We start from the raw sequence: 57,671 nt of genomic DNA on the forward strand, positions 1-57,671 counted from the left end.
GTTGAGGATTAGGCTCGTTCGTGTAAAGCATAGACACACCGCGCTTTCCATGGAATACTCACAAGAATATTATACCATATTAACGCGGTGAATTGGTGAATTCATGAGACTTTCTCAACAGCCTGACTTTTGCAGGTTTTCGGGTGTGTGCGGGCTGGAAAACGACAACCGTCGTCTATTCGCTCCCCGAGGGCGAGCAAATTGCGAGTACTACAGGGGAACTTTGCATGGGATGAGTACGGAGACGTGTCGCGAAATCGCGGTGGTACCGGTACAGGTTGGTCAAGGTGGCGGAGCATGTGAGACAGATGCAGCCTGCCGTCACTGTGAACGCCACGACCTTAGCGCATCTCAATAATCTAGCAGGCGTCCATTATCATGCCATTGACCGAACATTATATTTTCTCTAGTGTTTGTTATAAATTTGTCTAATCTACTTTTAAATAATTCCGGCTGATTTTTATTGCTTTGTATCGTGTCGATCCGAACTCTTTTATAAAGTGCCGGAAATGCCAAAAAATTCCCATATACTTACCTTTCCTCTTTTAGCCTTTGCTTTATAACCCAATCTATTTTAAAAGAATCATGCCTCATATCAGGAAGTACCTTTCTTCCTTCGTCTCTCATTAACCCCAACTTTTCGAGGCGGCGGGCACGTGCTTTATTCAATTCAGTCCATGAACTTTTTTTGCTTCTGGGAGACAGTCTCTGTGCCAGCCCCGCTTCAGATATTTTCTTTTTGACTCCATCGATCCATCCAAAACACAATGCCTCTTCGACCGCGTCCAGATATAGCAGCATATCCGGGTTTTGCGTCATACTAACTACTACCCAACAAAATAAAAAGGGCGATTTCTCTGATCTCAGAAATATCGCCCTTTTAGACTACTCAGTGCCCTTAACCAATCTTACGGCGTAAGGGATTAAATGGATTCCGCAGGCTGCTGATACCAAAAAAGTGCATAGTCGTTCATGGCGGATGCGCGGCCCAACTGACGCAACATTGTAGAAACATTGCCCCTGTGATAGGTCCCGTGATTGACCAGATGCAGCACAATTTCCGATAAGCGTGTTTGGCGGATTCCGGCGTATGGATTGTCAAGCAAAATGGTTTGTTCCAAATCGGCTTGACTTCGGAACCATTCCCCGTATTGTTCCGATAACTGGGCAAAAATATTGGCGTATTCATCCACAGAATGCAGGATGCTCTCATTTAGCGGTATGCATGCTTGCAGAGCCTCTTTCATGCCAGTGCCCGTTAAAACCAGATACCACATCTTATCAACCGCATAGATATGATTAAGGGCATGGGCGATGGTGGGTAATGTCTCCTTTTTGATTTGCTATGGATTTGAAGTTGTTTCCTGATGTCAGTATAAAAAAAGAAGTTTGACAACAGCGTGTCATACTTCTTCATAATGTTTGAGTGTATTTTGAAGCTGTTCTTTTACGATGCCTCGTAGTAGAGGCGGTTCGAGAACTTCGGCGCCTCTGCCGAAACTCAACAGAATTGTCCAGAGCCACCGTGCTTCCAACGGCTGATAAACAGGAATTCGCATCGTCATACTTCCATCGGCATGAAATTGCTTATCAACCTGGTGAAACTGATCCAGCGCTTCCGCCAAAGCTTCCGGCCCCACCCGGATCACTACATCCTCCAACTGATCTTGCCATTCCTTGTATGAAAAAGCAGCCTCTTCCGGCACCTCGTGATGCGGCTCGAAAGTTTCCTGTGTCAGAAACAAATTCATCAACCGGGACAGTCGAAACTCCCGATACTCTCGCCGAGTTCGGCAAAACCCGTAAATGTACCAATTACGATATTTAAAATGAAGCCGCAGCGGTTCCATTTCACGGGTCGTGCGTTCATTCTTTGCATTGATATAATCAAAGCGGACGATATTTCGCCGGGAAATGGCCGTGCGTAAATGTGGAAGCGCGTCAGGATCCGTCTGGCTGGTTTCAAAGTCCACTATCAGACTCGTGGTCCGATGCTCCGGGCCGATCGTCTGCAGTTTTTCTGGCAAAATGTGGCCGACCGACCGCCGTCATGCAGCGCAACACCACACGCTGGGAGCTGCACGCGGTGCGAAAATCTTGGGACTGGCCTGCTTGTTGTGTCGTTTGACCAATCGGAGGAACTCGCTTTACCTGACGCGCTCCCAGAAGACCTCCGGTGCGTGTGACGTCAAGCTGGATTGGAGTTCCCTTGGAGAGCATCGCTACCGCGGGGAACGGTACATGACGAATGTGGAGGCGCAAAATGTTTGCTGTGCGGAGTTATTCTATCGCGCCGTGTCGGCGTGCAAGCTCGCAAAAAGGAGCTGCCGCGGCAGCTCCAGATTTTTTTCAATCATGTATGAATTATACCCGGTGTACCTTTTCCCATCCTCCCGAATTTACGCTTCTGACGATCGCATCATTGACGAGCATGGTTTGGTAGCCTTCTTTGAATGTAGCCACGGAGTCGGAGAGCGGCTTTTTATTTCTAACGGCGTCGTAAAAATGCCTCATCATGTTTTTCAAGCTATCCGGCCAGCCTTCCTCATGCCCACCCGGATAATGCACAAATGGAAGCGCTTCACTTTTCAAAATGCCGGCCTCTCTCTTTATCGCTTCCGCCGGTTTATCCCGATAGCCCATATGAAGCACAAAAGGTTCCTCCTGTTTCCAAGAACCGGACGAGAAAGAGCCGTCCAAATGAATTTCCAGAGCATTTTTATTTCCCGCCGACACTTGCGATACCGTAAAAACGCCCCTGCTTCCGTTATCGAATTTCACCAGAACCGAGCAGTAGTCTTCGGTGTGGACGTCAACGAGTTCCGAGGTTTCTCGCGATTTGTACCGCTTTGGAATAACGATGGACGAATCCGCCAAAACTTCAGAAATCCCGAGTCCAGTAACGTACTGGACCAAATCGAACAAATGGGACCCGATATCGCTGATCGCTCTCGTGCGTCCGCCGAACTCCGGCTCCATACGCCAGTTGTAGTCCGTGTCGTAAAGCAGCCAATCCTGCAAATAGCTTCCTCTGACGATGCGGATCTCGCCCAGATCTTTGTCTTTAACCATACTTTTGAGCTGCTGCACCATCGGAAACTGCCTGTAATTGAAATTGATGCCGGTATACAGCTGCTTTTCCGCGGCCAGTTCATATAGTTCCCTGGCTTCCTCACTTAGTAGAGTGAGCGGCTTTTCCGAAAGCAGATGTTTACCGTGCAGCAGCGCCTGTTTATTGATTTCATGGTGCAAATGGTTCGGCGTGCAATTGTGTACGACTTCAATTTCCTCGTCCTGCAGCAGTTCCATATAATGTCCATAAGCCTTGGGGATGTTCAATTCTGCGGCATATTGCTCGGCCTTAGCCTGATTGCTCTGGCTGACCGCTGCAATATCTGCAAAACCGAGCCTTCGTACAGCTTCGATATGCGCCCTTCCAATAAAGCCCGCTCCTATAACAGCTGCCTTGACTTTTTTCATAGCGCCTCTCCTTTTCATTTGTTCGTTGTATACTTTTGATTATATCAGTTATACTTTTAACATTCAATGTTAAAAGTATATGGAATGGCGTTCAACCGTGTGAATGCATCATCCTGTTTAGCGCAAGGGGTTATAAGCCTCCGCTTTGTCCCAGCTATGGCCGCACCTTTCGCCAACAGCGTGTGCTGACTTGACTGGATGGCGCGTGCCCATGCACTGTTTGCGCCAACTCACTGCAAGCGCGTCTTGGAGCAAAAAACCTGCAAAAGTGCAGGCTTTTCCGCTGAAAGCACCACGTTTTGGCGAAAAGCCTGCGATTGTGCAGGAATTTCCACTCCAGATTGAGCTGAGCCCCGAATTCGGCGAAAATTGCTGCACTTTTGCAGGAATTTATCTCGGCTGACATGTCGACGAGCAAAAAACCTGCACTTTTGCAGGCTTTCCTCGCTCTATCAAGCAGATGTGCTGCCGGCTCTGACGTGCGAGTTTTTCAACATTCTGAAAAACGAATCTTTCCCCCTGGATGCCTTTCCTCAAAGCAATCCTGCAGGCACCCCTCAGGCCCGTCCCGACCGGAAATTCCTGCATTATCGCCATGGCCGGCTTTCCCGCCAAAAACCGGCCGCTTCCAGCGAACGAGCCTGCACCTTCACAGCTTTGCCGGCCGGATTATGCCGTTTGTGAAGCCGCTAGCCCGCCATTCCATGCAAAAAAACCTTGCCCAAGGCAAAGTTTACATTGTCCATACTATATGCAATTCAACCGAGAGACGCCTCGGTTTTATCGTTCGTCGCTTGTATGATCAACTGGTCGATAGTCATATAAGCGCCGCCGATCAAGCCGGCCGTACTTCCCAGCACTGATTTATCGATGATCAATTTGCGGGTAGCGAGCGGCAAAGAGCGCTGATACACACTTTGGCGGATTGCCGCGAGAAACAAGTCTCCGAACCCGGAAACAGCGCCGCCGATCGATACCAGAGACGGATTGGAAAAGTTTACGACCGCAGCGATAACGCGGCCGATCGCCGCCCCGCTTTCGCGGACAAGTTGGGTGGAAACGGGATCCAGACTCAGCAAGCCCGCTTCAATATGCGCGAGCGAAATGTTCCCTTCCTCTTGGACGATTTTCAGCAAATACTCGCTTTTCCCCGACAGCGCAAGCTCCTTAGCCTTCGTGACGATGGCTTTGCCTCCGGCCGTCGCTTCCAGACATCCGCGGTTGCCGCACCAGCAGACCACTTCACTGCCGATGTCAAAATGCCCGATGTCCCCGGCGCTTCCGGTCGCTCCCCGGTACAGCTTGCCGTCATAAATAACGCCGGAACCGATTCCCGTATCGACATTGACAAAAATCAAATGCTCGACCTCGAAGTTCAAGCCTTTGGCGTACTCCCCGAGCGCCATAATGTTGACGTCGTTATCGATGTAGCAAGGGCAATCGAAATAAGCGGACCAAAACTGTTTGATCGGATACTGGTCCCAACCCGGCATAATCGGCGGCGAAACCGGCCGGCCGGACGAAAATTCGACAGGGCCCGGGATGCCGATCCCGATTCCTTTGACCGAACGGCTCTCGATGCCGTTTGTTTTCAGTAATCGTTCCACGCACTCGTGCAACCGGGTCAAAACGGTTTCAGGTCCATCCTGGATCTGAATCGCTGACGCAGCCGAGTCTATGATTTGGCAATTAAAATCGGTTATCGCCACCTGAGCGACCGCGGTGCCCAGCTCAATTGAAACAATAAATCCGCAGCCCGCGTTCAGCGCGTATTGTTTCGGCTTTCTTCCGCCACTCGATGCGCCGATGCTGGAACCTTCGATCAGGTTCCCTTCCAGCAGCCGTTCGATATGATCCGAAACCGCCGACAAGGATACGCCGGCTTTGCTTGCTATGTCCGCTTTTGAGAGCGGCAGTTTGGATTTTCTTATCATTTGAAGAATGTCAGCCGTCATGGACAGCATGTTGGGACCACCACCTAGCCACTTTGCCGCCGCTTGCAACATATGTCTAATAAACCGGCCTGCATCTATGAATACTTTTAGTTACGACTGTTCATATATTACCACAAAGTCGCACGCAGACCAATTTGCCGCCCACCAATCCCCGCTATTTCCCAAATAAGACAATTCATACAAATGCATCGCCGCAAACTTCCCGGTAATTGCAAGAGGCACACTTATATTTCCTAGGAAATGAAGAAAAATAATCGATAGGCTTCGGCTTGTTGGCCGCTATGTCTTCCAGAAACTTTGCCATCTCCAACTGGCTGTCCGTAATTTGCTTCCTGACTTCCTCCAGGTCGGAGTCGTTCACTTCTATTTCGCTGCACTCGCCGGAGAGCAAGTTTTCAATTTTAATTTTCATCTTTTCAGGCTGAGCCCCGTATTTCACGTTCAAGTATAAGGCATATACCTGTACTTGTTCTTTGTAGCTTTCGTCGTCTTTGCCCGTTTTCCAGTCTACGATCGTCCAGAAACCGTCTTTATTTTTGTATAATAAGTCCAGCTTTACGTATACTTTAGTCCCGTTGATGAGTATGTAATCCAATTGCTCCATTTCCATAATTTCCAAATTCGTGTCCCTACACAATTCAGCCAAACTTTCGGAACCGAGCAAATGATCCAAGCACACCTGCTGCCTCGCTTTTATCGTTTGCACACGGTCAGGCGGCAGATTGCCTTCGTAATACATTTCATGAAGCATCGTTTTGTTTTTGGGCTGGTGCCACCACGCCTGTTTGTTCCGGGAGTCCACGTAAGCCCGGTTCAGCTCAGCCCGCATCTCGGCAGCCATCGTCTCCCGTTCCGGCAGCGTCCGGTTTTTTTGCCACTGCAGCACCGCTTTCAATGCTTTATCGTGCAAAACGGAGCCGAACAGCAGATACAAATTTTGCAGCTGCTTGAGTCTGTAAACCGTTTGCCGGCTTGCTTCCGCCTCTCTCAACCATCCGTTGTGCGCGCCGTAATACTGAAAATAATACTTTCGCGGGCAGTCCAGCAAAACTTGGTGCCGGGATACGGACCAGGACCATTCCGGATACGGAGTGACCTCAAATGGCATGGAATCCCCCCTTTCGCCGCGAGTTAACCTTCGGTTGACGCACCCGCGTAGTGCTTCGCCAGCTCGATAATCATCGCGCCCATCCGCTCGCTCTCCGGCACGATGACAAGATCGATCTGTTCGTTATTCAAAGCCTCGGCCGTCACTTTGCCGACCGCAACCGCTTGGACACGCCCGGCAAAAGCTTCCCGAACCGCGCCGTCAATCCCTTGCCGCCTCGCATAGTCAAACAAATAGCGCACTTGTACCGCGGTAGTGAAGCAAACTGCATCGATCACGCCGCCCAACAGCTCGCCGCAAATCGTTTCCAGTACCGTCGAGTCCGGCGCAACGTGCCGATAAGGAAGCAGCTGAATGACACGAGCGCCCCTCTCTTCCAAAAATTGGATCAACGCCGGCTGCGGCTCCCCATGCAGCTGAACGGCTACCGTCCGGCCCGCGAAATCGCAATCGGCCAAACCGTTGATCAATCCTTGTGTCGTCCCGTCCTCGTCGACAACTTCAGGCTGGATATCCAGCTTCTTCAGCAGGGCGAACGTCTTGTACCCCCGCGCCGCCACCTTCGCTTCCTTCATCTTTTGCAGCAAAGCCGTGTGAATGCCGAGCTTCGCGGCAGCATCCAGCAGCGTTTCCGTTCCGATGCCTGTCGTAAGGACGAACCAGTCCACCTTTTCGTTCGCGCAAACATGCAGCTCTTGTTCAACCGCGGTTTCATCGAACCGAAGCAGCCCTTGCAGCGGGCGAACGAGCGGAATCCCGCCCTGCTTCTCAATCAGTACGCTCATCTCATCCGTTTTTCTCGACCCGGCAATCGCGATTTTTTTACCGAACAGTTTGTCCATTTATGTATGAATCCCCTTTCGAACAAGCAAACAATACCCTAACCCGTTTATAGTAATAGGCAAACGGCTGTTTGGCAAGACGATTTTCTTTTTGGCCCTATCAAGTTCAAAAATTTGGAACAATAGCGGCAAACCCGGCTATATGCTTTTCCGCCCCGGATGATATACTAATGATGCTTTACTCTGCTTGCTACTTGGCCATAATGAAATAAGGTGATGAGAACATATGTGGAAACCGGACCGATCGAGCAAAAAGCCCATCTACCGGCAAATAGCGGATTACGTGGAACGGAGAATTTCTTTTGGAGAATTTCCTCCCGGAAGCGTCCTTCCTTCGGAAAGAAAATTAGCGGACAGCCTTGGTGTCAACCGCAGCACCGTCGTGCAAGCTTACGAAGAACTGCGGGCATCCGGCATCGTCGAGAGCGCCAAAGGAAGCGGCACCAGAGTAACCCGGCATAAATGGGGAATTGCCCCCAAACAGACGCCCAACTGGAAAACCTATGTGGAAGGCGGCACGTTCCTTCCGAATCTTCCCTTTATCCGCCGCATCCGCGAGGAACTGCGGAAAAAACCGTCTATCATCGATTTTGCGAGCGGCGAACTGTCCCCCGACCTGTTTCCGAACGAAATCGTGCGCGATTTGCTGCAAAAACAGCCCTTCGAGGGGCAGCTCGGCTACGACGATCCGCAAGGATACGCTCCGCTTCGGGAAACTCTCGTTTCATTTCTTGAGCGGCACCTTCAAATCCAAAGCACGGATTCGTCGATTTTGATTACTTCGGGTTCCCAACAATCGTTGTACTTGATTACCCAGTGCCTCCTCAGTCCGGGAGACGCCGTTGCCATAGAAGACCCGTCCTACTGCTATTCGCTGCCGATGTTCCAATCGGCGGGGCTCCGCCTGTTCCGCTTGCCTGTCGACGATCAAGGAATCGATCCCCAGGATGTCGCCAACCTGTACAAGCAGCACCGGATACGCATGATTTTTTTGAACCCGAACTTTCAAAATCCCACAGGCAGCGTCCTGGCTGCGGAGCGCAAAATCCGCTTGCTGGAAATTGCCGCGGAGCTCGGAATCCCTATCGTCGAGGACGATCCTTTTACGCTGACCGCTTTTGACGGAAATCCGCCGCCTACACTAAAATCGCTGGATAAGACCGGCAATGTGCTGTACATCGGCTCCTTATCCAAAATCGCCGCATCGGGCCTGCGGATCGGCTGGATGATCGCCCCGCAAACCGTCGTGAACCGCTTGACGGATGCCAGACAGCAGATGGATTTTGGCTTAAGCAGCATTCCGCAATGGGTAGCCAATCAATTTATCCGGGACGGGCATTTTCAGACTCAAATCGCCGGGTTGTGTGAACGCCTGCGCATCAGGAGAGACGAGCTCATGCAAGGATTGCGGTCGATCATGGGCGATTCCGTTGCATTTACTCCGCCTCAGGGAGGACTCAACCTCTGGTGCAAAATCAATCGCGAAGTCGACGATTTCAAATTGCTGGACGAAGCGATAAAAAGAGGCGTCCTGTTCGTGCCGGGAAGCGTTTACGGCACGGATCAGGGCTGCATTCGCATCAGCTTTGCGAGACCGCGCTTCGAGCAAATTGCACCTGGACTTGAGTGCCTTCGCGACGCCCTGCAGCTGCAGGGCAAAACGGCCGCGTCCCGCAGCAAATAGCGTTGGCGCGGCGATAATTTATCCGGCCTATTGCCGGATGTACACGATCAGCGCCAACACTCCCGCGGCAATGGCTATCACATAAAGGGCCGAAAGCCGGATCCATTTCGTCCCCGTTTTTTGAAAGTAAGTTTGATCCCCTTCCCTGTTTTTGCGCGAAAAACCGACCATAAACGTGCCGACCAGGCCAAACAGCAAAATCACGGAAAAAATCGCATAATAAGCATACATAGACATAGCAAACCGCCCTTTCTTTACACAATCAACGTGTTATAAAAAGAAGTATATATGAAACAGGCGCTCACTTCATCAACCACTTTTGCGTTATTATGCCCATCCAATTGTCAAAAGATCGCTGTACCGCGAACGGGCGACAGTTAGCACCGGCAGCAGTTGGCCGGAATTCGCCTTGCTGCGCGCCGCTTTTGGAGAAGCGCAGGGACTTAATTTCTCCCGGTGCGGGTGGACTGATTCGGTTGGCTGGCTCGGTTGGAGTGATTGGACTAGTTAGGGCGGTTGGTCGAGTGGAGTAGATGGGCTGGTTGGACGAGTTGATTCTGCCGGTGCGATTGGGATTGGGATTGGTTAGACTAGTTAATTTCTGCGGGTGTTGGTCGACTGATTTGACCGGTTGGGTGCGGCTGGTGTGATTGGACTAGTTAGAGTGGTTGGTCGAGTGGAGTAGATGGGCTGGCTTGCCGCCTGCTGAGCCGGTACAACCGTTCTGTGGAGCGCTTGCCGGCCCGAAAGCCTGCAAAAGTGCAGGCTTTTTCTCAGGCGGCGGGGCATTTTGGGGAAAAGCCTGCAATAGTGCAGGAATTTTCGGCTATAATCAGCCTGGGCAGGCGATTTGGCGAAAAAAACTGCAGATTTGCAGGAATATTTCGAGGGAAGGGCATCAAGGAGAAAAAAGATGTACTTTTGCAGGCTTTTGGCGCACATGAGCCGGTGATGTGCCGGACGGCCCGCTCCAGCCCCTCGCTTCAACGCTCCGAGGGGCGGATGGATCGTTTCAGGCCGCTGTCAACGCCTCAAACGATACCTTTTCACTCGCCGGAGAGTCAAGCGGGAGCCGCAAAACAAAAAGGCAGCCGGCACTACACCCGCGCGCGGCCCGCCTTCTCGCGCCCAGCCCAGCCCCGCCACGCGTGCGTACACACGAGCACGCGCGCTTACTGCCGCGAGGCCTCTTTCACGAACTGTACGTGGACTTTGGCCCCGTACAGCAAAACGCGTTCATCGAGATCGAATCGGGGATGATGAACGGAATGCGTAAATCCTTTATCGCGGTTCCCGACGCCGATAAAAGCAAACGCGCCGGGAACGCGCTTGAGATACAAGGCAAAATCTTCGCCTGCCAGACTCGGCGTTTCCAGCGAAACCGCCTGGGCCCGGCCCAGCACCTCGGCACCCGCCTGCAGCGCAAGCCGGGCGGCTTCGCTGTCATTCCGCAGCGCCGTGCCCATGCGGAAGCTCAGCGAGCAGGCGCCGCCGTAATTGCCGGCGATCGCCTGCGCACGGCGCTCGATCGACTGCCTGATCCGCTCCACTGCCCCGTCGCTGAACGTGCGGTAAGAGCCCGTGATTTCGCTGTCCGCGGCAATCGCATTCAGGACAGTGCCTGCCTTTAGCGTGCCGAAGGACAGCACCGCAGGCTCCAACGGGTCGATTTCGCTCGCCACCGCGACCTTCATGTCCATGGCGAACTGGGCTGCCATCAGCAGCGCGTCCGCCGCCAAATGCGGCGTGCTGTGATGCCCGGACACACCGTGAAACTGCACCTTAAAATGCGTGGACGCAGCCATCGCATATTTGGGGTGGACGCCGATCGTGCCGATCGGCAGCTCCGGCCATACGTGCAGCGCGAAACACAGATCCGCGCCGTCCAGCACGCCGGATTCCACCAAATCCGCGCCGCCGCTAATCAGCCGTCCGTCCAGCGGGCTGACCTGCGCCCCCTCCTCGGCCGGTTGAAACACAAACCTGACCGTACCTGGCAGCTCATCCCGGAACCGGCTGAGCGCCTTGGCGGCGCCGAGCAGCATCGCGGTATGAGCGTCATGGCCGCAAGCGTGCATCGCGCCGTCTTGCAGCGATTTGTACGGCGTTTCGTTCTCTTCCCGAATCGGCAGGGCGTCCATATCGGCGCGCAGCACGACCGTCTTTCCCGGCTTGCCGCCGCGCAGCGTGCCGACAACGCCCATGCCGAAATGCTTGCCGCAGCGGCGCTCCACTTCCAAGCCCCATCGTTCCAGCAAATCAGCCACTATGGCCGAGGTGCGGACTACGTCAAACAAAATTTCCGGATGTCTGTGCAAATCCCTGCGGATCTCCACCAGCTCTTCCTCCAAAGTATCGATATAGCCCCAAATCGATGCCGTATCCATACCTCACCTCAGCTGTGCGCTTCCACCTTCGTGTAGCGGTTCGCCGGAATCGGAACCCCCAGATTGCCGCGCAGCGTGTCGGATTCGTAGTCTTTCCGGAATAGGCCGCGTTCCTGCAAAATCGGGACGACCAGATCGACGAAATCGTCCAGCGCTTTCGGAATGGAGGCAGCGATGATGAAGCCGTCCGCCGCGCCTTCCTCGAACCATTTTTGTACGCGGTCCGCAACCTGCTCCGCCGTTCCTGTAAATTCGCCGCGCGGCGTCGCCACGCTGAGCGCCACCTGACGGAGCGTCCAATTGTTCTCCTTGGCGTCGCGCTTGATTTTATCCGTGCCGCTACGGAAGCTGTTGCTGCCGAAATCGCCCAGATCCGGGAACGGCTCGTCAAGCGGATACTGGGAAAAATCGTGATGCTCGAAAAAGCGGCCGAGGAAATCGAGCGCCTTATCGATCGTAACCAAATTCGCAAGTTCCTGATATTTGCGCTCAGCCTCTTCTTCAGTGCGCCCGATAATCGGGCCGATTCCCGGCAAAATCACGACGTCGTCCGGCGAACGCCCGTGAGCGGCCGCTCTGCTTTTAATATCCTGATAATAAGCCTGGGCTTCTTCGAGCGTCTCATGACCGGCGAAAATGGCATCCGCCACCCTGGACGCAAACGCACGGCCGTCCTCGGACGCTCCCGCCTGAAAAATAACCGGCTGCCCCTGCTTCGAACGGGCAATGTTGAGCGGGCCCTGCACGGAGAAAAATTCCCCTTTGTGATTGAGCGTATGCATTTTCGCCGGATCGAAAAATACGCCGCTCTCTTTATCCCGGACAAACGCATCGTCTTCCCACGAATCCCACAGCCCGCGCGCTACTTGCAAAAACTCGCCGGCAATCCGGTAGCGCTCCGGATGGGCCGGATGGTTCTCTTTGCCGAAGTTTTTGGCCGAGCCTTCGAGCGGAGAAGTGACAATGTTCCAGCCTGCGCGCCCGTCGCTGATTTTATCGAGGGAAGCGAACTGCCTGGACACCGTGAACGGCTCGCTGTACGTGGTCGATAACGTGCCTACAAGACCGATGTTCTTCGTTACGGCCGCAAGCGCGGACAATATCGTAATCGGCTCGAAACGGTTCAAAAAGTGCGGGATCGATTTTTCCGTAATATAAAGGCCGTCCGCAATGAACAGCAGATCGAACTTGCCGGATTCGGCTTTTTGCGCCTGCTGCTTGTAAAATCCGAAGTTTACGCTGGCGTCCGTAATCGCGTCGGGATGACGCCATCCGGACACATTGCCGCCTACGCCGTGAATGATGGCGCCCAATTTCAGTTGTTTACGTTTTGGCATGTTCGTTCCGTCCTCTCATAATAAAGCTGCTTGTTTTAAATGAAGCCGGTAGCTTTTGACCAGAGTGTCGCCTTTTTGAATGTCCTTGTCGAAGGCCCGTTCGAAGCCGAGCCGCTCGTACAGCTTCACCGCCGACGCCATCATGTCCGACGTGTGCAAATGAAGCGTCTGTGCGCCGGACTCCAGCGAGCGCCGGGCGCTTTCTTTAATGAGCGCCGTGGCGATACCGCGCCCCCGGGCCTGCGGGGAAACGGCCAGCAGCCGGATGATCGGGGAGTTGATGTCCAGCTCCGGTGCGCCGTATGCCGCCGCAGACGACGCGAACAGCAGCACGCTGCCTACAACCTCCCCGTCGATTTCGGCGACGAGCCGCGCCTCAGCGCCATCGCTTTCGATCGAGGCGACGATCGAATCCTTGTACTGCTGCCAGCCCTCAGGTGGCAGCGTATTTGCATACTGCACATACGCGTCCAGCGTAACTTGCAGGATAGCCTGCCGGTCCGCGCTATTCGCTTCGCGAATCCGCACCTCGTGCACGCTCATAGTTCCCCGCCTCCGTTCTTCCCCGGCCCCGGTCAGCCGACTTTACTTGCTTCGCTCTCCGCCAGCTTGATCCGGCTAATTTGCGCCAGATGCACCTGTACGTGGGCGACAAACGATGAAACGACGTCTTTCAGCGACACCGTCTGCCCTTTAAAATTGACGGCCGTTTTGTCCCAATCCTCCGCCGACAGCCGTTTGAACAATAAACTGTTATAAACCAATAACGCATGGAAAATGTCCAAAATATCCGCAGCAGAGCCTTCGTTTGCCTTTGCGTCGCTGACCCAAGGGTCCTGGCTGAATGCCGGCAGCTGGGCGGTCGAGCCTGAAATAATTTCCCGGATGCGGAAAGAAACGACGATGTTATGATCGGCCAGATGCGACAGCACCTCGGTCACACTCCACGATTCCGGCGCCGCTTTCCACTTCAACTGCTCGTCGGAGAGCCCTTCTATCGCGGTTTTCAGCTGTTGATGCTTATCCAGATAAGATTGAATATCGATTTCGCTCACACTCATTTTTTAACCTCCAATGTGCTCCCGAATAATTCCGGCTGACTCAAAGCAAGCTCGGCCAACTCGGCAAAATATTGCGCGCTGACGGGCAGAGCGCGTTCGTCCAGATCGAATGCCGGATGGTGCCATTCCTTCGAACCGGAAGTGCCCATAAACACGAATACGCCAGGCACCTGTTTTTGATAAAAAGCAAAATCTTCCCCTGCTGGCGAAGGCGTCGGCACAACGACGTTCAAGCCTGTGCCGTTCGCGGCCCGGGCGGCGAGCTCCGCCAGCTTCGCGTCATTTTGCACGGATGGCGGCCCCTTCACCCAGCGCACGGACGCCGTCGTCCCGTAAGCCGCAGCCACGCCCTCGACCACCTGCTCCAAGCGGCGGATGACAAGCGAGCGGACCTTTTCGTCGAACGTGCGCACCGTGCCGTCCAGAACGGCTTTCTCCGGGATGACGTTCCAGGCCGTTCCGCTATGGATGCGGGTGACGCTGATGACAGCGCTTTGCAGCGAGTTGATGTTGCGGCTCACGATAGATTGGAGCGCCGTAATGATATGGGCGCCCGCAACGATCGGATCGATGCCCGCATCCGGGACCGCGGCATGCGTGCCGTGCCCTTTGACTTCGATCACGAACCCGTCCGCGGCAGCCATGAGCGGGCCGGACTTGATGCCGATCGTCCCGACCGGAAGATCGGGCTTATTGTGCATGCCGAAGATGGCCTGCACATCCTGCAGCGCTCCGCTGGCGATGACCTGCTCGGCTCCCTGCGCCTTCTCTTCGGCCGGCTGGAAAATAAACCGCACCGTGCCCTGCAGCTCATGCTCGCGCTGCTTGAGCAAAAACGCCGTCCCCAGTATGGCGGCCGTATGAAAATCGTGCCCGCAGGCGTGCATTTTTCCCGCCGTCTGCGAAGCGTAAGGCAGTCCCGTTTCCTCCTGGACCGGCAGCGCGTCGATATCGGCCCGGAGCGCGATAACGGGGCCTCCGCTTCGCCCGCCGACCTCGGCGATGACGCCGGTCCGGAGAGGGAAATCGGCAATCCGGATACCCGCTTCCCGCAGCCATTCGCGGATCGACGCGGTCGTCTGGAATTCCTCGTTGGACAATTCCGGGTTTTGGTGCAGTTGACGCCGGATAGCAACCAGCTTTTGCCCGAAATCCGTCAAAGACGGCGCCAAAGTTTCACCGCTCATAAGCGTTCTCCTTCCCTCCGTGCACGTCTCATACGTGCAGCCCGGAGAAAGCTTCTTTCAGCAATTCGAAGGAACGAATGCGCTTTGCGAAATCTTTCACCGGCGTCGTGATCATAAATTCGTCCAACCCATACTTGTTTTGAATGTCGAGCAATTGGGAGCGCACGCTTTCTTTCGAGCCCTTCGTCACTTCCGCCTGCTTTTCTTCGACCGTAAATTTGGCGTTAGTCTGGCGTCCGTACTCTTCGGCCTGCTCCAGCGTGCCGACAGTCAGCGTTTTGCCGTTTTCCAAATGAATTTTGACGTTTTTGTACTCGCCGGCCAGTTCCTTCGCTTCCTCTTCCGAGTCGGCGACAATGAGTGAAAGCGCGAGAATCGCTTTCGGCTCAGCCCCGCCGCTGCGGTTGAACCCGCTGCGGTAAGCTTCGAAAGCCGCTGCGGCCACGGCGTGATCGCCGTTGATGAACAGGGCGAACACGTACGGAAGCCCGAGTTCGGCAGCCAGTTCGGCGCTGGCCCTGCTCGCTCCGAGCAGGTAAATGTCCGCAGGCTGCGCCGGAATCGGCGAAACGCGCAAGCCTGCCAGCGGGTGATCGTCCTTCAGACGGTTGCTCACAAATTGCTGGAGCTCCTTCAGCTTATCCGATAAGGAAGCAGGCTCGGCAATTCCTTGCTGCAGCGCCTGCGTCGAGCGCGGCAGACCGCCGGGCGCTCTGCCGATGCCGAGATCGATTCTGCCCGGCGCGAGCGAAGCGAGCACATTGAAGTTCTCAGCCACTTTGTAAGGGCTGTAATGCTGCAGCATAATGCCGCCGGAGCCGATGCGGATGCGCTCCGTTTTGGCCAGCAGATGAGAAATCAATACTTCCGGCGAGGAACCCGCCAATTGATCGGAATCGTGATGCTCGGAAACCCAAAAACGGTCATAGCCCCACTCCTCCGCTTTTTTCGCCAGTTCAACCGTATGCCGCAAGGCGTCCTCCGCATTTTCTCCGGGTAAAATAACGCTTTGATCCAAAATGCCAAATTTGATTCCCATGGCTCAGCACTCCTATCTGAATATCGTTATATCGTATAGCTCCACTCGGGAGTAATCCGCTTCAAAAACTGCCGGGTGCGCTCCTCTTTAGCCGAACCGAAAATTTCCTGCGGCTTGCCCTCTTCCACGATGACCCCGCCGTCCATGAAAACGACATGATTGGACACGTCGCGGGCAAAGCCCATTTCATGGGTGACGACGATCATCGTAATCCCTTCCCTGGCGATTTTCTGGATCACGTCCAGCACCTCGCCCACAAGCTCGGGGTCCAGCGCCGAAGTCGGCTCGTCGAACAAAATGACTTCCGGGTTCAGCGCCAGCGCCCGGGCGATGCCGACACGCTGCTGTTGTCCGCCGGACAACTGGCTCGGAAATGCGTCCAGCTTGCTGCCCAGCCCGACTTTTTCCAGCATTTGCACGCTTTTGGCGCGGGCGGCTTCCTTCGATTGCTTTTGTACGATCACGAGCCCTTCCATCACATTTTCCAGCACCGTTTTATGCTTGAACAAATTGTAATGCTGGAACACCATCGCCGTTTTGCGGCGCAGGGTATGAATGTCCGCTTTGCTCGGACGCTTGCAGTTGACGCTGAAATCGCCGATCGCCACCTCGCCGTCATTCGGCTTCTCCAGGAAGTTCAGGCAGCGGAGCAGCGTCGTTTTGCCGGAACCGCTGGGGCCGAGAATACAAACGACTTCACCCTTTTTCACGGTCAGGTCAATGCCTTTGAGCACCTCGTGCTTGCCGAAAGCTTTCGTAATATTCGTCAGTTTGATCATGATACGCCACCTCGGTTGTACAGATTGATTCGTTTTTCCAGCTGCCCTGTCAGCTTTTCGATCAGCATGGTCACTCCCCAAAAAAGCAGGGCCGCGGCAATGTATGCCTCAAAAAATTTCCAGTTTGTCGTAGCGACAATCTGCGCTTTGGCATTGATTTCAACGACCGATACGGTAAAAGCGAGCGTCGACCCGTGCAGCATGCCGATCAGCGAGTTGGATAAATTCGGCAAACTGACGGCAAGTGCCTGCGGGAGCACGATCCGCCTGAGCGCCTGGGGCGTCGTCATGCCGATCGAATAGGCCGCTTCCATCTGCCCGCGATTGACGGCGAGTATTCCCGAGCGGACCACTTCGGATAAATAAGCCCCTGCCGTAATCGAGAAGGATATAAAAGCAAAACCGATCATCGGAATCGATGTCGATCTGAAGCTCCAGCCGATTGCGGCGGCAAAAGCGTCCAGCAGCATCGGCAGCCCGAAATAAATGAGCAGCAGGTGCATCAGCATCGGCGTGCCGCGAACGAACGTAACATAGGCGGTGGCCAAGTAATGAAGCACAGGAATGCGGTAAATCCGGATCAAAGCGACCGCCGAACCGATCATAAAGCCGAAAAATACCGAGACAACCGTAATGACGAGCGTAGTCGGCAACGCAGACAGCAGTTGAACGAAAGCCGTCCAAATAAACACGGGATCGAGCTTCATGGCTGATACCCTCCTTTACCGGGCTGCGCAGCCCAGACTCCTTTGAACAAGCGCCGCGATTTCGGCTGCGGTTGTTCGGAAACGATTCGCTGCTCGTAGCGGAGCAAACGCTTTTCGATCAACTGGAAAATCTTTTCCAGACCGTAGCAGATAACAAAATAGATCAGCGAAAGCGAAATATACGTTTCTATAAAATGCTGCGTAGCGGCGCCGAGCGTCTGCGCCTTGCCCATCAGTTCCATCGCCCCCAGCGAAAAAGCGAGCGACGTATCTTTTAAATGGGCGATAAGCAGGTTGGCAAAATTGGGCAGCGATATCGCCAGCGCCTGCGGCGCAATAATTCGCGTGAACGCCTGATACCCGGTCATCCCGACGGAATAAGCGGCTTCGACCTGGCCCCGGTCCACCGCTTTGACCGCCGCCCGGATCACCTCCGATATGAAGGCTCCGGCGTTTAGCCCGAAAGTCAAAATGACGAAAGTCAGCACGGGAGCTCTGGAGACGTCCACGTCGATCAGCTTCAGCGTCTCCGGCAAACCGTAATAAATGAGGAACAGCTGGATCAAAATCGGCGTTCCCCGGAAGAAGGATACGTACACTTGCGAAAAACGCTTTAACACCGGGATATCGTACAGCCTGGGGAGGGCGACGAGCAGTCCGACGAGAACCCCGAGCAGCATGGAACAAGCGACGATAAACAGCGTAATGTTCAAATACGACAACAGTTTCGGGATAAAATCAAACACATAGGTGATATCGAATTGTTTGCCCATGATGACGACTTCACCTTCCTTAAAATCCGGAATTAAATGCTCACTACTTGGTATCTTCTTTTTTGGTGAAATCGCCGCCGAGCCATTGCGTGCTGAGCTTGGAAAGCGTACCGTCGGCTTTGATCGCCTTCAGCGCCTCATCGATTTTGTCGGCGAGAACCTGCTCGTCTTTATCGTTTTTGCGGAACAAAAACCGCACTTCGGCCTCTTCGAGAATGGGGCCTACCGCTTTCAGCTTGCTTTGCGGATCGATCAGCGGAAGCAGGAAGTCCGCCCCCAGCATTCCGTCTGCGCGTCCCGACGTCAGCTGGCTGACGGAATCGTTAGCCGCTCCGCTTTGGTACACGATATTGATGGCGTTGTTATTCGTCTTGTTGTATTTTTCCAGCAGCGTCGCTTCCGCGCTCGTAGCGGTCGTCAGCGCCTTCTTGCCTTTCAGATCGTCGATCGATTGAATCGCCGTGTTGTCTTTGGACACGATCACCTTCGTTTTCCAGAAAGCGTACGGTTCGTTATTAAACAAATATTTCTGCTCCCGTTCCGGATTTTTCTCCATTTCGTGAGCGACGAAATCGATTTTGTTCGTTTCCAGGCTGAGAAGCAGGTTGGTGAAATCCATCGTTTTGAACTCGAACTCATAATCGGGAAGACGCTTGTCGATCTCTCTGACGAGCTCGATGTCGTAACCGGTCAGCTTGCCGCTGCTGTCCAGAAAAGCTACGTTAGGGAACTGGGTGCCCGTTCCTACGATAATTTTTTTCACCTTTGCCGATTCGGTTCCGGCTGCCGCTGCCTGCGCCTTCGTACCTTCCGCCGCTTTGTCCGCTGTAGAGTCCGCGCTTTTCGCACCGCAGCCCGCCGCCGTCAATGCCAAAGTAAGTGTTGCTGCCCAAACCGTCCATTTTTTCATATTCGTTTCCCCCATGCGCTTCAAAGTTGTTTTATTTAACACATAATTCCTACAGGTTTTATATGAATTAAGCTTGAAACTAATTTATCATTTTCGCCGCAAAATGGATAATAGAGTTTTTCTATATGCATATTAAACATTCGAATATGAATAGCTTTCTTAGATCGGCAACATTTTACATATTTCTATAATGCTGTTGAAAAACAACGTGCTGCCGCCGTTAAGAGCGATCAAATTGGTTTGCAGGGAAACGCTCGAAGTTTCCGGAAAATCAATAGGAAACAGCTTGCCGTCCTCCGCTTCCCGGCTGACGCACAGCCCCGGCAAAAACGAAATGCCGGCTTTTTGCAGCACAAGCTTTTTGGCCGTTTCCGAGTTGTCCGTCTTGATTTCGATATTCGGGGGCAAATTCAAGCTTTCGAAAATGCGATGGATCCGCATCCAATCCAGCGACCCGCATTCAAAAAACACGAGCGGATGCTTGGCAATCTCCTCTATCGATACTTGCCTGTTTCCTATAAACGGATGCCCTTCATAGACATATAGACGAATCGGATCTTCATAGAGCTTTGCCGATAAAATGTTGGGATGCGTCACACCGCGCACAAAACCTAAATCCAGCTCCTTGTTCAAAACTTTATGGACGATCTCATCCGTCACGCCGGTCGTCAAATGAAAATGCATATCCGGATATTTGAGCTTCAGCTTCGGGATAATTTTTGGTATCACGTAATTGGATACGGACACCGTACAGCCGATGCGCAGCTCGTTCGGCAGCGCTTTTTTTTGCTTAAGCTGGATTTTGCCTTTCTGGTACGTTTGCAGCAGTTGCTGCGCATAGGGCAAAAACTTTTTCCCTTCCTCGGTCAAGTGAATCTGCTTCCCGATCCGGTCAAACAGCTTGCAATCCAGCTCGCGCTCCAGCGATTGAATGCGGGCTGTCACCGACGGCTGCGACAAAAACAGCAGCTCCGCCGCCTTCATAAAACTACCATAGTGAATGACGTAAACGAATGCTTCGATATTCTCAATATTCATTGCGGCAGCCCCCAACAATAATGAAACATTTTAATTCGATTATTCCAATGTATTAACTCGGAATTAAGATTGTTTTCAATATAATCCACATCCTCACCGGTGTCAATACATTTCTTAATCCGCTTTGTCCACCATACAAACCTGGCCGGATGAGCGGCTCATCCGGCTAACGTCCACTATCAGCTAATCAGCCAAATAGTCGTTTTGAGTAGCAATGCCTGATTTTCCCCCCATACATCGGACGGGTAAATTGCAGGATGAAGCCTGCGGCTTCCAAGTTGTTAATGCTAGGAGGATTGTCGGGATGAACAGTTGAATACAGGTATCGACAGCCTCTCTCCCTGGCGCGAAGTTCGCGCAGCTTATGAAAATGTCTCTGCAAACCGATACCGCGAACGGATTCGTGGACTACCGTTGAATCCAAAACTCCAACGAGAGGTAATTCCCGTTCCGGCACCCCGAATTCTCTTCCGAGATTGCTTTCACTCATACCGGGAAACGCCAGAACCGAATATGCCGCAAGCTTCCCACCCAGGTAGGCGCCGTATATTTCACCTTTTTCCTCAACGTGCTCTTGCAAGTACTCTTCTTCATCCATGGCAAAAAGCTCTTGGGAAGGAAGCCGTGAAATCACGTCAAGCATTAGCAGCCGTACCTTTTCTACTTCCGTATGCCCCAACCGGCGTATCTTGATTTCCGTACCTTCGCTATTCCGCATCAATAGGCCCCCTCCACAGCAGCAGTTCATAGGTATGAAAATAGTACCACATGATGGGACTGGGCCGCCAATTCGTTCAGCGACTATAACCGATTAGGCAAAAAAACAGCTCCCCTGTGCGCGGGACCTGTTTATTGGTTGTGGGCCGGAACTTTATTTCGTTCGTTCGGGTACGGGCGCAATATCTTTTTGGTAGGCCAGCACGCGGTCCCAGTCCCCGCTAAAGATCGGGACCCGGTAGTAGCCGACCCGTTCGTAAAGCGCAGCCGCTTCCGGCTGCAAAGGGCCGGTCTGCAGCTTGATGCTGCTGTAGCCGAATGCGGCCGCAAGGCGCTCGATCTCGGCGAGAATCGCCTGCGCTACGCCCTTGCGGCGGTAATCGGCGCGCGTGTACATTCTTTTGACTTCGACGGTCGTCTCGTCCAGCGGGCGAAGCGCTCCGCAGCCGACCGGATGGCCGTCAAGGCGGGCGACGACGAACGCTGCGCGGGGCGCTTCGACGTCCTCCGGCTTGAAGCCCGCGCCTCCGTCGGAATGCTGATACAGCGCCGCAAGTTCAGCGCTAAGCTCCCGGATCAATTGCGCGGAGTCTTCGCTGCGCACGTCTTCGGCAGATGCTTTTATCGTTGTCATGATCATTTTCCCCTTTCGTTTTCGAATAGAAATCGAGCTGCAATACCAAAGTCGATAATTCCTATGTTTTATATCGGTTTTAGATTTGTTATAAACTTATCACTGCTTTTTGCCATCGTCAATGCGCTTTTCAATAGAAAATTTCAATTTAAAAATAGAAAAATTCAATTGAAATGGCGGGCGGTGGCGGTGACCCAAGCACTTTGCCGTACCGCTTCGCGCATGATAGCGCCGGCTTCGTAACCTTTTTCAAAACTGCGCGTCTAAGGTTATGGAAAAGAATTGCTTGTGAGGAAAGGGAGGGGAATTGGAATGAAGCGTAAAGTTTTGTTAGGGGCGGTGTTCATTACCGCTTGTTGGGGCTTGATGGCGGCTCCCGCGAAAAGCTCGGCTGCCGGGCAAAGCGTCAGGGTTACGCTTCCGGACTTTACGGTGAAGCTAAACGGAAATGAAGTTGACAATCGATACAGACAGTATCCGCTGCTCGTTTATAAAGATATCACCTACGTCCCGATGACATGGTTCGATTGCAGGCTTTTGGGGCTGCAGACGGAGTGGTCGCCGGAAGGAGGATTGAACATTTTTAAAAGCGGCGTCACTTCGTCGTATATGCCGTACACAACAAGTAATAAAAATTCGAATTCGTACAAAGCAACCATTTCTGCATCCGAAATTTCCATTGGCGGAAAGAAAATCGAAAATGCCGAAGAGCCTTACCCGCTCTTGAGCTTTAACGATGTCACCTATTTCCCGCTGACATGGAAATTCGCCCATGATGAGTTCGGTTGGGACTATGCATGGAGCGACTCGGAAGGACTTTCCGTCAATTCCGGCAACCCGCGGGTTACAACGGCGAATCTACCGGCCGGCGTCGGTGAAAACGGTGTCGCCGTGTTTAAAGGGTACTATTATTTTTCCGAGGCGACGGACAACATGAACCGGATTTACAGAGCGCCCGTAAATAACGTGTCGGCCAAAGAACCGGTGTATGAATATGATAGCAGTTCCGTTTACGGCCTTCACCCGCATATAAGTTATTGGGTGTCCGACGGTGAGCTGTGGTTTGCTTACCATATCGGAGGAGCTACTATGGGCTACGATGTGTACTGCAAAGTGAACACCGATGGAAAAGCCGACGGAAAAGCCGACATCGTGCAGCGAGGATACCTTGATTTTAAAAATACGCCGAACGGCACTTTAATCATTGACCAGTCTGTGCCGCCGTCAGGCAACAATCTGAGTCTGGTGCCGACAGGGCAAGATGGCAGCAACCGTAAAAATGTGGGCAATCCGAATCTCATTTACGGACAGCATATCGTGTATGGCGATGGCGGCGGCCTAGGCTTTGGGGGCAACCGTTCCACGACAATCATCGGCAGCGACGCGTATGTGATGGGTTCGCCGTTTCCCGTCGACAACCAGAGCTTGAATCGAATTTACAAAATCAATTTGAATACCAACGATACGGTGGCGGTTACCCCATTTGGGGTTTACAACTTCAAAATCATCAACGGCAAACTTTACTATATAAAAGACGCGGATCGTTACTTATATTCATCTAACATGGACGGATCGAACGAGCAAAAGCTGTCCGACAAGAAGTATCAGAATTGGTTTGACGAAATCGAGGGCCAACTGTACTACACCTCCGCAGATGAAAACGGCCAAAGCCATCTTTACAAGGCGGACCCGGCCAAAGACGATACGCTTATGTTGAAGGAAGCTTTGGATAGCGTCCAAATCGTGAACGGCAAATTGATATGCAAGGTGGCGGCAGGCGGAGATTACGGGCTAAAAGTGTTTGACAAATCAGGCGAACTCAGTTTGGCCGTGACCGACCAGGTTTCCGAACTTTTTGCGGGCAACGATGCGATCGTGTTCGTTTCCCCGGAAAATAAATCCGTTAAATGGGTGCAGCTGCAATAACGGAAAAAAGGTCGCCCTCGCAGGGAGGGAGACCCGGGCGTCGGAAAAAGCGTAGTGCTGACAGCTACAAGGGCTAGCCCATTAAAGCTGGGGAAAACCTGCAATAGTGCATCTTTTTACCGCCTAGATGCACCAACTTCGAGAAATTCCTGCAAATCTGCAGCAATTTCTGCTCATACAAGCGCTCAGCCCGTCAAAACCTGTAAAAGCCTGCACTTTTGCAGGCTTTTTCCCAGAACGGGCCACTTTCACCGAAAAAGCCTGCACTTTCGCAGGCTTTTCCTCCGGGCTGACCGCCTGCCGGGAATATGCCTGCTCATAGGCGAAAACTCGCCACGTGAGAGCAGGCAATTCTAATTGGCATTGCGCGCGGAAAAAACCTGCAATTGTGCATCTTTTTACCGCCTAGATGCACCAACTTCGAGAAATTCCTGCAAATCTGCAGCAATTTCTGCTCATACAAGCCCTCTGCCCGTCAAAACCGGTAAAAGCCTGCACTTTTGCAGGCTTTTTCCCAGAACGGGCCGCTTTCACCGAAAAAGCCTGCACTTTCGCAGGCTTTTCCTCTGAACTGACCGCCTGCCGGGAATATGCCTGCTCTTGGCGAAAAACTCGCCACACTGGAGCAGGCAATTCTACTTGGCCGCAGGCTTTCGAGGGCTTTCGCAGCCTTTTCGGCGTGCCCCAACCGCCGCATCACGAACGGCTGCTGCGCGTCTTTGGCGGCGCTGCCGGAGACGATTGCGACGGCGCGACATTTCTCGCTGCGCCGACGCCGCACACGGGCTCGCCGCTCAGAAGCCGGGAGCGGTGAGCAGCCCCAACCGCCCGGCCGTGTCCCCACGCCACTTAACTGCGGATTAATAAAGGAACGACGCTCCCTTTATTGACGTCAATTAAGCCGAAGTCCGTTATTTTCAGCGCCGGGCTTACAGGTAAGGATAGTGTGCTGATGGACATAATCGGATTATAATGCCGGTAGCCCAGCGATTCCATCGCTTTGCGCAGCCGCTCCACTTCCTCGGCGACCTGCTCCAGCGGGTCTTCCGTTAAAATGCCGCCGACAGGCAGGCGAAGTCCGGCGATCACTTTTCCGTCCTCGACAACGCTAAAGCCTCCTTGATTGCGGATCACCTCGTTGGCCGCTATCATCATGTCGAGCGGATTATGCCCGACAACGAGCAGGTTATGATTGTCGTGAGAGTACGTCGTCGCCACGGCTCCGCGCCGGATCGTATCGCCGCCGATGAGGCCATACGCGCGGTTGCCGTTTTTGCCGTAGCGCTCGAACGTCGCGATAAGCGCGCAGCCGCTCTCCTCCCAGCGAAGCTTTCCTTCGCGGACTTCGACCTCAATCTGACGCTCCTCGGTGAACGTCGATCCGTCCTTGACCGTCATCGCGCGGGCCACATACCGATTATCGTCAGCGCCCACGCTTACCGCGAAATCCGCTTCCGTCAGCTGCGCCATTTGTACGCTTTGGTAGTAATGCGCCGGAAAAGCTCCTGTACTTGCGGCAGGAACGTACGCCTCGCGCCGGTCGTAAACTTTACGCCCGGCCTTGAAAACCTGGTCGATCGTCAGCTGCTCCAGATCGGTCAGCAGCTGAAAATCGGCGATTTTCCCGGGGCCGATGACGCCGCGGTCATGCATTCTCATGCGTTTGGCCGGAGAAAACGTAGCGGCATAAATCGCATGCTCCGGCTTCATTCCCATCCCGATCGCTTTGCGGACGATGTGATTCAGATGCCCGCGGCTCGCAAAGGAATCGGCCATCACGTCATCGGTCACGAAGCAAAAATGCTCGGACACGTCGCGGCCGGTCAAATACGCCATCACTTCCGGCGTCATCGATTTCTCCTGAATTTCGATAAACATCCCGGCGGCGATCCGCGCTTCCATGCCCTCAATCGTCTGGTGCGTATGATCAGAATCGACCCCGCTGTAAATCATCCGGTGCAAGTCCAGATCCAGCAGCTTCGGCACATGGCCTTCAATAATGAGATGCGGGTAGCGGCTGCGAACATGGTTTAAAATGCGATTCGTCTTGCAGTCGGGATCCGAAATCACATCCACGTAGTTCATAATCTCGCCCAAACAAATGATTCGTTCCGTGCGCAGCAGTTCGTCGATATCTTCGATCTCTATCGTGCCCCCGGTCGTTTCCAGAGAAGTCGCGGGCACAGAGCTTGGTATGGCATAGAACATGTCCGCCACGCAGTGCGCGCTAGCCTTGATCATTTCCTTTACCCCGCTCAGCCCGAACACATTGGCCATCTCGTGAGGCTCAGGAACGATCGTCGTGACGCCGTTGCGGATCAGGCCGTAAGAGAACGTCTCCGGTGTAACCATCGTGCTTTCAATATGCAAATGGATATCGATGAGGCCGGGAATCAGGAAACGTCCTCCCCCGTCCAGGCGCTCCGCCGCTTCGAAGCTGTCGCCTCCCCGCTCCCCGATATATAGAAACTTTCCGTCCAAAATAGCCGCGTTGCCCCGAATGAACGTTTTCAAATAACCGTTATAAATTCGTACATTTTCAATCCATGTATCTACACGCATCTGCCTTCCCCTCCACGTACGCTACTCAACTAAAACCAGCTTCTCGCCCGGAAAAAGAAGCCGCACTTCCTGACCTCCCGGATAAGGGAGCTCCATTTCTTTATTGACGGTAAAATCGCCCAGCGCCGTCTCGACGACGTACTGATAGCTTCTGCCGAGAAACGTGCTTACTTTGACCCGGCCGGTCACCCGGTTCGCCCCTTCCTCCATTTCGCTCGTGCTTGCGATGATGACATCGTCCGGACGAATGGCTCCCTGCTTGCCGGCCTGCTCCCCTTTGCCGAGGTGCCTCGTTACGGAAAACGCGATCCCCTTCGCTTTCAGCTCAATCGCATCTCCGGCTTCGGTTCTTTCATCGAAAGCGATAAAATTCGTAAAACCGGTAAAACGGGCGACAAATTCGGTTTTCGGATATTTGAAAATCGTGGCCGGAGCGCCCAGCTGCTCGATCACTCCTTTATTCATAATCGCCACCTGATCGGAGATCGAGAAGCACTCTTCCTGATCGTGCGATACGTAGACGGTCGTAATGCCAAGCTCCTGCTGGATGCGGCGGATCTCCACCCGCATGTTGACGCGCAGGTTAGCGTCCAGATTGCTCAGCGGTTCGTCGAACAGCAGCAGTTCGGGCTCGATGACGAGCGCTCTGGCAATCGCTACCCGCTGTCTTTGGCCCCCTGACAGTTCTTTCGGAAACCGCTGCTCGAAGCCGGACAAGCTGACGATGTCCAGTATGTTCCGTACCCGCCGCTCGATCTCGGCTCGGTTCACTTTGCGCAGCCGGAGACCGAAGGCGACATTGTCGTAAACGGACAAATGCGGGAACAAGGCATAGCTCTGAAACACGAAACCGAAGTTTCGTTTGTTTACAGGGACGCGCGTGTAATCTTTGCCGCCCAGCGAGAAAGTGCCCGCCTTCGCCTCGATGAACCCTGCAATAAGCCGCAAAGTCGTCGTTTTCCCGCATCCGCTCGGACCGAGCAGCGAAATAAGGCTGCCTTTTTCAACGCTCAGGTTGAAGTTTTGCAGAATAAATTGCTGGCCGTAGGCGACCGATATATTTTCCAGTGATAGCAATGCCATGGACAAAAGCCTCCGTTATCGTTTGGTGAAGTAGGACAATCCCATCAACCGTTCAATAATGAACATAAGTACCGCGGTGAACATCATCAGCAGCACGGAAATCGCGGCAATCGTAGGGTCAAAATGGTTCTCCACATACGTCAGCATCTGAATCGGCAGCGTACTGACGCCCGGCCCCGTCATGAAAACCGAAATGTCGACATTGTTGAACGATTCCAGAAATGCGATCAGAATGGCGGCGATAATACCGGATTTGATATTCGGCAAAACGACTTTGAAAAATGTTTTCAACTGGCCGGCGCCGAGGCTTAATGCCGCTTCCTCCACCGCAAAATCGAAATTCGCCAAGCTCGACGCAACGACGCGGATAATAAACGGCAGCATGATCACCGTATGGCCGACGAGCAGCGCCGCATAGATCGGCAGGTGGTACATGACGATAATGTATTTGAGCATCGCAAAACCAAGTACGATACCGGGAATAAGCACCGGCGAAATGAAAATCGCGTTCAGCGCCTCTTTTCCTTTGAACTGGAACCGGCTCAGCGCATATGCAGCAGGAATGCCGAGCAGTAGCGCGAGCAAATTCCCGAGCAGCGAGACGATAATCGAGGTGTTGAAGGTCGTCATGAACATTTTGACCTCCAGGATGTTCCGGTACCATTTTAAAGAGAAGCCTTGCGGCGGAAATTTCAACACGCTGCCCGGCTCAAATGAAGCAAAGGCGATAATGACGAGCGGCCCGAGCAAAAATATATACACAAGAAGCGTAAACAAGGCCAGCCCCCGATTTTTCTCCCGCATATTTCTACCCCTTCGGATTCAATTTAGTGGCCAGCTTGTTCATCAGCGCGATAACCGCGAAGGTGATCGCAATCATAATGACGGCAATGACGGAGGCGAGGTGCCAGTCGTTAAGCGTAATCGCATTTTGATACAAAAATGTGGAGATGACCCGCTGCTTGCCTCCGAGCAAAGCCGGCGTCGTGTAAGCCGTCAAGCTTCCGACAAAAACTAGAATGCTGCCTATGATCAATCCGGGTACGCTGAGCGGCACGATCACTTTGACGAAAGCCGTAAGCCGGCCCGCTCCAAGGCTCTCTGCCGCTTTGAGCAGATCCGCATCTATATTCTCAAGAACGCCGACCAGTGTAATAATGATGAGCGGCAAAAACAGATGGATGAGGCCGATCATCATCGCCGTCGGCGTATACAGGATGTCAAGCGGCTCTTTAATGAGGCCGATGGCCAGCAAGGTGTTGTTGAGCAGCCCTTTTTTGCCCAAAATAATCATCCAGCTGAACGACCTGACCACCGAGCTTGTCAGCAGCGGAAAAATCGCCAGCGCAAGCAAAATCGCTTTATGCCGCGGACTTTGCTTGGAAATGAAGTAAGCGACCGGAAAGCCCAGCAGCACGCATAGAAGTGTAGTTACGAGGCTGACGCGCAGCGTGGTCCACACAATTTGCAGAAAATAAGGGTCTTTGAAAAAGTTCAAGTACCCGGCGAGCGTAAAAGTACCGTTATCGAAAAAGGTCGAACCGATCGTCAGGACGATCGGAACTACCATAAATACCGCCAGGAACGCCAGTCCCGGCAGCAGCATGAAAGGCAAGTACGTTTTTTTCATGTCACTTACTCCTGTTCCCCGGTTCGCTTAGGCACGCAGCGCGTGGACAAATAGCTTGAGAAATTCGTCCGCCGATACGTCCAGGCTCACATGAACGTTAGCCGCTTTGGACAAGCGGTTTTGGAAATCGCACACGGTCTGCCCGTCGCACAGCTCGCTTTTGGTTTCCACATCTACGTAGTAATGGCGCGTTGTGACCAATTGCTTGTTCAGCGCGACTCCGACGGCCAGCGGATCGTGGAGCGCGCATGCCCGAACGCCGTTGCGCTCATAGTAGCGCTGCATATAGTCCGCCGTGCTCGTCTTGACATATTCGGCCAGCGGGGAATCCCCGAGCTCCCGGATATGTTCTTCGGTCATGAGCGCCTTGCGCGTCACATCCAGTCCTACGAGCGTCAAATCCGGAAAACCGGCCTGGAAAACGAGCTTGGCCGCTTCGGGATCGACGTACATGTTGTATTCCGCCGTAGGGGTTACATTGCCGAACCCTTGGACGACGCCTCCCATTACGATCACTTCCTTCACCTGGTGCACAAGCTCAGGATACTTCATGACCGTCATGGCCAAATTCGTCAGCGGCGCCGTCATGACCAAAGTGACTTCACCGTCGTACCGTTTCACTTGTTCAGCGATAAAGTCGGTTGCATGCCCTGCCGCCGGCTGCATGCGAACCTCCATATCGGCTAACGCGCCGCCGATTCCGTCCTTGCCGTGAACCCGGTGCTCGAAAAAAGAACCCCGCATCAAAGGCTTGTTAGCCCCCCGAACGACCGGAATTTCCCGTTCCATTCCGGCCAGCTGAAGGATTTTGCACGTATTCTCGGTAGCCTGGTCCAGCGAGACGTTGCCGTTCACCGTCGTGATGCCGAGCACATCGAGCTCCCCGCTGCGAATCGCCAGCAAAATAGCGAGCGCATCGTCCACTCCCGTATCCACATCGAGGATCACTTTCTTTTTCATAAGTACGCTCCTTTCCGTCCTGTACAAGAAAAAGCAAGGGTATATACGTTCATATACCCTTGACTCATTTTCACTTACTTGGCAACTTCCTTATTCCAGCGGTCAATCCACGATTTCAAATGCTCGTTGACGAATTTCATATCCAGCTTGCGCAGCTTGTTCACAACGTCGGCACCGTACGTAATCCCTTCGGCCTCGTTAGCCGAAAGCTGAAGCGTCGTGTTAACGGGCGAATCCACTTTTGCTTTGGCCGACTTCTCCTGAACTTCCTTACTCAAATGCCAGTTGATAAAATCTTCCGCCAGCTGCTTATGCTTGCTTCCTTTGATAACGTTGACCGTATTCATAACGGCGTAGGCCCCTTCTTCCGGGGAAATGAATTTCGTTTCCGGCACGGCCGCTTTCAAATCTTTTACATACATTTCCATAATCGGGCCGGCGGCGATTTCTCCTTGCGCGAACATGTTGACGAACTCGGAAGTTTGCCCGTAATATTTGACGACCCCTTTGTTCAGTTCCTTCGCCTTGGCAAACGCCTGGTCTTCATTGAACGTAGTGCTGCCGGCAACGATCGAGGCCGCATCCAGCACCATCGGGCCCGTCGTCGACGTAATGTTCGGCATAGTCAGCTTTTTGGAGAGCTCAGGGCTCCACAGGTCGCTCCACGACTTGATTTCCTTGCCCGCAGCTTTCGGATTATAGGCGATGCCCAGGCGGCCGATCGTGTATGCCGGACCGTAATCTTCACCGAGCGGCGCTTTCGCGATGTCGTAAATGTCTTTCAAATTCGGGATGCGGCTGCGGTCGATTTTGTCGAACAATCCCGCTTCAATACCCTGCTGCGCGTAGTAATCCGACAAATAAATAAGGTCGACGCTCGAGCTGCCCTGCTTCACTTTGTTCAAACGGTCTGCGTTGTTGCCCACTTCCAGCACGATTTTAACATTATGCTCTTTCTCAAACGGCGCATATACTTCTTTCTTGAAGAAATCGTCGGAAAACCCCCAGGTGGAAATCACCAATTGTTCCGGTTCCCCTTTGGAGGCGGCGGCTGTCGCCGAAGCGGCGGGACTGGCGTTACCCTGTTCTTTCGCAGGCGAAGTTCCGCATCCTGTCAAGGCCAGTCCTGCTACAGAAAGGGTAAGCAACCCGCGGATCATAGTTTGTTTCATGTTCATCGTCCTCCCAATGTGGATTATATCGGTTTACATATAAAAAAGAAAAAGCACGCTTGTATAGAAGAAGAAAACTTCTAACAAGAGCACTTTTCATTGTAAACAATGCAAAGAGACATCTGTTGCCGTACATGCGGTTTCCTCTTAAGATAGATCAAAAGAGAAACACCGTCGTATTTCAGAATTCCGTTTGTTTCAAAATAATATTCGTAATGGCCCATTGAGTCGGCGGATCATAATCCCTTAATACCGCTTCGATGGGTAAGCTTAATTCCTGCTCCAGCTTCTCACGGATCTTCTTCTTATAAATCGAAGACATGTAAAAATCGACCTCATGCTTGAGCGAAGGAGCCTCGCCTTCCAATGCCGTTGAGCGCGGTGACCGGCGGTGCTTGGCATGAAACGTGATGATGTTGCCGTCCAGCGATACCTTCAGCAAGATCGTACCAAAGCCGAACAGCTCTTTGGAAATGTCGTTATACAGGTGACACAGCTTCTTCTTATATTCGTTAGAATCCGGGAGGGACATGCAATCACCTTCAGAACAATAATCGACTTTTCTTGCATTTCTTTTTATAATACATAGGTTTTCAGAATTAATCAAGTAAATCGTTCGTCTTTTTATCAAAAAACTCGCGAATTATTCGTTCAGACCGCCTTAAATTATTCATTTTTCCGAATGTATAAATTACATTAAATTTTTCGGGAAGTCGATATTCAATACAGCCGGCGCCTAACCGACAAACACATCATTCTTCTGCTCGTTGTTCCATTTGCAGAAGAAACTACGGTATAATAGAAGAAAGCGGATTAAGATGGCCGGAAGCCAATCTTTTGAAGCATTGAAGGCTGTGATCCAGGAAATTAACCATAACCCGCCGAATAGGAGGAGAACGATGGATTCAAGCCGGACAGGACCGGATATTCACCAACCGCATGACAGTTCTTACCGCTTTTTGTTGTCCAGCAAGAAGCTGTTTATCGAATTGCTCCGCTCGTTTGTCCGCAGAGGTTGGGTCGAGCAAGTCGACGAAACGGATGTCGAGACTATTAACCAAACGTTTGTGCTGCCTGATTTCAAACGCAAAGAAGCCGATCTGGTGTACAAGGTGCGTCTGAACGGGCGGGATGTTATTTTTTACTTGCTGATGGAGTATCAATCTACGGTCGATGTAGAGATGCCTTACCGCCTTTTGCTGTATCAGGTGGAAATTTGGCGCTATGTGCTTCGAAACCAGGACGATGCGGGCGAAAGAAAAGCTTTTGCACTGCCAGCCATCGTACCTATCGTGCTATATAACGGCAGTCGTCCGTGGACGGCCAAGCGTCGATTCCGCGAACTGCTCGCCGGTGAGGAAGCGTTCGGGCCGGAGCTGCTCGATTTCGAGTATATCCTGCTGGACGTGGAGCGCTACACTGAGGAAGAGTTGCTCGCGTTGTCGAACACGATCGGCTCTGTATTTTTACTAGATCAAACTGCGGACCAAGAACTGCTGCTGGAAAGACTGCGCAAGCTGATGGGCACGATCCGGCGTATGCCGGAAGATTTGCAGGGACAGTTCATCAGCTGGCTCGCAAACATAATCAGCGTACAGCTGCCGCCGGATAGCCAAGACGTCGAGAAGTTGATCCAGGAAATCAAAGAGAAGGGAGGGACCACTATGGGGCTGCAAAAAAATCTGGAAGCAATCAAGCTCAAAGGAAAAGAAGAGGGTAAAATAGAGGGAAAAGAAGAGGGTAAAAAAGACGTTGCAAAAAACCTGATTGAAATGGGACTGGACAACCCGGCTATTGCGACAGCGACCGGGTTTTCAGTGGAAAAGATCGAACAGTTGCGTAAACAAGTCCATTGACGAACGGAGAATTCGTTGCGCCCGATGAGTGAACAGCCGCAAAGAAGCCTGCCGCACCCGACTCTGCCAAGAGCAAGGTGCAGCAGGCTTTTTCGATGCAGACTACATAAGCGGGTATCGGCTGCCTAGCCGGACTTTTTCGAAAAAATGTTCCCCGCCGACCTGCCCGCCCTTGAGCACCAGCTCAAGGCCGTCGAACTGCGGGGCCCGCGAATACGCCCGGCACAAAGGGCCGCCAGGCTCAAGCAGCGACTTGCACGCGAGGGCATAGATGCCCAGCTCGCGCGTGATGTACCCGGATGTATCGCCGCCGGCGATCAGCACCCGGGATAGGCCGCAGGCCAGCACAAGCTCGCGGGTCAAAGCGCCGAGCGCCTTGCCGAGCAGCTCGCCGCTGGCGCCTGCCGGCAGTCCCTGCGCGGCCAGCGCTTCGCGCGCGCGGGCAATCGCCTCGTCCTGCGGGCCCGCGGCCGAGTAGACGACCACGCTGCGGCCGCTGTCCAGCGCAGCCCGCGCTTCCTGCAGCAGCCGGCTTCGCGCTGCTGCGGCCAGCTCCGGGCGCAGCAGCTCCTCGGCCGGCACGCGGATTCCCGCGTAGCCGGCGGCAAGCGCGCGCCCGATCTGCCGCTGCGTCACAGGCGAGCAGCTGCCTGAGACGACGAGCAGCCGCTCGACGGCTTCGGGCGACCGGCCCGCCTGCGCTTCCGCAGGCAGCAGGCCGGCTTCCCGCCAGCAGGCGGCGAGCGCATACTCGACGCCGGACGAGCCGACCGCAAACAGCGTCCCGCCGGCTTGCGCTTCTTCCCACAGCAGCCTGCCGGCCGTATGCAGGCGCGCTTCATCCAGCACGTCGAACAGCACGATGTCCGGCCGCTCTTCGTCCAGCTTGCGGGCGAAACGTTCCCGCACAGCCGCTTGCGGGCCTTCCAGCGCTAAAATATCGAACAAAGCGCTGGGCAATGCGGTTTGTTCCTGTAAATGCAGGCGCAGATCGGATTCTGCCATCGGCGTCACCGGGTGGCGCGACATCGTCGGATGGCGATCCAGACGGTATGTGTCCGCTCCCGCTCCAGTGCCGACCCCGGCAGCGGCAAAATGATGGCCGAAAACCGTATACCTGCCCAAATAAGGCACGCCGGCGATGACGGGAACGTAGCGGCCGCCGAATACTTTGCGGCCGATTTCGATCGCTTTGCCGATGCTGCCGATAGCCGGCGATGAATCGAAAGTCGAGCAAACTTTGTAATGAAACACGGCGGGCTCTGCCGCCCGCATCGTTACAAACAACGGAGCCAGCTCGCGCTCCATCTCCGCGGGGCTTAACGAACGCCCAACGCCGGCGACGCCGATGCATTCCGCATCGCGGAACCGCCCTTCCAGCATCTCCTGCGTAGGCGGCTCAAGGAACAGCACCGTATTGAGCCCGGCCCGAAACAGCGCTTCCAGCACATCCGTCGAGCCCGTGAAATCGTCTCCGTAGTAGCCGAGCAGACGGCGCGGCTTGCCGCTGCCGTCCCCCGATTTTTTAACGCTCATGGCCGGCTCAACCTTTCCCGAATTTCTCGATCGCCCGTCTGAGCGCCGGATGCTGTGCGGCATAAGCGTCCAGCGGAATGCCCCGGACAGCCGCTTCCCAACCGAGCTTCATGCTTTCGAAGCCGGCCGCAGGCCCGTCCGGATGGGCCAGCATGCCGCCTCCGGCCAAGTGCATCACATCGACGGAGCCCGTTGCTTCGTAAGTAGCCGGCGCGGTGCCGGCCCACTGCATCGAAGAGACGACAGGCATCGACATACAGCCGCCGAGCAGAGGCGTCATGCACGCCTCGATCGAGCGCAGTACCGATTCGTTGCTTTCATAAAATTTGCTGTTCAGTCCGTTCACATGCAGATGATCCGCACCGGCCAGACGGCACAGCTTTTGGTAAGCGGTAAATTCAAAACCCAGCAGCGGACTGCGCGTCAGCGCCCCCCATTGGTTGCGGTGGCCGTGAATCGGCACTTCGCTGAATTGATTCAAGTACGCGAGCCCGCTCAAGCCGATGCTGAGAATGCTGACCATGACGCAAGTTCCGCCGGCTTGAACGACCGTCTCGTGATTGCGCTTCAGCTCCTCCATATCGCCGGTAATGTTGAAGGCGTACATCAGTTTTTTGCCCGTCGCATCTGCCGCCCGCTCCACGGCCTCCATGACGGCCTTCACCTTTTGCTCCAGAGGCGCGAACGGGGGATTCGCATTCAGCTCGTCGTCTTTTATAAAATCCATGCCGGCTTTAGCCAGCTTTTCTACCAGCTCCGCCAGCTGTTCGACAGACAGCCCGATGCTCGGCTTCACAATCGTGCCAAGCAGCGGACGGCCGTAGACACCGGTCAGCCTGCGCGTTCCTTCGATGCCGAATTTCGGCCCGAAATACCGCGTTTTGAAGCTTTCGGGCAGCTCCAGGTCCACCAGCCTCAGGCCCGACAGCTCCTGCAGTTCGTACAAATTGCCCGCCACCGCCGACAGCAAATTCGGAATGGAAGGGCCGAAATTGTGCAGCGGAAACGATACCTGGACGCGCCCCCGCCGAAATTTGCCGTCATGCCCGGCGGGTACCTTCGCTCCGGGCAGCGAAGGCCTGTCTGCCTCGTCGAGCGGCTCGATATGTTCGACAACCGCGCCGTGATTCGCCTTCAATTCGTCCGTTTCGCCCGGAACGGCCGTGAAAGTGCCCGTAGACTGCTCCCCGACGATAACCGCCGCCGCATGTTCCAGCGAATACGGCGTCTCCACCAAATAAGTTGCGATAACCCGTTCCTGATTCATCAGGCTCCTCCTCCCCTTCGACTCAAGCAGCTACCCGTTCTGCAGCTTCTCGCTCTGCTCCAGCAGCGCTTTTACCGCTTCTACGCCCATCCGCGGAGAGGACAGTACAGGCTTGCCCGTCGCTTCCCTGAGCGTTTGTTCCATCCGCGCCATGGAGCCTTGGGCCAGCACGAGCACGTCCGCTTCCGCAGCAATCCGTTCGGCGGTCTCCAGCAGGATGCGGTCGTGCTCGGCCGGGTTGCCGCCTACAAGCGCATCGAAGGCGCCTTCGGCCAGGCCGTTTACGAGCTCCACCTCTTTGCCGGCCGCAGCCGCTTGCTTCCGAATGAGCCGCATCGTCGGCTCCAGCGTCGATGGCAGGGTCCCAAGCACGGCGATCCGCTTGTAAGCCGCAGCGGCCGCCGCCGTCATCGCGTCGTCGATTTTGACGATCGGCACGCCGATCAGGCGCCGCGCATCGTCCGCCACTTCGCCGACGGAGGAGCACGTGTTCAAAATCACATCCGCGCCGATTTCCTCGCCGTGGTGAAAGTACTGGATCAGCCGTCGGGCCACGCCGGCCGGGACATGTCCGGCCTGCACCACGTCGCCGATCAGGCTGTCGTCGATAATGTTGACCAGCCGGCAGTCGGGAAGCAATTCTTTAAACACGGCCTTCAAGGGATCGGCCAAGCCTTGGCCTGTATAAACGGCTACAACCGTTTTGGGCATATAGGTTCCTCCTTTTTTGTACCGGATCTTACCAAACGAATTCCTTATCCAATCTCCGGTAATCGCCTTCGCGCATCGGTGCCTTGTCGTAAACCTTACGATCGCTGTACAGAGGCTTCTTCGTGCCTTTCGGCGTAATGTTCACGACGTCGTCGCCGCGCCATTCCGTTTCGAACGTCTGGCCGACCGCATGTTCCAGCGTTTTGCGGAAGCTGAGCGGGAATGTGACCGTAATTTTCTCTCCGGCGGCTGCGCTGCCCAGCAGCAGAAAATGTTTGTTCACCCAGCGGCTTTCCTCGCTGCCCTTACCCTCCGTCACTTGACCGTCCAGCTCGCGGGTATAGCGGATTTTCGTGAAGCCCGCCCACTCCGGTATGCGGATCTGCAGCCGCGGCACATCCGTATGGACGTCGATGACGACTTTGCCTTCATGCGGCAAATAGCTGCTTACATCGAGCCATTTGGAGCCCCGGTTCAGCAGGAAGTTAATGCTGACCGCGCCGTTTTTCTCGGTGATGCTGTTGCTCCAGCCCATGAACAGTCCGCGCGTGCCCGAGCCGAGGCAGCAAATTTGCAAATCGCTCGTGTGACCGCGCCCTTCGTTGACATCGCAGATGAAATCGTTAGGGGCCGAGTAGCCGGCAAACGACCCGCGCGTGCGCTGCGCCACTTTGTAAAACGATTTATTCATCGGAATGTCGCCCGATTTGTCGTCGGTTTCCTCGACCCAATCGAGATCGAGCAGCTGCGATTCGGTCAAATGATTGCGCAGGAACCGCTCCACCGTTCCCCAATATTCCACGTAGCCGCTCTGCGCCAGCGTGATGCCCGTCGCGATCAGATCTACCAGCGAGCACGTTTCATGCTCGTAAGCCTGCTCGTGCAAATCCCCGGGTGTCCAGCCGAAAGCCGTGCATTTGGTCAGCGCCCAGTCGTAGCACTTTTTCACCCAGCTGATCATCGCCGCATCCCCCGTAAAAACGCCGAACCGCGCTATCGCGTCCAGCGTGCCGAGCCGCGTATGGAAATGGCCGCTGCGGTAAGCCAGGGCATCATTGAAACTGCCGTCCTGGTTGAATACTCCGCTGCGCTCGATAATAAGCGCTGTAAAAAACTGGCACAAATCGAAAGCGTCCCGGTTGCCCGTTAGCTCGTGATACTTGAGCAGCGGCATCACCAGCCGGCCGCAAAAAGCAGCCGGGTCCGGCGCCAGCCGAAGCTGCACGCCGTTCGCCGACGGCCAGCCGGTCTCCTTGTACTCGGACGCCGGATAGTACCACACATCTCGCTCCTTGACCGCAATGCGCTTCAGCGCCGCGACATGCCGGTCGGCCGCCTCCTTGACTTTCGGATCGCCCGTCTCCATATACCACGTCGTCAGCGACAAAATAACCGCGCGCTGGTCGATCAGGTTGGCGTTCGGCTCCCAATTGCGCGTCGGATTGATTTGCCGGTAGCTCATGCCGTCCTCTTTGAAAAACGACAGCAAGTTCGCCCTGTACCGCTCCTCCACGTCTTTGCCGAACGTTTCCCCGGACATATGTCTGGCAAGTATGAGGCCGTCGATCATTCTCCCGTGCGATGAGCCGTAGTCCCAGTCTCCGTGCGTCATGAAAGCGGGCTTATGCATCAGGTCGGCGTTGAAAAAAGGAATGTAGTTATGATCCTTATCCGCCATCCCTACCATCGCATTGATCGCATGCCTGGCGCGTTCCTCGAGCATTAATGTATCCGGAATCAGTCGTTTGTCCATCTCCCAAATCACTCCTTGTTCATAAGCGGCGGGGCCGTTTCTTCCTTGCTCCGGTATTCGCCGATCGTCATGCCGGTTCTCTTTTTGAAAATTTGGCTGAAATACCGGTAGTCTTCGTAACCGACCATTTGCGCGATTTCATAATTTTTATATTTGGCGTGTTTCATCAATTGCTTCGATTTGCCGATCCGGTAATCGGTCATATAGTCTACAAAGTTGTGGCCCGTCGTTTTTTTGAACAACCGGCTCAAATAATCCGTGTTCATATAGTGGCTTTCCGCGATTTGATGCAGCGACAGCGGCCTGTCGTAATGCGTTTCGATCAGCTTTTGGATGTCGCGCACGATTTTCTCGCCCTGCTTTTCGCTGGAGCGTTTGCCGTATGCCAGCAGCGGCGGGATCAACTCTTGGGCAAAAAGGCCTTTGACCGATGCGGCGTCGTTGATTTGCCTGATCCTTTCGGCGAAAGCGAGCGGGCTCTGGCCGCACACATCCTCAAGCCGGCTCTCCGATCCGCGCAGCTGTTTTTCAACCGAGTGGATCAGTACTGTGGCGCTGCGCTGCATATGATCGACGGTCATGTCCGGCGCGCTGAAAGCTGCGAACAGCCTGTCAAAGTCGTGCGCTGCGCTCTCGCTGCCCATCTGCAGCGACAGGAGGAAGGCGTCTTCCAGCTCCCGCGGATAGCAGGGCGGTGCGGCGTTCGTTTCGCTGCCGGCAAACAGTACGGCGTTGCGTTCTCCCAGGCTTTTTGCCTTGAGCGCCCGAACCGCTTCGACATAGGCGCGCCCCGCCTGCTGCGCGTCCGTCTTTGCGCCGCTGACGCCAAAGCTGCAGCCGTCGATGCCCGCTTGCTTAAGCGCCGCTTGCAGCGTCCGGCACAGCTTGTCGAAGTCTTCGCGCTTCAGCCGTTGCCCTGTGACGGCCAGCACCGTTTCCCTTGCGGCGTCTGGAGCCGTCGTCACGACATAGCTCCACTGTCCGCCGAACAGAAACGGCCGGTTCCGCTCGAGCTGTTCCCTGATCAGGGGCAGCAGCTTCGCCGGATCGGCGTTGTCCCCATAAGCGTCCGGCTGCAGGACGACGATACGAGCTTCCCCCGCCCACCAGTCCGGCGGCGTATGGGACAGCCCCTCGCCGTCCCGCGGTTCCGCTTCCGCATGGTGCAGCATGCGCTGCAGCCGGTCTTCCGGGCTCTCGCCTGGCGCCCTGCGCTTCTCGCTTTCCCTCCGATCCAGCTCGGCCGCCGCTTTTTCCAACACTTGAACCAGTTCTTCCTTCTTCACCGGCTTCAGCAAATATTCAAAAGCTTTATGCCGGATCGCCTCTTTCGTATATTCAAAATCGGAATAGCCGCTGACCACGATCGTCAGCAATTCGGGCAAATCCCGGTTCAGCATCCCGATCAGTTGTTTTCCGTCCAAACCGGGCATCCGCATATCCAGAAAAAGCAGATCCGGCTTTTCCGCGAGCGCAATCGCATGCGCCTCTTCGCCGTTCGACGCTTCTCCGACGAGCTTCAGCCCGAACCGCTCCCAGGGAATCGATTGGATCAGCCCTCTGCGAATCCATATTTCATCATCGACTATGACAACTTTGCGCATGGACTTAGCCCTCCCGCTCTTATGTTACTGACATGTTATCCTTTCAGAGAACCGGCCGTCAAACCGTCGATAATGTATCTCTGGAGGAATAAATAGACGATTAACACAGGCGCGACGACAACGGTCATAAAGGCGAAAACGACGCCCCAATTCGTACTGTACATCGTGACGAAATTGAAAATTTGCAGCACGATCGTCCACTTGGTACTGTCGGTCATCAAGTAAAACGGTCCGAAAAAGTCGTTCCACACCGACACCATCACGACGATCGTCACCGTGACCAGCACCGTCACAATCAGGGGCAGCACGATTTGCCAGTACAGCCGGAAATAGCCGCAGCCTTCGAGCAGAGCCGCCTCATCCAGCTCGCGCGGGATCGATTTCATAAAGCCGACGAGCAGGAACACGGCGAATGGAAGCAGAACGGCTGTGTAGTACATGATCAGGCTGAAATATGTGCCTCTGATGTGCAGATCGCCCATCAGCTTGATCGTCGGCACGATCGAAACCGGCACGATCAGGCCCGTAATGAACAAATAATACGCGGTCCGCAGAAAGCGGCTGTCTCTCCGCTGAATAATGAAAGCGGCCATGGAGGCGAAAATGTTCACGCATACGACCACACAGCCAGAAATCAGAACGCTGTTCGTAAACCCGCGCAAAATATGAGCCTGGCCGAAAATATCCCTGTAATTGCCGAACTGCCATTCGGAGGGCAGCGACAAGCCGAACAGCGCCGATTCCCGGATATCTTTGAACGAATTGACGAGAATCATCAGGAAGGGGATGAGGATGACAAGCGCCATACAGATCGCCGCCAGTTCAAGCAATATGAGCCATGCGCTTCGCCGTATCACATCTCCACCTCCCTTTTTTTCATTTTCATGAGCACAGGCACGCCCACGCAAGTAACCAGAACGAACAGCACAACGTTCACCGCCGTCGCATAACCGAATTCGCCCGAGCTGAACATGCTGCGGATATAGGTGAAAAATACTTCCGTCGAATAGCCGGGACCGCCCTCGGTCAGCACCATGACGATTTCGAACACTTTCATGGAGCCGATCATCGACAGCAGCACGTTCACGGTAAAAGCGGGAGCCAGCAGCGGGAACATAATTTGCCGGAACCGGCTCCAGTAGTGCGCGCCGTCCATAGACGCGCTTTCAATCAAATCCTTCGGAATGAACTGCAGCCCGGCCAAATAGACGACCATGGAAAAACCCGCTACGCGCCATATGTCGGTGACGATGATGGAAAACAGCGCATACTTCGGATCGTTCAGCCAATCGTGCGCCAGCATGCCGAGGCCGATATTGTTCAGCAACTGGTTCACAATGCCGTGCTCCGGATGATAAATCGCCCGGAAGATGTAGCCGATGACGATCGGTGCGATCACGTAGGGCAGGAAAAAAATCATCCGCAGCACATTCTTCAGCACGAGCGCTTCGTTCAAAATGAGTGCGAGTCCGAGCCCGCACACGTTTTGCAGCACCGTAACCGCAGCCGCAAAAATGAGCGTGTTCAGCAAAGCTGTCATCAACCGCGGTTCGCGAAACAGCTCGACGTAATTCCGCAGCCCGATAAAACGGATATCGGGCGCGTTAATGTTCCAGTCCGTAAAGCTGTAGTAAAAGCCGATCAGCGTCGGCGTCATAAAAAACAGCAGAAACACAGCCAATGCCGGAAATGAAAAGTAAAGCGGGTACTTGCTTGTTCCCATGCTTACTCAAACCCTTCGAGTCGTTTGGTTTTGCCGTCCTTCTTGTAGTTGGCGTCGAATTCTTTCACAGCGTTGTCCACATTGCCGAGAATGTAGAAGTTTTGCAGCGTTTTCTGAAGATCGGCAAATGTAGGCGTCAGACGGTTCTGGATATTGATTTTGGCTTTGCCAGCGTCGATCATCTCTTTGACTGTTTGCTGCACGGGGTACAACTCGCTTTTTGCGTCTTTGAAAATCGGGATGCCCGGCGCCGTCTGGTAGTACAGATTCACCACATCGGGCGAAATCATGAACTTGATCAGCTCGATCGCTTCTTTGGCATGCTTCGCTTTTTCCGGCACCATCAGCTGGTTCGGAGGCGTAATCAGCGCCGTTCCCGCGTCGCTCTCCGAAGGGAACGGGAAGAAGCCGATGTGGTCTTTCACGAAATCTTTGCTGAATTTTTTTTCCAGCTGCGGAATAATGCCGTCGAGCATGAAAGTCATCGCCACTTTGCCGTCACCCAATTTCGTCTGCAGCTCGTCATACGTGCCGGCCATCGGGTTGTCCTGAATCAGCCCCAAATCTTTCAGCTGTTTTTGCTTGACGAACAAATCTTTCACCTGCGGAATATCGGCAAGGCTCAATTGGTTCTTTTCGAGCTTTTGGACGCCGGCGTCGCCAATCGCCGGATCGACGTTGGACACCCAGCCCGTCAAATAAAAGATTTGCGTCGGCCAGCCGTCTTTCACCGCATCGTAAAACGGAGTGACGCCGGAGGCCTTGATTTTTTTCGCCGTTTCAAGCAAATCCGCGTAGTTTTTAGGCGGCTGCACGCCGGCCTTGCCGAACACATCCTTGTTGTAGAAAACCCCCATCATGCCCGTAGCCCCGAACGGTACGCCGTAAATCTTTTTGCTTGCCGTCGTTTGGAAGTCTTTCATCGAAGGGATGATCCGGTCCCATACGCCCGCTTCGGCGCTCCATTCGTGCAGCGTCTCTTCCGCGCGCAATTTGACGTTCTGCTTCGTTCCCGGCTGCATAAGGAACAAATCCGGGAAATCGCCGGTCGAGAACCGGGTTTTCATCATGTTGTCGAAGTCGCCGCCGGGCAGCGCCTGCAGTTCGACCTTGTTGCCGGTCTGTTTTTCGTAAGCTTCGAAAATTTTGTTGAACGGCGCCGCATCGACCGTATTGGAAATGACGAACGTCAGCGTAACCGGAGCTTTGGACGTCTTCGGCGCCGCTGTCCCCGCCGCCGTCTTGTCCGCTGCCGGGGCCGCTCCGGTACCGCCGCCGCAGCCCGTGATAGCGCCGACGGTTAAGCAGACTGTGAGCGCCGAAAAGACCGTTTTCATTTTTTTCATTTTCTTTAGCACCCTCCCTGTAGTTTCGTGAGAAAACTTGCCGCGTAAGCATTTGTTGAAGGAATCGCTTACAATTCAATTATATGAAACCGCTTTCGTTCGCTCTATTCACGATTTCGACTAATAATGTTTAATATTCTTACAAGTTCCCGGGGCCGATGACGAGCGTCACGCTCGTGCCTTCCCCTTTTCTGCTCTCGATAATGCAGTCGAACTGTTTGCCCAGACGAATCGCGTACCGGGCGTACACATTGCGGATGCCGAGGCCGCCCGCCGGGGCTTGCGCGGAAACTGTCTCCGAATAAACCGGCTGATCCAGCCTCGCCCGCAAGCCGTCCAATTGCTCCGCGGTCATGCCTACGCCGCCATCGCTCACCGTGAGCAGCAAGTCCTCACCCTGCCGGCGTGCGGCTACGCGAATGGTGCTGGGCCCGAGCTTGGGCTCAATGCCGTGGAATACGGCGTTTTCGACCAGGGGCTGGAGCGTCATTTTGAGAAGCGGATGGTCGTACAAGCTTTCCTCGATATCCGTTTCGTACGTAATTTTGTCCTCAAAACGAATGCGCTGAATGCTCATATATGCTTCGGCCTGCTCCAATTCTTCCCTGAGCGTGACGACCTCATCCTTATTTTTAATATTGTAACGGAACATATCCGCAAGGGACTGCGCCATGCCGCCGATTGTTTCCACGTCGTAATAGTCGGCCATCGCCTTAATGCTGTCGAGCGTATTGTACAAAAAGTGGGGATTGATCTGCGAATACAGCATCGCCAGCTCGGCCTGCTGCAGCTTGATCTGGTAAATGTATTTGCTCTCGATCAAGTTTTGCAGCTCATCCTGCATATCGTTGAAATTCATCGCGATCCGGCCGATTTCATCGTTCCTCCGCACGGGGACGCGAATGGAAAAATCCCCCCTTTTGACGCGGTTGATCGTTTTGTAAAGCTCCAGAATCGGATTCGTGATCCGCTGTCCGAACAGGACGGAGATGAGCGAAGTGACCAGAAAAGCGATCAACGCCGTTATGAGCGTCGTCGTTTTAATGCGATCGAGCGAGCTGAAAATTTCCTTCTTCGGCATGAGCAGCACGACTTTCCAGTTGGAAAAATCCGACCTCGTATACGTGACGAGTATGTCGCCCTGCTTGTCTCCGTACCAAAACGTGCCGTTGTCCTTCGTAATCTGCGCGAGCATGTCTGTCCGCAAGTAAGCGTCCTGCGGCTCCGCGGAGCTGAATATGGGCCTGTTAAGCTCGTCGAGCACGAGCAGCACGCTATTCGCGGAAAGGCTGTCGTTTTGCCCGATGGCGCGAAACAATTCGGCGCTGTACTCCGCGCGCACGATGATGAAATAAACGGGATTCGAGAAATCGCGGATCAAAATGGAAGATGAAAAAGCGGGCCGCTCATTTTCCCGGTTTTCCCCGGCGGGAGGCCCGCTGAAATGAACCCGGCCGTCCTTGACGATCGTCTGCCGGAACCATTCGGACTGCGTCACTTCTTCGGCCGTCCACGGCTTCCGGTCGTCCGAGGCGTTCAGCAGCTCGCCGTTGCTGTAATAAATTTGAAAACGGATGAAATCGGGAATCGGGGTAATGTTGAAGCTTTTCAAAAAGAGGTCTCCGAGCTTGCGCTTGAACAGAAACTTGTCCTGCTCGTCCATCGTCGCATAGGCGTTAATGCCGTCTATATATTCCTGGCCGTAATAGGGGGCCAGCAGCAGATTGCGCTTGTTTTGAAAATCGTTGTTCATATTTTTCTCGATTTGGCGCACGATCTGATTGCTCGATTGCTCCGCTTTTTCCGACGTCGAGCGGTACGAAATATAGAAGGAGATCGTTCCGACCAGGGCGATACAAATAAGGATGATAATGAAATAGCTGAAGAGCAGCACGATGCGGATTCTGGAAAACATAGGTCAGAGCTTCCCCCCTTCTTCTGCATGCGCGCGGCCGGACGGCAGACGGCGGGGCGTATTCCCCACCGACATACGCGTCCGGCGCGTCCGCAGGAGAACGTGCGGCTCCCCTGATGCGGCATGCTACTTTTCAATTATACATCTAAAATGGTATTCGCCTGAACCTATATCGAATTGTGCGGACAGCGGACCGGCGGCGATGGCTGTGGCTTCCGGGTTAACCCCGTTCAGCAGCGAGCCGGGGCTTGGCAAATGGACGGTCGCCGTCGTGTTGACGGGCACCGCGACCCGCAAATCGAACTGCCTGCCGTCCGACAGGCTCCAGGCCGACCGAACGGTGCCGTACAAAGAGTCGTACTGCGCGTTAACACGCGTCAAGCGCCCGCCTGGCCGCGGACGGATGACGCTATGCCGGAAGCCCGCTTTTGCCGCGTCGGTATCGATGCCGGCCATATAGCGGAACATCCACTCGCCGACCGAACCGAGAGAGTAGTGGTTGAACGAGTTCATTTGCGGCGTCTGGAAGCCGTTGTCTTCGGTCCATCCGTCCCAGCGCTCCCAAATCGTCGTCGCTCCGTGCTTGATGGAGTACATCCATGACGGGAACGCCTCCTGGGTCAAAAGCTCATAGGCAATGTCCAGCATGCCATGATCGGTAAGCGCCGGCAGCAAATAGCCGACGCCGAGGAAGCCCGTCGACAGCCGCCCGCCGCGCCGGCGGATGTCGGCCGCCAAATGGCCGGCGGCCCGCTCGCGCAGCGTCTCCGTCAGCAGGCCGAACTGCAGCGCCAGCACGTAGACGGTTTGCGTGCCTCCGTGAATGCGGCCTGCGGCGTCGACGAAAGCGGCGCGGAACGCCGCGGCGATGTCCCCGAACAGCGAGGCGTACTTCGCCTCGTCCTCTTTTTTGCCGAGGACGCCGGCGATTTGTCCCAACAGCTTCGCGCTGTAAGCGAAATAAGCGGTAGCCAGCACTTCGTTCGGCGTATCGGCCTCGATGGACAGCCAGTCGCCGTAGTTGGCGTAAGCCGGCCTGACGAGACCGTCGCTGTTCGCCTGCAAGTAGTCAACCCACCGTACCATCGCCTCGTAATGAACTTCCAAAATTCGTGTATCCCCGTACATCACGTACAGCGTCCACGGCAAAATAACGCCCGCATCTCCCCAGCCGGCATTGTCGGGAGCGAACCAGTTGAGCCGGGTGCTCCACATTTTGTACCGGATCCAGCCCGCATCGGGGGCCACGTCTGTAAAAGCGCCCGACGGCTGCTGGCAATCCCGCATATCCCACATATATTTGGTGAAAAAGCGCGCTACGTCCATATTATAGGAAGCGGTACGGGCAAAAATTTGGGCGTCCCCGGTCCAGCCAAGCCTCTCGTCACGCTGCGGGCAATCCGTCGGCACGGAGAGGAAATTGCCGCGCTGCCCCCAGGTAATGTTGGAATAAAGCTTGTTGACCATCTCATCCGACGTTTCCAGCGTCCCCGTAACCGGCGTGTCCGAATGAACGACTTTGCCGACGATCGTATCCAAATCCGGCTCTCCCGGAAAACCGATCAATTCGACGTACCGGAAGCCGTGAAACGTAAACCGCGGTTCGTAGCGTTCCTCGCCTTCGCCTTTTAAAATGTAATGATCCTGCTGGACAGCGACCCGCAAATTGTCCAGATACAAAGAGCCGTCAGGCTGCAGCATCTCCGCATGGCTCAGCGTCACCTTCGCGCCGCGCGTTCCGGCCACCTTCAGCTCCGTCCAGCCGACCATATTTTGCCCCATATCGTAAATATACGTGCCCTGCTCCGTCCGCCTGACGTCGATGGGGCGCCTCTCCTGCACGATGCGGATCGGCGGCTCGACCGCTGCGACCAGGAGTCCGTTGTAGCCCGGCCTGACGTCCGGCCGTTCCCAATGCGCGTCCGCAAAATCCGGCCGATCCCAGCCCTCATGCTCCAGACGGGCGTCATACGTCTCGCCCAGAATCATGTCCGAATACACGATCGGCCCGCCGGACGTCGTCCAGCTCGCATCGGTGCAAATGCAATCCCGCGTCCCGTCCTCGTAATCGATATGCGCCTGCATGAGGAAGAACGGCCTTTCCCCGTAAATGCGCGCGCCCAAAAAGCCCACCGTCCCCGCATACCAGCCGTCGCCAAGGATGACGCCGAAGGCATTGCCGCCTTCCCGGACCTGTTCCGTCAAATCGAACGCCGTTACTTGCACCCGCTTGTCGTAATCGGTCCAGCCCGGAGCGAAGCGGTCGCCGACCGTCTGCCCGTTCAGGTGCAGCTCGAACAGGCCGAGTGCCGTCGCATAAGCGGTGACGCGGCGCACTTGTTTGCGGACGGTGAACGTTTTGCGAAAATAAGGGGCTGGCTGCATCTGTTTATTCGGCTCGGATTTGCGGCCGATCCACTGCGCCTTCCACTCGTCGCGGGACAGCAGCCCCATCGTCCAAAAGGCGCATTCGCTCCAGGCCGACGCCCGGCCTTCACCGTCCCACACGCGCACTTTCCAGTAGTAGCGCCCTTCCGACTGCAGCGGCTTGCCCTCGTATACGAGATGAACCGATTGCCCGGAGGCTGTTTTTCCCGTGTCCCACATCTCACCCACGCCGCTCTCAAGGCTCTCGCGGGATTGCGAGACGATGACCTGATAAGCCGTCTGTACGGCGTTCCGAGAGTCGGACTCAAGCTGCCAAAACAATCGCGGCCGGCGCTCATCCAGCCCGAGCGGATTATGCATATATTCGGTCTTGCAAGAAATGACTCTTAATGTCATGGAAACTCCCCCTTGATCGGCTTGATTCGTACTTCCAGCTTCATGCTTTGCGGCTGCAGCAAATAGGCGTCGAGCGTCGGCGCATAGCCGCAGCTGTGATTGCCGAGACCGCTTTGCGCGGCATCGATGTGCACAATCGTCTCATCGCGCCTTGCAAGCTTGTGCACGTGCTTCGTCAGCGTCAAATCTTCCGTCGTATAATGATGTGCGCTTACTTGCAGCAGCGACGGGCCGCTGAAAATCAGGCAGCTGCCCGACGCATCGCTGATCTCCGCCCAGCGGACGTCGGCTTTGCTGCCGTTTTCCTGCGGCTTGATGTACGGCACGAACTGCTCCTGCACCGTGCCGCTGTAAATGCCGAGCTTGCCGCTCTCTTTGCGGTCCGCATAACATTCATGCGGCCCTCTGCCGTACCAGCGCAGCCTGTCAAAACCGCCCGGCATCCGCAGCTCGATGCCAAACCGCGGCAGCGGCGGCAGCTCCTCGCGCAGCGGCTCGATCGACGCTTCCAGCAGCAGTTCGCCGCTGCCGTCGATCGAATAGACGAGCCGCGACCGGAAAGCGACGGGCTCGCCGCGGGCCCCGATGACCGCATCCGCGGCAATCCGCACGCCCTGCGCGCCCCACGCGGATACTTCCAGCGTCCGCTGGTGCGTGACTAGGCGGTCATACCCCGCCTTTTTCCACGCCTTCGCGAGCTGGACGTCATTGTCCACCGGCGCGCGCCACAATTGAATGCGCGGGCCGGCTTTCAACAGCCGCACGCCGCGGCAGCGCCAGTCGTTCATCGCCTCCGCTTCCTTGTCGTAGACGGCGGCGAAATGCTCTCCTTGCACGAAGACGTGACGTCGCGTGTCATCCCACGCCAGCGCAGCCGTGCTGCGGCTGACGTGCGCGGGCGACCGTTCGGCGATGACCGCGACCGGCAGGTCCGCCCAGGCGATTTCGTAGCCGCGCTTCGCCCACGGCGCATCCTCGCGCAGCGCGAACCGGACGCGCAGCACGTATTCGCCCGCTTGGGTCATGCCGTCTGCGGGGAGCACCAGCGTCAGCTCCTCCGTTTCGCCGGGGAGCGTTCGCAGGGCAGGCAGCTCGCCGCTTGCCGCAGGCTCGCCGTCCTTGAGCAGCGTCCACTCGCCTTGCAGATGGGCAAGGCTGACGAAATCGTACCGGTTCGTCACACGCAGCCTCCTGGCTGTTGGTTCCGGTTGCGGTTGCGATTGCTGATGGGCTTGCGGCTGTGCCTCCAGTTGCGTTTGCGATTGCGATTGCGCCTGGTCCGCCCAGGCGATTTGGACCGGTTCGAGCGTTTTTTTAAGCTCCAGGATCGACGCTTTCACGCTTCTGTCCGGGAACAATAACCCGTCCAGGCAAAAATGGCCGCTGTGCGGCTCTTCGCCAAAATCCCCGCCGTACGCATACCACGGCTCCCCCGCTTCGTCATACTGACGGATGCCCTGATCGGCCCATTCCCAGATCAAGCCGCCGAGCAGCCGCGGATACGTATATATCGCTTCCCAGTATTCCTTAAGATTGCCAACGGAATTGCCCATCGCATGGCCGTACTCGACCATCAGATAAGGCCGCGGATCGTCCTTGCGCCCTTCCTCGATGACTGTCTCCACGGCCGGGTACATTTGGCTGACGACATCGACCACTGCCGCATCGTATGCCCGCTCGTAATGGATCGGCCGGGTCGAGTCGCGCTCCCGGATCCACTCGGCCATGGCGTCGTGGTTGGCGCCGTAGCCGGATTCGTTGCCGAGCGACCACATGATGACGCAGGGGTGGTTTTTATCCCGCTCGACGAGCTTCCTGGCCCTGTGCAAGTAAGCTTCCCGCCAGTCCGGGTGGGCGGACAAATAGCTTTCATCGCCGAGAAAATGGAAGCCGTGCGTCTCCAAATCCGCTTCGGCGATCACGTACAGCCCGAAACGGCTGCACAGCTCGAGCCATCTCGTATCATTCGGATAATGGGCCAAGCGAACCGCATTGATATGATGGAGCTTCATAAGCTCGATATCCCGCTCCATCGTTTCGAAAGTAGTAACGTAACCGAGATCCGGGTCAAACTCATTGCGGTTTACGCCCTTGATCCGGATCGGCTTGCCGTTGATCAGCATCCTGCCTTGTTCAACCCGGATTTCGCGAAACCCGACATCGAGGCGATGGACTGCAGCTATCTGCCCCTGCTCGTCATATAGCGTCAGGATCAGCGCATATAGATGAGGCGTTTCCGCGGTCCAGAGCTTTGGCTGCGCGATGTGCTCCGACACAAGCAGCTGCGTCTCCACCGTATCAGGCTCATACTTGACGGCCGCCGAATGATCGTGTCGAAGCACCTGCACGCCGTTCTCATCCAGCAGCGCCGCCGTTATACGGTACTCTGCCTCGCATCCCGGCAATCGGGCGGCCTGAATGCGAACATCCAGCCGAGCCTCGCCATAGCCGTTTTCAAACATCGTTCGAACGAATACGTCCCTGATGTGAACGCCGGTCAAAGCAAGCACATACACATCCCGAAAAATACCGCTGAGCCGCCACTTGTCCTGACTTTCCAAATAACTCCCGTCCGACCATTGATATACGCGAACCGCCAGCACGTTGCTCCCGGCATGCACCAATGAAGTGATATCGAATTCGGCATGCATGTGGCTGCCTTGACTGTACCCCGCCAACCGACCGTTCACCCACACATGAAAAGCCGAATCGACGCCCTCAAAAACAAGCCGAAGCCCCTTATCCTCCCAAGATGCATCCACCGTAAAAACCGTCCGGTAGCATCCCGTCGGATTCTGTTTCGGCACAAGCGGCGGGTCGATCGGAAAAGGATATGGGCAGCTGCTGTACTGGGGTATTCCATACCCGTGCAGCTGCCAATTGGACGGAACCGGAATTTGCGGCCAGTCGGCCGCCTCATATTCCGGGTTCATAAAATCAGCCGGAGCCGAAAGCGGCGACTCCGCATACATAAACGACCAATTGCCGCCCAGCAATTGGTAATACGGCGACGACGCCCGGTCGCCTTTCATCGCGCCGTCCCGGTTGGCATAAGGAATAAGCGGCGCCCGCGGAGGCTCCGCGTTTTTTTCCAGCACATGCAGATTCGACCAATCCGGCTCTACGCCCACCGGTTCATTCATAAATGCAGCCCCCAAAATTTTTCATATCGTAATCGCTTACAAGATTGCCGCGCGCATGACGGCTGCGAACAGCGCATCTTCCTTTCAGAATAGTCAAAATGAAAGCGCCGAACAATTGAGAAAACCGACCTTTAATGTGGATGATTCCGATATCGCCCGCTCCATCCTCCTATTTCATTCCACCCGCTTTATTTGTGCTGCATATCCGATCATGCATGCTAGGACTGGCGGGGCCTCGAATTTAAAAGAAATTACTGCAGATTTATAGGAATGTTTGTTCGCTGCAAGAGTACTAGAGAGTAAGAAGCCGCATTTTTCAGACGTTTGAGAAATTGACGACGCCTTTGTTGGGGACTGCAGTCGTTCTTTCCCAACGCGCGCCTCTTCCAGCGCGGGTTGCGCCGCTGCACGGCGGGTGGCCATAAGGCAGCTGGACAGACCGATTCGCGAAAAACCTGCAAATGCGCAGGCTTTTACCGAAAAAATAGTCCATTTTGGCAATAAGCCTGCAAATGTGCAGGAATTTTCGATGAAAATGATCCTGAGCCCATGTGTGCGGTGAAAAGCCTGCACTTTTGCAGGAATATTTCTCTGCCAGCATATCAATGGGCAAAAGCCTGCACTTTTGCAGGTTTTCCTCGCGCAACTGGGCGGATAGATGCTCCGGCTCCGGCATATTCCGCCTCCATCGTCCCCCAACTCCTCGCCGCCGCATCCCCGACACGCCACAGCAATCTCCTCCACGGCACGGCAATCTCCTCCACCGACACGGCAATCTCCTCCACCGACACAGCAATCTCCTCCACCGACACGGCAATCTCCTCCACGGCACGGCAATCTCCTCCACGGCACGGCAATCTCCTCCACGGCACGGCAATCTCCTCCACGGCACGGCAAAAGACGCCTTCATCCCTAACGGGTTTGAAGGCGTCTCTTGTATTCCCCTGCCGTCACAGGCAGGGGCTTCTTTTCGATCCGGCAAAGCCTTCCCAGATCAGTTTGCGGCCAGCGCGGAAATTTCCGAAGCGCTCAGGGCTCTGCCGTAAATTTTGAACTCATCGATCAGGCCGTTCAGATACGGGTCCGACCATTGCGATTTGCCGATGTAGTTTTGCGTCAAATTGCCCAGGTTGGCCGGAGATAGCGTCATGCTTGTATTTCTTGCCACTTCGACTCCGTCCACGTATAAAATGCCCGTGCTGCCCGAGTGAGTCACGGCGACGTGCTTCCACACGCCTGTTGCCAGCGCGGCAGTCGTATTAAGCTGCTGCTCTGCACCGTTGCTGCTGTTCGTAATCGCAAACCTGAGCCCTGCGCCTCCCGCCCTTGGAGCCAGGAACATATACGAGTTCGTTCCTGAACCGAAGTCGAAAATCCGCGCCCAGTCGTCCAACGAATTGACTTTGACCCAAGTTGCGACGGTGAAATCGGTCAAACCGTTGATCGCTCCCGACGGCAGGGACACGTAGCCGTTCGTGCCGTTCAGGCTGGCGGCATTGCCGCTTTTGCCGGCCGCCCAGGTGATGCCTCCGTTCAGCGTCGCATTAAATCCGTTGCCTGAGGAATCGGACGCTGTCGTTCCGGTCGTTTCGTTGAACTTGTAGTATGCCATCGTATCCGGCAGTTGTCCTCCCGCTTGCAGCTTCACATCATAAGTAGCTGCCGTACCGATGTTCAGGTTGACGACGGTTTTGCCGCCGTTTGTGGCAATCGCCGTACCTGCGCTGACATTGTTAACCAGCACGTTATAAGTGCCGGCGGCCAGCCCGGAGAACGTAACTTTAGTCGTATGCGCAGCCGAAGTCATTGTGTTTTTCAAAGTGAAGCTGACATCGTTCTTGGCCGTTGCAACCGTAGCCGTCGTGTATTGATCGCGTTCAAGCTCCATGGAGAATTTCTCCGTGATCAGATTCAGCCGCTTGGAGAGGCCGTCCTTCGGCGTGACCGTGTACTTGCCGCCGCTGAGCGTGACGTCTGCGCCGTATCCGTACAAGCCGAAAATCGGATCTACAGATACATCGGCGCTAAGCACTTTCAGCGCTCCGAACAAACCGAGATCGGCTTCGCCGCTCATGCCGCGCCAGCCGTTGAACAGCGGACCGCCGTCCAGGCCAAGCGCGCCGTAGTTGCCTTTGTTCGCCTGATACGTCCAGGATACGGCGCCGATGTTGGCAGGATCGCTGCTGATTTGCCCGGAGTTGATGGCACCGATGTTGGCGATTTTGGCCGCATAGGACAAGCGCTGCTCAACCTCCGGAGTCGCCGAGTTGTTCTTGATCCAGTCATCCATCGCAAAGCCTGCGAGCGAAGTGGTGTATTGGAAGTTCCACCAGTTGTCGCCGGTAATCGTGACGGGATCGGCGTAATAGTACCAAATCGGCATATGACCGCGCGACGCTCTCGTTTTGGCGTTGATTTTGCCTTTAATCGTGTTGTTGTTGTTCATTTTGGCCAGCATATAGACGGATTCTTCGCCCGTATTGTCATAGCTGTACTCCGAACCGTACGGATAAGGGCTGGACGAGAAGTTGTTGTATTTGGTCGCCATTTTGCTGATGATATCGTTGGCCTCGGTGTTGTAGCCTTCATCCTGCAAAGCTTTGATAATGTCCGGTGTCGTCATTTCGCCCATCAGCCCGGTATTCCAGTTGTAGGAGACAGGTCCGTCGTACAGCGCTTTGAAGATGTTGTAGGCGCGCAGCAAGTACGTATTTTTAGGGTTTTTGTACGTGATGAGATTCGGGTACATCTTGGCGATTTTGTACATGCTGAAATACGTGTTGTAAATGTGCGGGTACGCGTAGCCGCGATACGTCGGCGTCGTGTTCGGCGGCGCCATCAGGAAATCGGGCACCAGATAATCGCTGTGATGGCCGCTCATCAAGTTCGTCCAGATCGCGGTTTCCAAATAATTGTCAAGCGCAGTCACCTCGGTAGCGACAGGCGACATTGCGTTTTTCTCAGCCAAGAACTGTGCGTGGGTGTATCCCCAATCGTCGCCCCAGCCCCAATAACCGGCAAAATTGTTGCGTTTGGCCTTCGACTGCATCATCCAGTCGTCGAACACTTTATCCCGGATATCGCCGGGCACGTTCCATTGCTGGTTGTTGACCATAAACGTAGCGTGCCGCTGCAAGGCCGTGTCGACCGGCTCGATCGCGTAAAATTGGAGCACGGTTTTCTCGCCGTTGCCGTACTGCACCGTAATGTTGTTCTGGCCCAAATGACTCATCGTCAGCTGGTAAATTTTATGATCCGTTCCTACCGTGTTCACAAACGAAACGTTCGTTTCGGAAGGATATTGCGGGGTTACGGAAGTGATCGTTTTGGATGTGTGAAGGTCGAATTTGGCCGTCTGATTCGTCGGCACGATCATGCCGGGCACTACGTTGAAATCGACCATGCCTTCGTTGTACAGTCTGTCTTGAACCGCATATTCGTCTGCGACTTTAAAAAATTTGAACGCATACGTTTTGCTTGCGCCCGGAGCGAGCGTCAGGCTCGTGTTCGGCAAATAGCCCCGGTTGTTGCTTTTGATCACGTTCGAATGAATATAATACACGTTCAGCCCTTTGGCGTAGCCGCCTTGATCGGCTGCCCACATGCTGTTCGGATGCTCCTCCACCCTCCAGTTGTCCTGGTACTCAAATCCCGCGCCGGTCGTCGTGTCGGGAACCATCAACAGGAAAGGACCGATCCCGCTCGGCCGCTGGGCTACGAGGTAGGAGCTGTTATTGCCGATGAAAGCATGCGATATCGTGCGCGTTTCATAGATTTCATCGTTGTTGCCGGCGGTGAAAAATTCGTTGAACGGGATCGGCAGGCCGAAATCCCCGATTTCAAGCGTTTGGTTGCTTGTATTCGTCACGGTTATTTGCCATTTCAAGTAGTCGTTAACGAGCGAGTAAGATTCGTCGACTTTGAAATTGCGGATTCCCTGGCTGTTGCTCGAATTTTGGTAAGTTACATTAATGGTGTTGCCGCTTTGCGAAATCGTTCTGGCGTCCGACGACTTGTTCGTCAGCGCTGGCGTCCAGGCGCCGGTGCCAAGCCGGTAGGTGAACATCAGCTCCCCGACCCATTGGTGATCGGCCGTATTTTGATTCGGCGCGTTCGTCGCATTCAATACATAGTTCGTCGGATACGTATCTCCCGTTATTTGCAAAGAGGTAATCTCGCCGTTCGTTCCCGTCTGTACGTTGAAGTTGCCGTTCGAGATCGTGTTGGCCGAAGCCAGCTGGGGAATCAACATGATAGCGCTTGCAGTAATGGTCGAAGCGACTAACATTTGAAGATTCCGAGAACTTGAAAACTTGTTCCAATAATTAAGCAACGTTCGTTTCATCATTGTCCTCCTCATTATTGTATTCGCTTACCAAATTGCCGGGATGCTTTTAACCCGCTGCCAAATTGCCCTGCTGCCGCTCCTTCCAACCACCGCCTTGTCTGTTCAATTCTCCGCAGCCATCTCTTTCCATCAAGCTCGTCCCGGAGTTTGTATACACAAGTATCATATAGGATGCGAGCGCAATTGACATTAATCTTTCCAACACCTTTTTTAAAAATTTCAACTTTAACCGCATGAAAACGCGCATGAAAAAGGAGCACGTCCCCCGCTCGCAGCCGCGGATTTTCGCACAGCTTGGCGGGCCGGAAAGTGCTCCTTCATGCGCCGGGAGGGCTCAAATCATGGCAGATTTGGGGCTGCCGCCGGATTTTCCTTCACCCATACGCTCATCTCTCCGACGCCGCGGTTGCCCCAGGCGTAATACGGAATGAACGTGACGTCGGCCGCGCTGGCAGGCCATTGTTTGCCGCTGACATACAGCGCGTTCCCGTCCTCGGGCACCGCGGTCCGCACGCAAGGCGCTTTGATGACGTGCATGCCGCCCAGCAAAGTTTCATCATACTCCACCCGGCAATCCTCTTCGCCGTTGAAATAGATGAGATGCAGATTGCCGCCGTTATCAGCTTCCTCCATGCAGTACACGAACGGCCCGCGCTGCAAAGCCGCTTTGCCGGCAAGCTGGCGGACGAGCGGATGCCCCTTGACCGCCTTCACTTCCAGCGCGAAGCGCACATCGACCCGGTCGCCGTCGTTCCAGCTGCGGGTGATGCGGGCGTACCCGTCCGCCGCCTGCGAAACCGGGCAATCGGCCCCGTTCACCCGGACACTGAACGACTGGCCGCACCAGCCGGGAATGCGCAGCGCCAGTGTGAAGTCGGCCGGCTGACCGCCGGTCCCGAGCAGGAAGCTGACGCTGCCGTCGGCCGTATACTGCGACACCTGCTCCAGCTTCAATTGGCGCCGGCCGGCCTGAATGCTCGCTTCGCCGCCGATGTACAGATGCGCGTAAAGCGTGCCGTCGTTCCATGTGTACACGTACTGATTCAACGAAGCCAGCAGCCTGGCTATGTTCGGCGGGCAGCAGGAGCAGCCGAACCACCGCTGGCGCTGCACCTTGACGTGCTCGTAAATTTTGTTGACGGCGTTGGCCGGCGGGTAAACCTCAAGCGGGTTGACGTAGAAAAAATGTTTGCCGTCCCGGGCCATGCCGCTGATGACCGTGTTGTACAAAGCCCGCTCCAGCACGTCCGCATACTCGCCCTTCGCTTCGATCTCCAGCATGCGTCTGGCGAAAAAAATGAGCCCGATGGAAGCGCACGTTTCGCCGTATACCGTGTCGTTTGGCAAATCGTAATTGAGCGTGAACGCTTCGCCGTAAGCCATGGCGCCGATCGCTCCCGTAACGTACATCTGTTTGCCGACGATGTTGGCCCACAGCCTTCGGCATGCTTCGAGCAGCCCTTCGTCCTGCGAGAGCGCCGCGACATGGGCCATGCCTGCGCACATGTAGACGACCCGCACGGCGTGTCCGACCGCCGACTCCTGCTCGCGAACGGGCAGATGGGCCTGGCTGTAAGCCAGATCATGGGCAATGTCCAGCTCCGGAAAATGGACCTTGCGGCCCCGCTTTTCATACTCCTGCCGGTAAAAGTGCGGCTGACGCCCCCGTTCGTCCAGAAAAAACTGGCTGAGCTTCAAATAGCGCTCCTCGCCGGTCGTTTCGTACAGCTTCACGAGCGCAAGCTCGATTTCCTGATGCCCGTCATATCCCCGCAGCTTTCCCGGGGCGCTGCCGAAGACGGCATCGATATAGTCCGCGTACCGGCAGCATACGTCGAGCAGCGCCCGCTTGCCCGTTCCGCGGTAATACGCGACGCCCGCTTCGATCAAATGCCCGGCGCAGTATAGCTCGTGGCATTCCGCCAAATTCGTCCAGCGGCCGTCCGGCTCCTTGAGCGTGAAATACGTGTTGAGGTAGCCGTCCGGCTGCTGGGCTTTTTCGACGAGACGGATGACGTCGTCCGCCACCTTTTCCAGATCGGGGTCCGGCTGTATTTCCAGCATGAACCCGACGGCTTCCAGCCATTTGTACAAATCGCTGTCCTGAAACACCATGCCGCCGAACGGGCCCTGCTCTTCTCCCGCCGCAATGCGGAAATTGCGTATCGCGTAGCTGGGCGCTGCATCGTCGATCCGATCGTTAAGCGCATCCCATTGGTACGGGATCACGACATTTTTAACCAATTGAATATAGGGGGACCAAAATGCATCGGCAATCCTGACTTTGACGGAATCCCGGAATTGCGCCGCTTGCGGCTTTATCATATCAAGCACCTCTTTCTTTTATGGCTGTGTGTCCTGCTTGCGCAGCCTGATGACGTTCCAGGAAAGCTGCGGCAGCCTCGCGCTGAGCAGGCCGTCGCGGGCGGCGGCGTCCCCTCGGGAATGCGGCGCCACTTCGTGCATGCGATGAGCGGTGTTGACCGCTTTCGCATCGTTATTTTCCAGGACGATATGCTCTGCGACGCGATATCCTGCGAAGCTGCGCACGTCGCATTCGAAGCTCATCGGGCGATCCAGGCTTTTGTTAACGGCGAACAGCGTCAGTTCTTCCCGTTCTTCATCGTGAACCGCGACAACGTCCAAATAAGGAACGTCGGTAAAATCTTTCGAATCGTATTTGGGCGAATCGACAAACGCATGCAGGACAGTTC

Annotated in this window: 47 protein-coding genes and 3 pseudogenes (1 of these 50 running past the window's edge); 6 read left to right on the top strand and 44 right to left on the bottom strand. The window is 54.9% G+C overall.

What is annotated here, in order from left to right:
- Nucleotides 1-351: 351 nt before the first annotated feature.
- The 4 genes and pseudogenes from AC3G2T_RS33715 to AC3G2T_RS33730 all read right to left on the bottom strand — a co-directional run bounded on the left by AC3G2T_RS33715 (nucleotide 352) and on the right by AC3G2T_RS33730 (nucleotide 3,480).
- Nucleotides 352-873, bottom strand: a pseudogene (locus AC3G2T_RS33715) (YdeI/OmpD-associated family protein).
- 50 nt (nucleotides 874-923) lie between these two features.
- Nucleotides 924-1,328 (bottom strand): annotated as a pseudogene (locus tag AC3G2T_RS33720) (DinB family protein); the annotation flags it as partial.
- A 75-nt stretch (nucleotides 1,329-1,403) separates the two neighbouring features.
- Nucleotides 1,404-2,021 (bottom strand): annotated as a pseudogene (locus AC3G2T_RS33725) (helix-turn-helix transcriptional regulator); the annotation flags it as partial.
- Between the two features lie 343 nt (nucleotides 2,022-2,364).
- The gene (locus tag AC3G2T_RS33730) at nucleotides 2,365-3,480 is read right to left on the bottom strand and encodes a Gfo/Idh/MocA family protein (protein WP_488438193.1); all 1,116 of its coding nucleotides are present in this window, start codon (nucleotides 3,478-3,480) and stop codon (nucleotides 2,365-2,367) included.
- 211 nt (nucleotides 3,481-3,691) lie between these two features.
- On the opposite strand from AC3G2T_RS33730, the gene AC3G2T_RS33735 reads away from it, so the two are divergent.
- The gene (locus AC3G2T_RS33735) at nucleotides 3,692-3,883 is read left to right on the top strand and encodes a hypothetical protein (protein WP_474685871.1); all 192 of its coding nucleotides are present in this window, start codon (nucleotides 3,692-3,694) and stop codon (nucleotides 3,881-3,883) included.
- Nucleotides 3,884-4,238: 355 nt separating this feature from the next.
- Here AC3G2T_RS33735 and AC3G2T_RS33740 read toward each other — a convergent pair whose 3' ends face one another.
- The 3 genes from AC3G2T_RS33740 to AC3G2T_RS33750 all read right to left on the bottom strand — a co-directional run bounded on the left by AC3G2T_RS33740 (nucleotide 4,239) and on the right by AC3G2T_RS33750 (nucleotide 7,385).
- On the bottom strand, nucleotides 4,239-5,444 hold the full coding sequence (locus AC3G2T_RS33740) for an ROK family transcriptional regulator (RefSeq protein WP_474685869.1): 1,206 nt from the start codon (nucleotides 5,442-5,444) through the stop codon (nucleotides 4,239-4,241).
- Nucleotides 5,445-5,610: 166 nt separating this feature from the next.
- Nucleotides 5,611-6,543 (bottom strand): PD-(D/E)XK nuclease family protein, encoded by a 933-nt coding sequence (locus tag AC3G2T_RS33745; RefSeq protein ID WP_488438194.1) that lies wholly within the window; start codon nucleotides 6,541-6,543, stop codon nucleotides 5,611-5,613.
- Nucleotides 6,544-6,566: 23 nt separating this feature from the next.
- Nucleotides 6,567-7,385, bottom strand: a complete 819-nt coding sequence (locus AC3G2T_RS33750) for a uroporphyrinogen-III synthase (protein ID WP_488438195.1) — start codon at nucleotides 7,383-7,385, stop codon at nucleotides 6,567-6,569.
- Nucleotides 7,386-7,611: 226 nt separating this feature from the next.
- On the opposite strand from AC3G2T_RS33750, the gene pdxR reads away from it, so the two are divergent.
- The gene (gene pdxR, locus AC3G2T_RS33755) at nucleotides 7,612-9,069 is read left to right on the top strand and encodes a MocR-like pyridoxine biosynthesis transcription factor PdxR (RefSeq protein ID WP_488438196.1); all 1,458 of its coding nucleotides are present in this window, start codon (nucleotides 7,612-7,614) and stop codon (nucleotides 9,067-9,069) included.
- A 27-nt stretch (nucleotides 9,070-9,096) separates the two neighbouring features.
- On the opposite strand, the gene AC3G2T_RS33760 is transcribed toward pdxR, so the two are convergent.
- The 14 genes from AC3G2T_RS33760 to AC3G2T_RS33825 form a co-directional block, all read right to left on the bottom strand.
- Entirely contained in the window at nucleotides 9,097-9,306 is a 210-nt protein-coding gene (locus AC3G2T_RS33760) for a hypothetical protein (protein WP_488438197.1), read from the bottom strand.
- A gap of 935 nt (nucleotides 9,307-10,241) precedes the next feature.
- Nucleotides 10,242-11,456 (bottom strand): M20 metallopeptidase family protein, encoded by a 1,215-nt coding sequence (locus AC3G2T_RS33765; RefSeq protein ID WP_488438198.1) that lies wholly within the window; start codon nucleotides 11,454-11,456, stop codon nucleotides 10,242-10,244.
- An 8-nt stretch (nucleotides 11,457-11,464) separates the two neighbouring features.
- Complete coding sequence (locus AC3G2T_RS33770; RefSeq protein WP_474685857.1) at nucleotides 11,465-12,793, bottom strand: LLM class flavin-dependent oxidoreductase; 1,329 nt, start codon at nucleotides 12,791-12,793, stop codon at nucleotides 11,465-11,467.
- Nucleotides 12,794-12,808: 15 nt separating this feature from the next.
- Nucleotides 12,809-13,336 carry a GNAT family N-acetyltransferase gene (locus tag AC3G2T_RS33775; protein WP_474685855.1) on the bottom strand — a complete coding sequence of 176 codons (528 nt, stop codon included), beginning with the start codon at nucleotides 13,334-13,336 and terminating at the stop codon, nucleotides 12,809-12,811.
- A gap of 32 nt (nucleotides 13,337-13,368) precedes the next feature.
- Complete coding sequence (locus AC3G2T_RS33780) at nucleotides 13,369-13,854, bottom strand: DinB family protein (protein ID WP_474685853.1); 486 nt, start codon at nucleotides 13,852-13,854, stop codon at nucleotides 13,369-13,371.
- Nucleotides 13,851-15,041, bottom strand: a complete 1,191-nt coding sequence (locus AC3G2T_RS33785) for a M20 peptidase aminoacylase family protein (protein WP_488438199.1) — start codon at nucleotides 15,039-15,041, stop codon at nucleotides 13,851-13,853. The genes AC3G2T_RS33780 and AC3G2T_RS33785 overlap by 4 nt, the downstream gene beginning before the upstream one ends.
- A gap of 28 nt (nucleotides 15,042-15,069) precedes the next feature.
- Complete coding sequence (locus tag AC3G2T_RS33790; RefSeq protein ID WP_488438200.1) at nucleotides 15,070-16,080, bottom strand: LLM class flavin-dependent oxidoreductase; 1,011 nt, start codon at nucleotides 16,078-16,080, stop codon at nucleotides 15,070-15,072.
- Between the two features lie 26 nt (nucleotides 16,081-16,106).
- The gene (locus AC3G2T_RS33795; protein WP_474685847.1) at nucleotides 16,107-16,859 is read right to left on the bottom strand and encodes an amino acid ABC transporter ATP-binding protein; all 753 of its coding nucleotides are present in this window, start codon (nucleotides 16,857-16,859) and stop codon (nucleotides 16,107-16,109) included.
- Nucleotides 16,856-17,566, bottom strand: coding sequence for an amino acid ABC transporter permease (locus tag AC3G2T_RS33800; RefSeq protein ID WP_488438201.1), 711 nt, complete (start codon nucleotides 17,564-17,566; stop codon nucleotides 16,856-16,858). Before AC3G2T_RS33800 ends, AC3G2T_RS33795 begins: the two co-directional genes overlap by 4 nt.
- A complete protein-coding gene (locus AC3G2T_RS33805; RefSeq protein WP_488438202.1) occupies nucleotides 17,563-18,339 on the bottom strand; it encodes an amino acid ABC transporter permease in 777 nt (258 codons plus the stop codon). Before AC3G2T_RS33805 ends, AC3G2T_RS33800 begins: the two co-directional genes overlap by 4 nt.
- A 43-nt stretch (nucleotides 18,340-18,382) precedes the next feature.
- Entirely contained in the window at nucleotides 18,383-19,249 is an 867-nt protein-coding gene (locus AC3G2T_RS33810; RefSeq protein WP_474685841.1) for a transporter substrate-binding domain-containing protein, read from the bottom strand.
- A 159-nt stretch (nucleotides 19,250-19,408) separates the two neighbouring features.
- Complete coding sequence (locus AC3G2T_RS33815) at nucleotides 19,409-20,287, bottom strand: LysR family transcriptional regulator (RefSeq protein ID WP_488438203.1); 879 nt, start codon at nucleotides 20,285-20,287, stop codon at nucleotides 19,409-19,411.
- Nucleotides 20,288-20,474: 187 nt separating this feature from the next.
- Nucleotides 20,475-21,005, bottom strand: a complete 531-nt coding sequence (locus AC3G2T_RS33820) for a GNAT family N-acetyltransferase (RefSeq protein ID WP_488438204.1) — start codon at nucleotides 21,003-21,005, stop codon at nucleotides 20,475-20,477.
- Between the two features lie 153 nt (nucleotides 21,006-21,158).
- A complete protein-coding gene (locus AC3G2T_RS33825) occupies nucleotides 21,159-21,638 on the bottom strand; it encodes a GNAT family N-acetyltransferase (protein WP_474685835.1) in 480 nt (159 codons plus the stop codon).
- A gap of 312 nt (nucleotides 21,639-21,950) precedes the next feature.
- Between AC3G2T_RS33825 and AC3G2T_RS33830 the strand changes: the two genes are divergently transcribed.
- Nucleotides 21,951-23,564, top strand: coding sequence for a DUF5050 domain-containing protein (locus tag AC3G2T_RS33830; protein ID WP_488438205.1), 1,614 nt, complete (start codon nucleotides 21,951-21,953; stop codon nucleotides 23,562-23,564).
- A 679-nt stretch (nucleotides 23,565-24,243) separates the two neighbouring features.
- A complete protein-coding gene (locus AC3G2T_RS33835; protein WP_488438206.1) occupies nucleotides 24,244-24,378 on the top strand; it encodes a hypothetical protein in 135 nt (44 codons plus the stop codon).
- A 35-nt stretch (nucleotides 24,379-24,413) separates the two neighbouring features.
- Here the strand turns inward: AC3G2T_RS33835 and AC3G2T_RS33840 are convergent, their stop codons facing one another.
- The 7 genes from AC3G2T_RS33840 to AC3G2T_RS33870 form a co-directional block, all read right to left on the bottom strand.
- Nucleotides 24,414-26,126 (bottom strand): adenine deaminase C-terminal domain-containing protein, encoded by a 1,713-nt coding sequence (locus AC3G2T_RS33840; protein WP_488438207.1) that lies wholly within the window; start codon nucleotides 26,124-26,126, stop codon nucleotides 24,414-24,416.
- 21 nt (nucleotides 26,127-26,147) lie between these two features.
- Complete coding sequence (locus AC3G2T_RS33845) at nucleotides 26,148-27,209, bottom strand: ABC transporter ATP-binding protein (RefSeq protein WP_488438208.1); 1,062 nt, start codon at nucleotides 27,207-27,209, stop codon at nucleotides 26,148-26,150.
- A 15-nt stretch (nucleotides 27,210-27,224) separates the two neighbouring features.
- The gene (locus AC3G2T_RS33850) at nucleotides 27,225-28,013 is read right to left on the bottom strand and encodes an ABC transporter permease (protein WP_474685827.1); all 789 of its coding nucleotides are present in this window, start codon (nucleotides 28,011-28,013) and stop codon (nucleotides 27,225-27,227) included.
- Nucleotides 28,014-28,017: 4 nt separating this feature from the next.
- Nucleotides 28,018-28,839, bottom strand: coding sequence for an ABC transporter permease (locus tag AC3G2T_RS33855; RefSeq protein WP_488438209.1), 822 nt, complete (start codon nucleotides 28,837-28,839; stop codon nucleotides 28,018-28,020).
- A gap of 27 nt (nucleotides 28,840-28,866) precedes the next feature.
- The gene (locus tag AC3G2T_RS33860) at nucleotides 28,867-29,799 is read right to left on the bottom strand and encodes a nucleoside hydrolase (RefSeq protein WP_488438210.1); all 933 of its coding nucleotides are present in this window, start codon (nucleotides 29,797-29,799) and stop codon (nucleotides 28,867-28,869) included.
- Nucleotides 29,800-29,873: 74 nt separating this feature from the next.
- A complete protein-coding gene (locus AC3G2T_RS33865; RefSeq protein WP_474685820.1) occupies nucleotides 29,874-30,971 on the bottom strand; it encodes an ABC transporter substrate-binding protein in 1,098 nt (365 codons plus the stop codon).
- Nucleotides 30,972-31,152: 181 nt separating this feature from the next.
- Nucleotides 31,153-31,503 carry a DUF2294 domain-containing protein gene (locus AC3G2T_RS33870; RefSeq protein WP_488438211.1) on the bottom strand — a complete coding sequence of 117 codons (351 nt, stop codon included), beginning with the start codon at nucleotides 31,501-31,503 and terminating at the stop codon, nucleotides 31,153-31,155.
- 367 nt (nucleotides 31,504-31,870) lie between these two features.
- Here AC3G2T_RS33870 and AC3G2T_RS33875 point away from each other — a divergent pair, with 367 nt between their 5' ends.
- Nucleotides 31,871-32,827 (top strand): Rpn family recombination-promoting nuclease/putative transposase, encoded by a 957-nt coding sequence (locus AC3G2T_RS33875; RefSeq protein ID WP_474685817.1) that lies wholly within the window; start codon nucleotides 31,871-31,873, stop codon nucleotides 32,825-32,827.
- Nucleotides 32,828-32,929: 102 nt separating this feature from the next.
- On the opposite strand, the gene AC3G2T_RS33880 is transcribed toward AC3G2T_RS33875, so the two are convergent.
- The 11 genes from AC3G2T_RS33880 to AC3G2T_RS33930 form a co-directional block, all read right to left on the bottom strand.
- Nucleotides 32,930-34,363, bottom strand: coding sequence for a four-carbon acid sugar kinase family protein (locus AC3G2T_RS33880; RefSeq protein ID WP_488438212.1), 1,434 nt, complete (start codon nucleotides 34,361-34,363; stop codon nucleotides 32,930-32,932).
- Nucleotides 34,364-34,370: 7 nt separating this feature from the next.
- Nucleotides 34,371-35,630, bottom strand: coding sequence for a ribulose-bisphosphate carboxylase large subunit family protein (locus AC3G2T_RS33885; RefSeq protein ID WP_488438213.1), 1,260 nt, complete (start codon nucleotides 35,628-35,630; stop codon nucleotides 34,371-34,373).
- A gap of 30 nt (nucleotides 35,631-35,660) precedes the next feature.
- Nucleotides 35,661-36,341 carry an aspartate/glutamate racemase family protein gene (locus AC3G2T_RS33890; protein ID WP_488438214.1) on the bottom strand — a complete coding sequence of 227 codons (681 nt, stop codon included), beginning with the start codon at nucleotides 36,339-36,341 and terminating at the stop codon, nucleotides 35,661-35,663.
- 28 nt (nucleotides 36,342-36,369) lie between these two features.
- On the bottom strand, nucleotides 36,370-38,094 hold the full coding sequence (locus AC3G2T_RS33895) for a glycoside hydrolase family protein (protein ID WP_488438215.1): 1,725 nt from the start codon (nucleotides 38,092-38,094) through the stop codon (nucleotides 36,370-36,372).
- 8 nt (nucleotides 38,095-38,102) lie between these two features.
- Complete coding sequence (locus tag AC3G2T_RS33900) at nucleotides 38,103-39,698, bottom strand: response regulator (RefSeq protein WP_488438216.1); 1,596 nt, start codon at nucleotides 39,696-39,698, stop codon at nucleotides 38,103-38,105.
- Nucleotides 39,699-39,733: 35 nt separating this feature from the next.
- Nucleotides 39,734-40,555: a carbohydrate ABC transporter permease gene (locus AC3G2T_RS33905; RefSeq protein ID WP_474685806.1), complete on the bottom strand. Its 822-nt coding sequence runs from the start codon at nucleotides 40,553-40,555 to the stop codon at nucleotides 39,734-39,736.
- Nucleotides 40,552-41,421 (bottom strand): carbohydrate ABC transporter permease, encoded by an 870-nt coding sequence (locus AC3G2T_RS33910; protein ID WP_474685804.1) that lies wholly within the window; start codon nucleotides 41,419-41,421, stop codon nucleotides 40,552-40,554. Before AC3G2T_RS33910 ends, AC3G2T_RS33905 begins: the two co-directional genes overlap by 4 nt.
- Nucleotides 41,422-41,423: 2 nt before the next feature.
- Nucleotides 41,424-42,767, bottom strand: coding sequence for an ABC transporter substrate-binding protein (locus tag AC3G2T_RS33915; protein WP_488438217.1), 1,344 nt, complete (start codon nucleotides 42,765-42,767; stop codon nucleotides 41,424-41,426).
- A gap of 139 nt (nucleotides 42,768-42,906) precedes the next feature.
- A complete protein-coding gene (locus AC3G2T_RS33920; protein WP_488438218.1) occupies nucleotides 42,907-44,682 on the bottom strand; it encodes a cache domain-containing sensor histidine kinase in 1,776 nt (591 codons plus the stop codon).
- Between the two features lie 126 nt (nucleotides 44,683-44,808).
- Nucleotides 44,809-47,466 (bottom strand): family 78 glycoside hydrolase catalytic domain, encoded by a 2,658-nt coding sequence (locus AC3G2T_RS33925; protein WP_488438219.1) that lies wholly within the window; start codon nucleotides 47,464-47,466, stop codon nucleotides 44,809-44,811.
- Nucleotides 47,463-50,609, bottom strand: a complete 3,147-nt coding sequence (locus tag AC3G2T_RS33930) for a glycoside hydrolase family 2 TIM barrel-domain containing protein (protein ID WP_488438220.1) — start codon at nucleotides 50,607-50,609, stop codon at nucleotides 47,463-47,465. Before AC3G2T_RS33930 ends, AC3G2T_RS33925 begins: the two co-directional genes overlap by 4 nt.
- Before the next feature lie 55 nt (nucleotides 50,610-50,664).
- On the opposite strand from AC3G2T_RS33930, the gene AC3G2T_RS33935 reads away from it, so the two are divergent.
- A complete protein-coding gene (locus tag AC3G2T_RS33935; protein ID WP_488438221.1) occupies nucleotides 50,665-50,877 on the top strand; it encodes a hypothetical protein in 213 nt (70 codons plus the stop codon).
- 334 nt (nucleotides 50,878-51,211) lie between these two features.
- Here AC3G2T_RS33935 and AC3G2T_RS33940 read toward each other — a convergent pair whose 3' ends face one another.
- From AC3G2T_RS33940 to arfA, 5 genes are all read right to left on the bottom strand, one after another.
- On the bottom strand, nucleotides 51,212-51,481 hold the full coding sequence (locus AC3G2T_RS33940; protein WP_488438222.1) for a hypothetical protein: 270 nt from the start codon (nucleotides 51,479-51,481) through the stop codon (nucleotides 51,212-51,214).
- 122 nt (nucleotides 51,482-51,603) lie between these two features.
- Nucleotides 51,604-54,861 carry a DUF5695 domain-containing protein gene (locus tag AC3G2T_RS33945; RefSeq protein ID WP_488438231.1) on the bottom strand — a complete coding sequence of 1,086 codons (3,258 nt, stop codon included), beginning with the start codon at nucleotides 54,859-54,861 and terminating at the stop codon, nucleotides 51,604-51,606.
- A gap of 142 nt (nucleotides 54,862-55,003) precedes the next feature.
- On the bottom strand, nucleotides 55,004-55,147 hold the full coding sequence (locus tag AC3G2T_RS33950; RefSeq protein ID WP_488438223.1) for a hypothetical protein: 144 nt from the start codon (nucleotides 55,145-55,147) through the stop codon (nucleotides 55,004-55,006).
- A 149-nt stretch (nucleotides 55,148-55,296) separates the two neighbouring features.
- On the bottom strand, nucleotides 55,297-57,282 hold the full coding sequence (locus AC3G2T_RS33955) for a glycoside hydrolase family 127 protein (protein ID WP_488438224.1): 1,986 nt from the start codon (nucleotides 57,280-57,282) through the stop codon (nucleotides 55,297-55,299).
- An 18-nt stretch (nucleotides 57,283-57,300) separates the two neighbouring features.
- On the bottom strand, nucleotides 57,301-57,671 hold the 3' end of the coding sequence (gene arfA, locus AC3G2T_RS33960; protein WP_488438225.1) for an arabinosylfuranosidase ArfA. It continues 1,156 nt past the right edge of the window; only the last 371 of its 1,527 coding nucleotides appear in the window; the start codon falls outside the window, past its right edge; the stop codon is at nucleotides 57,301-57,303.

It is taken from the genome of Paenibacillus sp. sgz302191, from assembly GCF_057749925.1.

Excerpts from the sequence above, each read along its gene's own strand:
- AC3G2T_RS33935 (WP_488438221.1), top strand. The coding sequence starts at position 50,665 with ATGACGGCTGCGAACAGCGCATCTTCCTTTCAGAATAGTCAAAATGAA.
- AC3G2T_RS33840 (WP_488438207.1), bottom strand. The coding sequence starts at position 26,126 with ATGCGTGTAGATACATGGATTGAAAATGTACGAATTTATAACGGTTAT.
- AC3G2T_RS33800 (WP_488438201.1), bottom strand. The coding sequence starts at position 17,566 with ATGAAGCTCGATCCCGTGTTTATTTGGACGGCTTTCGTTCAACTGCTG.
- AC3G2T_RS33945 (WP_488438231.1), bottom strand. The coding sequence starts at position 54,861 with ATGTTGATTCCCCAGCTGGCTTCGGCCAACACGATCTCGAACGGCAAC.
- AC3G2T_RS33890 (WP_488438214.1), bottom strand. The coding sequence starts at position 36,341 with ATGCCCAAAACGGTTGTAGCCGTTTATACAGGCCAAGGCTTGGCCGAT.
- AC3G2T_RS33870 (WP_488438211.1), bottom strand. The coding sequence starts at position 31,503 with ATGTCCCTCCCGGATTCTAACGAATATAAGAAGAAGCTGTGTCACCTG.
- AC3G2T_RS33735 (WP_474685871.1), top strand. The coding sequence starts at position 3,692 with ATGCACTGTTTGCGCCAACTCACTGCAAGCGCGTCTTGGAGCAAAAAA.
- AC3G2T_RS33930 (WP_488438220.1), bottom strand. The coding sequence starts at position 50,609 with ATGAATGAACCGGTGGGCGTAGAGCCGGATTGGTCGAATCTGCATGTG.
- AC3G2T_RS33760 (WP_488438197.1), bottom strand. The coding sequence starts at position 9,306 with ATGTCTATGTATGCTTATTATGCGATTTTTTCCGTGATTTTGCTGTTT.
- AC3G2T_RS33895 (WP_488438215.1), bottom strand. The coding sequence starts at position 38,094 with ATGGACAAACGACTGATTCCGGATACATTAATGCTCGAGGAACGCGCC.
- AC3G2T_RS33865 (WP_474685820.1), bottom strand. The coding sequence starts at position 30,971 with ATGAAACAAACTATGATCCGCGGGTTGCTTACCCTTTCTGTAGCAGGA.
- AC3G2T_RS33920 (WP_488438218.1), bottom strand. The coding sequence starts at position 44,682 with ATGTTTTCCAGAATCCGCATCGTGCTGCTCTTCAGCTATTTCATTATC.
- AC3G2T_RS33740 (WP_474685869.1), bottom strand. The coding sequence starts at position 5,444 with ATGCTGTCCATGACGGCTGACATTCTTCAAATGATAAGAAAATCCAAA.
- AC3G2T_RS33860 (WP_488438210.1), bottom strand. The coding sequence starts at position 29,799 with ATGAAAAAGAAAGTGATCCTCGATGTGGATACGGGAGTGGACGATGCG.
- AC3G2T_RS33855 (WP_488438209.1), bottom strand. The coding sequence starts at position 28,839 with ATGAAAAAAACGTACTTGCCTTTCATGCTGCTGCCGGGACTGGCGTTC.
- AC3G2T_RS33880 (WP_488438212.1), bottom strand. The coding sequence starts at position 34,363 with ATGAGCGTTAAAAAATCGGGGGACGGCAGCGGCAAGCCGCGCCGTCTG.
- AC3G2T_RS33785 (WP_488438199.1), bottom strand. The coding sequence starts at position 15,041 with ATGAGCGGTGAAACTTTGGCGCCGTCTTTGACGGATTTCGGGCAAAAG.
- AC3G2T_RS33815 (WP_488438203.1), bottom strand. The coding sequence starts at position 20,287 with ATGAATATTGAGAATATCGAAGCATTCGTTTACGTCATTCACTATGGT.
- AC3G2T_RS33955 (WP_488438224.1), bottom strand. The coding sequence starts at position 57,282 with ATGATAAAGCCGCAAGCGGCGCAATTCCGGGATTCCGTCAAAGTCAGG.
- AC3G2T_RS33820 (WP_488438204.1), bottom strand. The coding sequence starts at position 21,005 with ATGCGGAATAGCGAAGGTACGGAAATCAAGATACGCCGGTTGGGGCAT.
- AC3G2T_RS33730 (WP_488438193.1), bottom strand. The coding sequence starts at position 3,480 with ATGAAAAAAGTCAAGGCAGCTGTTATAGGAGCGGGCTTTATTGGAAGG.
- pdxR (WP_488438196.1), top strand. The coding sequence starts at position 7,612 with ATGTGGAAACCGGACCGATCGAGCAAAAAGCCCATCTACCGGCAAATA.
- AC3G2T_RS33910 (WP_474685804.1), bottom strand. The coding sequence starts at position 41,421 with ATGGGAACAAGCAAGTACCCGCTTTACTTTTCATTTCCGGCATTGGCT.
- AC3G2T_RS33825 (WP_474685835.1), bottom strand. The coding sequence starts at position 21,638 with ATGACAACGATAAAAGCATCTGCCGAAGACGTGCGCAGCGAAGACTCC.
- AC3G2T_RS33830 (WP_488438205.1), top strand. The coding sequence starts at position 21,951 with ATGAAGCGTAAAGTTTTGTTAGGGGCGGTGTTCATTACCGCTTGTTGG.
- AC3G2T_RS33925 (WP_488438219.1), bottom strand. The coding sequence starts at position 47,466 with ATGACATTAAGAGTCATTTCTTGCAAGACCGAATATATGCATAATCCG.
- AC3G2T_RS33770 (WP_474685857.1), bottom strand. The coding sequence starts at position 12,793 with ATGCCAAAACGTAAACAACTGAAATTGGGCGCCATCATTCACGGCGTA.
- AC3G2T_RS33790 (WP_488438200.1), bottom strand. The coding sequence starts at position 16,080 with ATGGGAATCAAATTTGGCATTTTGGATCAAAGCGTTATTTTACCCGGA.
- AC3G2T_RS33795 (WP_474685847.1), bottom strand. The coding sequence starts at position 16,859 with ATGATCAAACTGACGAATATTACGAAAGCTTTCGGCAAGCACGAGGTG.
- AC3G2T_RS33875 (WP_474685817.1), top strand. The coding sequence starts at position 31,871 with ATGGATTCAAGCCGGACAGGACCGGATATTCACCAACCGCATGACAGT.
- AC3G2T_RS33765 (WP_488438198.1), bottom strand. The coding sequence starts at position 11,456 with ATGGATACGGCATCGATTTGGGGCTATATCGATACTTTGGAGGAAGAG.
- AC3G2T_RS33780 (WP_474685853.1), bottom strand. The coding sequence starts at position 13,854 with ATGAGTGTGAGCGAAATCGATATTCAATCTTATCTGGATAAGCATCAA.
- AC3G2T_RS33950 (WP_488438223.1), bottom strand. The coding sequence starts at position 55,147 with ATGTCAATTGCGCTCGCATCCTATATGATACTTGTGTATACAAACTCC.
- AC3G2T_RS33915 (WP_488438217.1), bottom strand. The coding sequence starts at position 42,767 with ATGAAAAAAATGAAAACGGTCTTTTCGGCGCTCACAGTCTGCTTAACC.
- AC3G2T_RS33810 (WP_474685841.1), bottom strand. The coding sequence starts at position 19,249 with ATGAAAAAATGGACGGTTTGGGCAGCAACACTTACTTTGGCATTGACG.
- AC3G2T_RS33745 (WP_488438194.1), bottom strand. The coding sequence starts at position 6,543 with ATGCCATTTGAGGTCACTCCGTATCCGGAATGGTCCTGGTCCGTATCC.
- AC3G2T_RS33845 (WP_488438208.1), bottom strand. The coding sequence starts at position 27,209 with ATGGCATTGCTATCACTGGAAAATATATCGGTCGCCTACGGCCAGCAA.
- AC3G2T_RS33850 (WP_474685827.1), bottom strand. The coding sequence starts at position 28,013 with ATGCGGGAGAAAAATCGGGGGCTGGCCTTGTTTACGCTTCTTGTGTAT.
- AC3G2T_RS33775 (WP_474685855.1), bottom strand. The coding sequence starts at position 13,336 with ATGAGCGTGCACGAGGTGCGGATTCGCGAAGCGAATAGCGCGGACCGG.
- AC3G2T_RS33805 (WP_488438202.1), bottom strand. The coding sequence starts at position 18,339 with ATGGGCAAACAATTCGATATCACCTATGTGTTTGATTTTATCCCGAAA.
- AC3G2T_RS33750 (WP_488438195.1), bottom strand. The coding sequence starts at position 7,385 with ATGGACAAACTGTTCGGTAAAAAAATCGCGATTGCCGGGTCGAGAAAA.
- AC3G2T_RS33885 (WP_488438213.1), bottom strand. The coding sequence starts at position 35,630 with ATGAATCAGGAACGGGTTATCGCAACTTATTTGGTGGAGACGCCGTAT.
- AC3G2T_RS33900 (WP_488438216.1), bottom strand. The coding sequence starts at position 39,698 with ATGCGCAAAGTTGTCATAGTCGATGATGAAATATGGATTCGCAGAGGG.